The sequence below is a fragment of the Leucobacter sp. cx-42 genome, assembly GCF_014529985.1.
GTDB lineage: Bacteria > Actinomycetota > Actinomycetes > Actinomycetales > Microbacteriaceae > Leucobacter.
This window is the reverse complement of the sequence record NZ_JACVMU010000002.1, coordinates 115,344-173,014: the sequence shown is the minus strand read 5'-3', so window position 1 is coordinate 173,014 and position 57,671 is coordinate 115,344. Positions and strand designations below refer to the sequence as shown.

General features: G+C 62.9%; 53 protein-coding genes (2 of these 53 cut by a window edge). 31 read left to right on the top strand and 22 right to left on the bottom strand.

Features of this window, described 5'->3' with window-relative positions; translation table 11 throughout:
• Nucleotides 1-728 carry the final stretch of a DUF5684 domain-containing protein gene (locus ICM05_RS03390; protein WP_188023165.1) on the top strand. It extends 943 nt beyond the left edge of the window, so 728 of the gene's 1,671 nt are visible here — the last part of the coding sequence; the start codon falls outside the window, past its left edge; it ends in the stop codon at nt 726-728.
• 8 nt (nt 729-736) lie between these two features.
• On the opposite strand, the gene ICM05_RS03385 is transcribed toward ICM05_RS03390, so the two are convergent.
• Nucleotides 737-1,072: a hypothetical protein gene (locus ICM05_RS03385; protein WP_188023164.1), complete on the bottom strand. Its 336-nt coding sequence runs from the start codon at nt 1,070-1,072 to the stop codon at nt 737-739.
• A 63-nt stretch (nt 1,073-1,135) separates the two neighbouring features.
• Nucleotides 1,136-2,644, bottom strand: coding sequence for a sodium/proline symporter PutP (gene putP, locus ICM05_RS03380; RefSeq protein WP_188023163.1), 1,509 nt, complete (start codon nt 2,642-2,644; stop codon nt 1,136-1,138).
• Between the two features lie 271 nt (nt 2,645-2,915).
• On the opposite strand from putP, the gene ICM05_RS03375 reads away from it, so the two are divergent.
• Nucleotides 2,916-3,632 (top strand): endonuclease/exonuclease/phosphatase family protein, encoded by a 717-nt coding sequence (locus tag ICM05_RS03375; RefSeq protein WP_188023162.1) that lies wholly within the window; start codon nt 2,916-2,918, stop codon nt 3,630-3,632.
• A 104-nt stretch (nt 3,633-3,736) separates the two neighbouring features.
• Here the strand turns inward: ICM05_RS03375 and ICM05_RS03370 are convergent, their stop codons facing one another.
• Nucleotides 3,737-4,459 carry a phosphonatase-like hydrolase gene (locus ICM05_RS03370; RefSeq protein WP_188023161.1) on the bottom strand — a complete coding sequence of 241 codons (723 nt, stop codon included), beginning with the start codon at nt 4,457-4,459 and terminating at the stop codon, nt 3,737-3,739.
• Between the two features lie 42 nt (nt 4,460-4,501).
• On the bottom strand, nt 4,502-5,251 hold the full coding sequence (locus ICM05_RS03365) for a GntR family transcriptional regulator (RefSeq protein WP_188023160.1): 750 nt from the start codon (nt 5,249-5,251) through the stop codon (nt 4,502-4,504).
• 165 nt (nt 5,252-5,416) lie between these two features.
• Here ICM05_RS03365 and ICM05_RS03360 point away from each other — a divergent pair, with 165 nt between their 5' ends.
• The 4 genes from ICM05_RS03360 to phnE all read left to right on the top strand — a co-directional run bounded on the left by ICM05_RS03360 (nt 5,417) and on the right by phnE (nt 9,333).
• Complete coding sequence (locus ICM05_RS03360; protein WP_188023159.1) at nt 5,417-6,562, top strand: TIGR03364 family FAD-dependent oxidoreductase; 1,146 nt, start codon at nt 5,417-5,419, stop codon at nt 6,560-6,562.
• Between the two features lie 89 nt (nt 6,563-6,651).
• Entirely contained in the window at nt 6,652-7,563 is a 912-nt protein-coding gene (locus ICM05_RS03355; protein ID WP_188023158.1) for a phosphate/phosphite/phosphonate ABC transporter substrate-binding protein, read from the top strand.
• A gap of 3 nt (nt 7,564-7,566) precedes the next feature.
• On the top strand, nt 7,567-8,412 hold the full coding sequence (locus tag ICM05_RS03350) for an ATP-binding cassette domain-containing protein (protein WP_353055808.1): 846 nt from the start codon (nt 7,567-7,569) through the stop codon (nt 8,410-8,412).
• A gap of 9 nt (nt 8,413-8,421) precedes the next feature.
• The gene (phnE, locus tag ICM05_RS03345; protein ID WP_353055807.1) at nt 8,422-9,333 is read left to right on the top strand and encodes a phosphonate ABC transporter, permease protein PhnE; all 912 of its coding nucleotides are present in this window, start codon (nt 8,422-8,424) and stop codon (nt 9,331-9,333) included.
• On the opposite strand, the gene ICM05_RS03340 is transcribed toward phnE, so the two are convergent.
• On the bottom strand, nt 9,272-10,537 hold the full coding sequence (locus ICM05_RS03340) for a glutamyl-tRNA reductase (RefSeq protein ID WP_188023157.1): 1,266 nt from the start codon (nt 10,535-10,537) through the stop codon (nt 9,272-9,274). The two genes, phnE and ICM05_RS03340, sit on opposite strands and share 62 nt — an antisense overlap.
• Nucleotides 10,538-10,645: 108 nt before the next feature.
• Here ICM05_RS03340 and hemE point away from each other — a divergent pair, with 108 nt between their 5' ends.
• The 7 genes from hemE to ICM05_RS03305 all read left to right on the top strand — a co-directional run bounded on the left by hemE (nt 10,646) and on the right by ICM05_RS03305 (nt 18,544).
• Complete coding sequence (gene hemE, locus ICM05_RS03335; RefSeq protein ID WP_188023156.1) at nt 10,646-11,725, top strand: uroporphyrinogen decarboxylase; 1,080 nt, start codon at nt 10,646-10,648, stop codon at nt 11,723-11,725.
• The gene (gene hemG / locus ICM05_RS03330; RefSeq protein ID WP_188023155.1) at nt 11,709-13,178 is read left to right on the top strand and encodes a protoporphyrinogen oxidase; all 1,470 of its coding nucleotides are present in this window, start codon (nt 11,709-11,711) and stop codon (nt 13,176-13,178) included. Before hemE ends, hemG begins: the two co-directional genes overlap by 17 nt.
• A 5-nt stretch (nt 13,179-13,183) precedes the next feature.
• A complete protein-coding gene (gene hemC / locus ICM05_RS03325; protein ID WP_188023193.1) occupies nt 13,184-14,236 on the top strand; it encodes a hydroxymethylbilane synthase in 1,053 nt (350 codons plus the stop codon).
• Nucleotides 14,233-15,051 (top strand): uroporphyrinogen-III synthase, encoded by an 819-nt coding sequence (locus ICM05_RS03320; RefSeq protein WP_188023154.1) that lies wholly within the window; start codon nt 14,233-14,235, stop codon nt 15,049-15,051. The genes hemC and ICM05_RS03320 overlap by 4 nt, the downstream gene beginning before the upstream one ends.
• The gene (gene hemB / locus ICM05_RS03315) at nt 15,048-16,034 is read left to right on the top strand and encodes a porphobilinogen synthase (RefSeq protein ID WP_188023153.1); all 987 of its coding nucleotides are present in this window, start codon (nt 15,048-15,050) and stop codon (nt 16,032-16,034) included. Before ICM05_RS03320 ends, hemB begins: the two co-directional genes overlap by 4 nt.
• On the top strand, nt 16,031-17,377 hold the full coding sequence (locus ICM05_RS03310) for a glutamate-1-semialdehyde 2,1-aminomutase (protein WP_188023192.1): 1,347 nt from the start codon (nt 16,031-16,033) through the stop codon (nt 17,375-17,377). Before hemB ends, ICM05_RS03310 begins: the two co-directional genes overlap by 4 nt.
• 90 nt (nt 17,378-17,467) lie before the next feature.
• The gene (locus ICM05_RS03305) at nt 17,468-18,544 is read left to right on the top strand and encodes a linear amide C-N hydrolase (protein WP_188023152.1); all 1,077 of its coding nucleotides are present in this window, start codon (nt 17,468-17,470) and stop codon (nt 18,542-18,544) included.
• A gap of 118 nt (nt 18,545-18,662) precedes the next feature.
• Here the strand turns inward: ICM05_RS03305 and ICM05_RS03300 are convergent, their stop codons facing one another.
• The 6 genes from ICM05_RS03300 to ICM05_RS03275 form a co-directional block, all read right to left on the bottom strand.
• Nucleotides 18,663-19,157 carry a MarR family winged helix-turn-helix transcriptional regulator gene (locus ICM05_RS03300; protein WP_188023151.1) on the bottom strand — a complete coding sequence of 165 codons (495 nt, stop codon included), beginning with the start codon at nt 19,155-19,157 and terminating at the stop codon, nt 18,663-18,665.
• Nucleotides 19,154-20,770 carry a DHA2 family efflux MFS transporter permease subunit gene (locus ICM05_RS03295; RefSeq protein ID WP_188023150.1) on the bottom strand — a complete coding sequence of 539 codons (1,617 nt, stop codon included), beginning with the start codon at nt 20,768-20,770 and terminating at the stop codon, nt 19,154-19,156. The genes ICM05_RS03300 and ICM05_RS03295 overlap by 4 nt, the downstream gene beginning before the upstream one ends.
• Nucleotides 20,771-21,289: 519 nt before the next feature.
• Nucleotides 21,290-22,099, bottom strand: coding sequence for an ABC transporter permease (locus ICM05_RS03290; protein WP_188023149.1), 810 nt, complete (start codon nt 22,097-22,099; stop codon nt 21,290-21,292).
• A gap of 25 nt (nt 22,100-22,124) precedes the next feature.
• Nucleotides 22,125-23,009 carry an ABC transporter permease gene (locus ICM05_RS03285; protein WP_188023148.1) on the bottom strand — a complete coding sequence of 295 codons (885 nt, stop codon included), beginning with the start codon at nt 23,007-23,009 and terminating at the stop codon, nt 22,125-22,127.
• A gap of 152 nt (nt 23,010-23,161) precedes the next feature.
• Nucleotides 23,162-24,352, bottom strand: a complete 1,191-nt coding sequence (locus ICM05_RS03280) for an extracellular solute-binding protein (RefSeq protein WP_188023147.1) — start codon at nt 24,350-24,352, stop codon at nt 23,162-23,164.
• Nucleotides 24,353-24,436: 84 nt separating this feature from the next.
• A complete protein-coding gene (locus tag ICM05_RS03275; protein WP_188023146.1) occupies nt 24,437-25,525 on the bottom strand; it encodes an ABC transporter ATP-binding protein in 1,089 nt (362 codons plus the stop codon).
• A 196-nt stretch (nt 25,526-25,721) separates the two neighbouring features.
• Here ICM05_RS03275 and ICM05_RS03270 point away from each other — a divergent pair, with 196 nt between their 5' ends.
• From ICM05_RS03270 to ICM05_RS03255, 4 genes are all read left to right on the top strand, one after another.
• Entirely contained in the window at nt 25,722-26,591 is an 870-nt protein-coding gene (locus ICM05_RS03270) for a GntR family transcriptional regulator (protein WP_353055805.1), read from the top strand.
• Between the two features lie 4 nt (nt 26,592-26,595).
• Nucleotides 26,596-27,288 (top strand): hypothetical protein, encoded by a 693-nt coding sequence (locus tag ICM05_RS03265; protein WP_353055804.1) that lies wholly within the window; start codon nt 26,596-26,598, stop codon nt 27,286-27,288.
• A gap of 109 nt (nt 27,289-27,397) precedes the next feature.
• Nucleotides 27,398-27,994 carry a hypothetical protein gene (locus ICM05_RS03260; protein ID WP_188023145.1) on the top strand — a complete coding sequence of 199 codons (597 nt, stop codon included), beginning with the start codon at nt 27,398-27,400 and terminating at the stop codon, nt 27,992-27,994.
• The gene (locus tag ICM05_RS03255; RefSeq protein ID WP_188023144.1) at nt 27,995-28,237 is read left to right on the top strand and encodes a helix-turn-helix transcriptional regulator; all 243 of its coding nucleotides are present in this window, start codon (nt 27,995-27,997) and stop codon (nt 28,235-28,237) included.
• A gap of 13 nt (nt 28,238-28,250) precedes the next feature.
• On the opposite strand, the gene ICM05_RS03250 is transcribed toward ICM05_RS03255, so the two are convergent.
• On the bottom strand, nt 28,251-29,387 hold the full coding sequence (locus tag ICM05_RS03250) for a mannose-1-phosphate guanylyltransferase (protein ID WP_188023143.1): 1,137 nt from the start codon (nt 29,385-29,387) through the stop codon (nt 28,251-28,253).
• Between the two features lie 232 nt (nt 29,388-29,619).
• Here ICM05_RS03250 and sdhC point away from each other — a divergent pair, with 232 nt between their 5' ends.
• Genes sdhC through ICM05_RS03220 form a run of 6 tightly spaced genes read left to right on the top strand, consistent with a single transcriptional unit; the run spans nt 29,620 to nt 35,844 of the window.
• On the top strand, nt 29,620-30,033 hold the full coding sequence (sdhC, locus tag ICM05_RS03245) for a succinate dehydrogenase, cytochrome b556 subunit (protein ID WP_188023142.1): 414 nt from the start codon (nt 29,620-29,622) through the stop codon (nt 30,031-30,033).
• A gap of 17 nt (nt 30,034-30,050) precedes the next feature.
• Entirely contained in the window at nt 30,051-30,497 is a 447-nt protein-coding gene (locus ICM05_RS03240; RefSeq protein ID WP_188023141.1) for a succinate dehydrogenase hydrophobic membrane anchor subunit, read from the top strand.
• 47 nt (nt 30,498-30,544) lie between these two features.
• Entirely contained in the window at nt 30,545-32,356 is a 1,812-nt protein-coding gene (gene sdhA, locus ICM05_RS03235) for a succinate dehydrogenase flavoprotein subunit (RefSeq protein WP_188023140.1), read from the top strand.
• Nucleotides 32,357-32,359: 3 nt separating this feature from the next.
• Entirely contained in the window at nt 32,360-33,127 is a 768-nt protein-coding gene (locus ICM05_RS03230) for a succinate dehydrogenase iron-sulfur subunit (protein WP_188023139.1), read from the top strand.
• Between the two features lie 42 nt (nt 33,128-33,169).
• Entirely contained in the window at nt 33,170-34,645 is a 1,476-nt protein-coding gene (locus tag ICM05_RS03225) for a YhjD/YihY/BrkB family envelope integrity protein (RefSeq protein ID WP_188023138.1), read from the top strand.
• Nucleotides 34,646-34,701: 56 nt separating this feature from the next.
• A complete protein-coding gene (locus tag ICM05_RS03220; RefSeq protein WP_353055803.1) occupies nt 34,702-35,844 on the top strand; it encodes a 5-(carboxyamino)imidazole ribonucleotide synthase in 1,143 nt (380 codons plus the stop codon).
• Between the two features lie 121 nt (nt 35,845-35,965).
• Here the strand turns inward: ICM05_RS03220 and ICM05_RS03215 are convergent, their stop codons facing one another.
• Together ICM05_RS03215 and ICM05_RS03210 are read right to left on the bottom strand one after the other, a co-directional pair.
• Nucleotides 35,966-37,255 (bottom strand): alpha/beta hydrolase, encoded by a 1,290-nt coding sequence (locus ICM05_RS03215; RefSeq protein ID WP_188023137.1) that lies wholly within the window; start codon nt 37,253-37,255, stop codon nt 35,966-35,968.
• Between the two features lie 105 nt (nt 37,256-37,360).
• Entirely contained in the window at nt 37,361-38,056 is a 696-nt protein-coding gene (locus tag ICM05_RS03210; protein WP_188023136.1) for an FHA domain-containing protein, read from the bottom strand.
• 417 nt (nt 38,057-38,473) lie between these two features.
• Here ICM05_RS03210 and purE point away from each other — a divergent pair, with 417 nt between their 5' ends.
• Entirely contained in the window at nt 38,474-38,965 is a 492-nt protein-coding gene (gene purE, locus ICM05_RS03205; protein WP_188023188.1) for a 5-(carboxyamino)imidazole ribonucleotide mutase, read from the top strand.
• 143 nt (nt 38,966-39,108) lie between these two features.
• On the opposite strand, the gene ICM05_RS03200 is transcribed toward purE, so the two are convergent.
• The gene (locus ICM05_RS03200) at nt 39,109-40,296 is read right to left on the bottom strand and encodes a mannosyltransferase (protein ID WP_188023135.1); all 1,188 of its coding nucleotides are present in this window, start codon (nt 40,294-40,296) and stop codon (nt 39,109-39,111) included.
• A 185-nt stretch (nt 40,297-40,481) separates the two neighbouring features.
• Here ICM05_RS03200 and galE point away from each other — a divergent pair, with 185 nt between their 5' ends.
• The 4 genes from galE (at nt 40,482) to ICM05_RS03180 (ending at nt 44,950) form a co-directional block, all read left to right on the top strand.
• Nucleotides 40,482-41,495 carry a UDP-glucose 4-epimerase GalE gene (galE, locus tag ICM05_RS03195; RefSeq protein WP_188023134.1) on the top strand — a complete coding sequence of 338 codons (1,014 nt, stop codon included), beginning with the start codon at nt 40,482-40,484 and terminating at the stop codon, nt 41,493-41,495.
• Nucleotides 41,492-42,871 (top strand): LCP family protein, encoded by a 1,380-nt coding sequence (locus ICM05_RS03190; RefSeq protein WP_188023133.1) that lies wholly within the window; start codon nt 41,492-41,494, stop codon nt 42,869-42,871. Before galE ends, ICM05_RS03190 begins: the two co-directional genes overlap by 4 nt.
• A 195-nt stretch (nt 42,872-43,066) precedes the next feature.
• On the top strand, nt 43,067-44,086 hold the full coding sequence (locus ICM05_RS03185) for a glycosyltransferase (RefSeq protein WP_188023132.1): 1,020 nt from the start codon (nt 43,067-43,069) through the stop codon (nt 44,084-44,086).
• 9 nt (nt 44,087-44,095) lie between these two features.
• Nucleotides 44,096-44,950, top strand: coding sequence for a glycosyltransferase (locus ICM05_RS03180; protein ID WP_188023131.1), 855 nt, complete (start codon nt 44,096-44,098; stop codon nt 44,948-44,950).
• A 127-nt stretch (nt 44,951-45,077) separates the two neighbouring features.
• Here the strand turns inward: ICM05_RS03180 and ICM05_RS03175 are convergent, their stop codons facing one another.
• The 7 genes from ICM05_RS03175 to ICM05_RS03145 all read right to left on the bottom strand — a co-directional run bounded on the left by ICM05_RS03175 (nt 45,078) and on the right by ICM05_RS03145 (nt 51,974).
• Nucleotides 45,078-46,196, bottom strand: coding sequence for an ATP-binding cassette domain-containing protein (locus ICM05_RS03175; protein WP_188023130.1), 1,119 nt, complete (start codon nt 46,194-46,196; stop codon nt 45,078-45,080).
• Nucleotides 46,180-47,046, bottom strand: a complete 867-nt coding sequence (locus ICM05_RS03170; RefSeq protein ID WP_188023129.1) for an ABC transporter permease — start codon at nt 47,044-47,046, stop codon at nt 46,180-46,182. The genes ICM05_RS03175 and ICM05_RS03170 overlap by 17 nt, the downstream gene beginning before the upstream one ends.
• Before the next feature lie 53 nt (nt 47,047-47,099).
• Nucleotides 47,100-47,825 carry an acyl-ACP--UDP-N- acetylglucosamine O-acyltransferase gene (locus tag ICM05_RS03165; protein WP_188023128.1) on the bottom strand — a complete coding sequence of 242 codons (726 nt, stop codon included), beginning with the start codon at nt 47,823-47,825 and terminating at the stop codon, nt 47,100-47,102.
• A complete protein-coding gene (locus tag ICM05_RS03160; protein ID WP_188023127.1) occupies nt 47,825-48,823 on the bottom strand; it encodes a Gfo/Idh/MocA family protein in 999 nt (332 codons plus the stop codon). The genes ICM05_RS03165 and ICM05_RS03160 overlap by 1 nt, the downstream gene beginning before the upstream one ends.
• Nucleotides 48,824-48,904: 81 nt before the next feature.
• Nucleotides 48,905-50,899, bottom strand: a complete 1,995-nt coding sequence (locus ICM05_RS03155) for a DUF6541 family protein (RefSeq protein ID WP_188023126.1) — start codon at nt 50,897-50,899, stop codon at nt 48,905-48,907.
• Nucleotides 50,900-51,265: a DUF2304 domain-containing protein gene (locus ICM05_RS03150; protein WP_188023125.1), complete on the bottom strand. Its 366-nt coding sequence runs from the start codon at nt 51,263-51,265 to the stop codon at nt 50,900-50,902. It abuts the gene before it with no gap.
• A gap of 10 nt (nt 51,266-51,275) precedes the next feature.
• The gene (locus ICM05_RS03145) at nt 51,276-51,974 is read right to left on the bottom strand and encodes a glycosyltransferase family 2 protein (protein WP_188023124.1); all 699 of its coding nucleotides are present in this window, start codon (nt 51,972-51,974) and stop codon (nt 51,276-51,278) included.
• Nucleotides 51,975-52,103: 129 nt separating this feature from the next.
• On the opposite strand from ICM05_RS03145, the gene ICM05_RS03140 reads away from it, so the two are divergent.
• From ICM05_RS03140 to ICM05_RS03130, 3 genes are all read left to right on the top strand, one after another.
• Nucleotides 52,104-55,763 (top strand): LGFP repeat-containing protein, encoded by a 3,660-nt coding sequence (locus ICM05_RS03140; protein ID WP_188023123.1) that lies wholly within the window; start codon nt 52,104-52,106, stop codon nt 55,761-55,763.
• A gap of 79 nt (nt 55,764-55,842) precedes the next feature.
• A complete protein-coding gene (locus ICM05_RS03135; RefSeq protein WP_188023122.1) occupies nt 55,843-56,961 on the top strand; it encodes a DegT/DnrJ/EryC1/StrS aminotransferase family protein in 1,119 nt (372 codons plus the stop codon).
• 44 nt (nt 56,962-57,005) lie between these two features.
• Nucleotides 57,006-57,671 carry the 5' portion of a glycosyltransferase family 4 protein gene (locus tag ICM05_RS03130; protein ID WP_188023121.1) on the top strand. It continues 519 nt past the right edge of the window, so 666 of the gene's 1,185 nt are visible here — the first part of the coding sequence; its start codon is at nt 57,006-57,008; its stop codon lies off the right edge, out of view.

Below are 57,671 nucleotides of genomic sequence, written 5' to 3'. Positions count from 1 at the left end.
CGGTTGCGCAGCCTGCGTCTCCGGCTCCGGCTCCAGTTCAGGCTCCAGCGCCTGCACCGCAGCCCGTTGCGGCTCCTGCGCCGACTCCGGCTCCTGCGCCGATTCCCGAGGCAGTGCAGCCTGCGGCTCAGCCCGTGCCCGCACCACAGACCGCAGCGCCTGTAGCGCCAGCCCCGGGGGCACCTGAGCCGGTCGCCCCGGCCCAGGTGCCCCCGGCACCCGTCCAGGCAGAGGCACCGACACCGGCCCCTGCCGCACCGGCACCGGCACCGGCACCGGCACAGTCGCCGGCGGTCTGGCCGATCCTGCCGGAGGCGGTTGCCCCGCCTGTCGCGCCGGCAGCAAATCGACTCTTCGCCACGGACGAAGACGAAGACGACGACCACACGATCGCCGTTGTGCGCAGCCCCCGCTGGGGTCTCGTGCTCGGTTCCAACGAGGTGTTGGTCATTCCCGGCGATGACGTGATTGTTGGCCGGAAGCCAGCAGCAACCGCAGAGTCGGTCACGCTCATCGTCGAGGACCCCACGCGCACCCTCTCAAAGTCGCACGTGCGCATGATTCGCACCGGCAGTGAGTGGCAGATCGTTGACCTCAACTCGACCAACGGTGTCGCGACGCAGGCTGCCAGCGGCGAGTGGGCCGAGGTCGCGCCGGGCACTCGCACGGCCGCGAGCGAGCGCATGATGTTTGGCACCCTCGAGGTGCGACTCATCCCGCTCGACTAAAGCTGGGCTCAGCTTCCGCTGAGGTCTTCGGTCAATCTGAAAACGCTGGTCACACCCTCGTCTACGGCGTTCGGGTTTTCCCCGAATAGGCGAACAAGCCCAGCGGTTCGTGGAACGCGGAAGGGTGTATCCGAGCTATCTGAAGCCTCCACGAACACTTCGTAGAGGTTCCCGGCTGCCTGCTGTTTTGCCCAAGCGAGCGCTTCGTAGGCGTCCCGAACACCGGTCAGGTAGTAGGCGTCCAAGGCGTAACAGGAAGTCTGGCGGTGCCAGATGTTCACGCGGTAGTTCGGTGACTCGTTGGAAAACTCCGGCTCCGCATGAACTGTCGAAAGTGCCTGCATGAGAGCAACGCTACGTCGCTTTACCTTCGAGCACTAGCCTGCCTGCAGCGAAGCCGATACGGCTTACGCCTGATCCGCGCTCTTCTGCTCTGAGCGCCAGAACGCCTGAGCTGCGTTGAACTCTGACTCGATCTCTGGGTTGTGCTGGCGCGTAACCAGGCTCACAACAATGGCGGCGAGCATCGCAAGGATGAACGCTGGCAGCAGCTCGTAGAGGCCGGTGTTCAGCGCCTTCCAGATGAAGACGGTCGCGGTGCCAACGACCATAGCTGCGAGTGCACCCCAGGTGGTGAGTTTGCGCCAGTACAGGCTGAGCAGCATGACGGGGCCGAAGGCGGCACCGAAGCCAGCCCACGCGAACCCAACGAGCGCGAGAATCGAGTCGCTCGGCGAAAACGCCAGCACACCAGCGATGATCGCGATGAGGAGTACACCGAAGCGGCCGAAGTTGAGGAGCACCTTCTCGCTCGGGGCCGGCTTACGGATGAGGCGGTAGATGTCTTCGACGATGGCCGACGAGCATACGAGGAGTTGGCTCGACAGCGTGCTCATAATTGCAGCAAGTACGGCTGCGAGGACGAGACCCGCGACGAGGGGATGGAGCAGCGTCTGTGCGAGCAACAGCACGATCGTCTCCGGGTTGGTGGGAGCTCCACCAAAGACATCGAAGTATGCGATCGCGACGAGTCCGGCCGAAAGCGCACCAGCGAGCGAGAGGAACTGCCAGCTCGTGCCGATGAGACGTGCGCTCTTCGCCTCGGCGGGGGAGCGGAGCGCCATAAAGCGAATGACAATGTGCGGCTGACCGAAGTAGCCAAGACCCCATGCGAGACCGGAGAGAATGACCAGAATGACCGCGGTGGTGGTCATGTCCGATCCGCCGAAAATTGAGAGGTTGCCTGGGCTGACGGCGTGCACGAGCGATGCGGTCTCGCCGAGTCCGCCGATGTTGATGATTGCAATGACCGGAACGATGATGAGGGCGGTGACCATCATGAGGCCCTGCACCACGTCAGTGAGTGAGGCGCCGAGGAATCCGCCGAAGAGCGTGTACACCAGGGTCACGGCAGTGATGAGCAGGACTCCGGTGACATAGTTGCCGCCGAACGCGCTCTCAAAGAAGACACCGCCGGCAACAATGCCAGACGACGCGTAGAGCGTGAAGAACACCAGAATGATCGCGCTCGATACGAGGCGCAGCAGGTGCGACTTGTCGCGCAAGCGATTCTCGAAGTAGCTCGGGATCGTGATCGAGTTCTTCGATACCTCGCTGTATGCGCGCAGTCGCGGGGCAACGAGGCGCCAGTTGAGGTACGAACCGATGAGCAAGCCAACCGCGATCCAGCCCTCGATGAGGCCGGTCGCGTAGATCGCTCCGGGGAGGCCCATGATGAGCCAGCCCGACATATCTGAGGCGCCGGCACTCAGTGCGGCGACCCACGACGGGAGCCCGCGGCCGGCGAGCATGTACCCCTCATGACTGTTGGTGCGGCGAAACGCGATGAACCCGATGAAGAGCAACACCGCGAAGTACGCACCAAGCGCAATGTAGAGGAACAGCTGATCCGACAAGCCGGATTCCTTTCGTTGACCACCAAGAAACAGGCGAAACCTACCTATAACTCTATTCCCCCTGTGAATTTGAGCCGTTCTCTTGTGACTCTGCACAGTTCTCAGGTAATCCACTGCTTTACGGCGCACACTGAATTCACCCGTGCAGGGCTCAATAGGGCGCTCGCAGTTGAAGACACGCCCGCTTCTTGAGTCGTGCGTCACTCTTTGGCAGCAGGCGTAATGTGAGAACTGCAACGAAGCCACCCGGAATCTCGAGGAGAGTGACCGTATGAAGACGATCAGCTACAACCTGCGTAAGAACCGTGCCGCGTGCGAGCTGCACGATTTGGTCGACGCACATGATGCTGACGTACTTTGCCTGCAAGAAGCTGATGCGATGACGCTCCCCGAGCGTCTCGGCAAGCTCAAGCTCGTGCATGCGACTGAGAAAAACCGACTTGGCCTCGCGATGTACGTTGATAGCGAGCGTTTCCACGTTCGTGAGTCACGCACCTTCCAGCTGAAGAAGTCGATGCACGATCGCGTGCTCGCGCCAGCTCACGAGCGACTGCTCGGCGTGCACATGCACGACTTCGAGCGCGACTCCGATGTCGTTGCCGCGTCCTTCCATGCTGCTCCGCTCACCGCGTTGAACTCACTGCGCCGCAGCCAGATTCACGCGGCACTCGCGCAGCTGCGCTCCTTTGGCCACGGACTTCCCGTGCTCATGGTGGGTGACTACAACTACCCGGTCTTCAAGAAGCGCCTCGACACCGAGATGCGCGACACCGGGTACAACCTCAACCTCAGCGACAAGCGCACGTACGCGCGATACGGCATGTTCCGCGGGCACTTTGACTTTGCGACCTCGTCTGGCTTTGACGTCTCGAGCGTGCAGACGCTTGGCCGCGGCACCTCAGACCACCTGCCGATCATGGTGACCTCGCTCATTAACGAGCCCGTCGTGTTTGCTGACCGTCCGGAGCGCAAGCTGCAGCTCGTTTAACGAACGAATGACACAAACACCTCGGGTGACTGATCCTCCGCAGAGCGGCGCGGATCAGTCACCCGAGGTGTTTCGCTGTTGTCGCAGAGTAACCCGTCAGCTGCCTACAGGCCGAGGCGTACGGGAATCTTTGCGACAGACTCGATGACCTCGGCCGTACGCGGAGCCGAATCACACAAATCCGCGAAGTCCGTTCGCTGCAGCTCGCCCGTCAGCACGCCGAACGTGAGCGATGCACCAGAGTTGATGCCAGCCTGCACATCGACGAGGGTGTCGCCAGCGGCCAGCACGGTGGAGACGTCCTGCACGCCCGTCGCCTCCATCGCGCGGTGAATCATGTACGGCGCCGGGCGGCCCGCAGCCACCTCGTCGCCGCAGACGAGCGCATCGATCACGACGGCGCTCGCCGCAGCACCCGCAGCATCAGCACCAACGACCCAATTGATTTCGTTGAGAATCCCGGTTGCGATGTCTCGTGAGAACCCGGTCGTCAGCGCAACCTTGAGGCCGGCGCTGCGCAGCTGAGTGATGGCCTCAGGAACTCCGGGCAGGGGAGTGGGCGGCTGCGCCGCATACTTCTCAGCCAGGATTGCACGGAAGCGGTCATACGCCAGGGGGACGCGATCCGCCGGGGTGAAAGGATCGCCGCCACCGAGCTCGATGAGTGCGGTGATCGCGGCGCGCTTTTCGGTGCCCATCCAGGTCTGCAGGTCTGCTGGCGAGACGGTGACGCCGGTCTCCTCGACGGCCTCGCGAAGCGCGTCGTAGACCGCGCCGCCGTCGTTGATGGTGGTTCCTGCCATGTCGAATACGGCGAGGGTAATCATTCGGAAGTGCTCCTTAAACGGTGAACGATTGAGTATGTGAAGTCAGATGGCGCTCTGCCTGGTGAAGGCGGTGCGGTGCTCGGCGCTGTTTTCGATGACGAATGTCGCCATCGCTGGGAGGTAACGGTCGTCGGCGGTCTCGATGATCCGCCCAGTGCTGTCGTACGCAATGCGACGCACGCGCAGCAGGGGCGAGCCGGGCCCAATGGAGAGTTGCTCACATTCGAGTGGCGGCGCCGCAATCGCGTCGATCGTGTGTCTGGCGCGGATCGGCACGACGCCCATGCGCAGCAGGTGTTGGTAGATGGATCCGGCGTTGAGGTCGGCTGTCAGGAGGCTTTGGCCGATCTCGTAGGGGTAAATAGAGCGCTCAAGCATGGCCGGGCGGCCGTTGAGCAACCGCACGCGAATGATCTCAACGATGGTGTCCCCAGGCTCGATCTGCAGCTCGCGTGCGATCTCGTCTGGAGCGGGACGCGGCTCCTGCGTGACGACCTGCTGACCGGGAGTGAGTCCGAGCTCGCGCGCCCACTCAGTAAATGACAAGAACGTGTCGAACGACTGGGTGGGAGCGGTGCGCTGCACCCGGGGCGGGGCTCCGCGGCGGCCGATGATCATTCCCTCCGACCTGAGCGCCGCAAGCGCCTGCCGGACGGGGCCGCGCGAGGTGCCAAATTCGGCAACGAGTGCTTTCTCGCTCGGCACGCGATCGCCAGGCTGCCAGAGGCCGGTGCGGATGCGCCGGGCCATCTCGTCATACAGCTGCGCATGCAGGGGGGAACGGTCAGTCATGGCAGTCAGCCTACGAGTTGTATGTACTGCTTTTCGGGTCGTAACGGTGACGCGAAGGTGAACGAAAAGTGACGGAATTTCAGCGGAATATGGCCACAATGAACGCCTCGCAAACAGTGCTCCAAAAAGTTGTCTTGACTACTTTTCGGGGCGCATGATCGAACCATGATCACCACGAACCAGCCGGAACACGTCGTCATTGTTGGCGCCGGCATCATCGGCCTCGGCCACGCAGTTGCTGCGCTCGATGCGGGGTACCGCGTCACCGTCCTCGAGCAGGATCACGCTGCGGTACTCGCTAGCGTTCGCAACTTCGGCCACGTCTGCGCTTCGGTGCAGGCGGGGGAGCTCGGCGAACTTGCGCAGGAGAGCCTGCCGATCTGGCTCAGTCTTGCTGAGCGTGCCGGCGTCGAAGCACGCCGCTCGGGAACGCTCGCTGTCGCACGCACCGAAGCTGAAGAGGCGGTGCTGCAGGAGCTTGTCACTGAGCGTGCGCCAGCAGGGGCTCGCCTGCTCACCGGGGCAGAGGTGAGCGAACAGCTCCACCTCGATCGTTCGGCGTTCAAGCCAGTGCACGTTGCCGGCGCGCTGTTGCCGAGTGACGTGACCGCCGATCCGCGCACCGCGGTCGCTCGCATCGCTGCGTGGGTTGCTGCCCACGAGCGCGGTGAGGTGCAGTTCGGTACGACCGTATTCGGCGCGGATCAGACCGCAGCGCACGTCACGGTCGCTACAAACCGCGGTGACATTGTCGCGGATCGCGTGGTCATCGCAGCGGGACACCTCGTGGGACGCCTGTTCCCCGAGCTGGCAGAGCAGCACGCAGTGCGCGAGTGCGTCCTCCAGATGACCCGCGTGCGGGCCCCGCACAGCATGGGCCTCGGACCGGCTGTGCTGACCGGCACCTCGATGCTCCGATACGGCGCGTTCGCTGGCCCCGCTGCAGACGCGTTGCGTGCTGAGATGCAGGCGAACCGCCGCGACCTCATTGAGATCGACGCAAACGCCATGTTCACGCAGCAGGCAGATGGCACCCTGCTCGTCGGTGACTCGCACGAGAGCTTTGCTTCTGCACCGCCCTTCCTGCGCGAGGCCTGGACCGAACTGCTGCTCGCTGAGGCAGCGCACGTGCTCGGCGCTGAACGACTCGAAGTGATCGAGCGCTGGCAAGGCATCTACGCGACGAGCGCGAAGCAGGACATTCTGCGCGCGGCTCCCGCGCCAGGCATCGACGTTGTCTCGCTCACGACCGGCGTCGGCATGACCGTCGGCCTCGGTCTCGGTGCACGCACGATCGCGAGCTGGCAGTAACCGCGGCTGTTCCGCGCTCGGTCACGCCCCACCCACAGACTTTCTGACTTTCCGTTTTACTCACACATCCATTACTCCCAAGGAGAATCGTGAAGAAATTTACTCTCGCTGCAACCGCGGCGATCACCCTGCTCGGTCTCGGCCTCACCGGCTGCTCGTCGGCATCCGAAGACACTGCTAGCGCTGAGTCGGTGACCTGCCCCGGCGGCCAGATCCGCTTCGGCGTGCTGCCCTACGAGGATCCCGAAGCACTCGAGCCCGCGTACCGTCTGCTCGCAGACGCACTCTCGGAGAAGCTCGACTGCCCGGTCGAGGTGCAGATCACCGAGGACTACGCGGCAGAGGTCCTCGCGATGGAGAACGATCAGCTCGAGATTGCACAGTTCGGCCCCCTCGGCTTCGTCTTCGCAAACGAGCGTGCCGGCGCAACCGCACTCGCATCGTTCGGTGACGCAGAGGGCCAGCCCACCACCTACACCGGTGGCATCTGGGTGCCCAAGGATTCGCCGGTCAAGACCATCGAAGATCTCAAGGGCAAGACCCTCGCGCTCGGCAGCCCCGGTTCGACCTCGGGCGACGCGCTCCCGATGTCGGCGCTCGTCGATGCGGGTATCGATGCTGATGTGCAGTGGGATTACGCTGGCGGCCACCCCGAGGCGCTCCTTGCGCTCGTGAACGGCACCGTCGACGCAGCGCAGATCAACTCGCAGACCCTTGCGACCGCAACCGAGGCAGGCACCTTCGACCCCGCAGGCTACCGCCAGGTGTGGGAGTCGGAAGAGATCCCGAACGACCCGGTCACCGTCCGCAGCAACCTGCCGCAGGAATTCCAGGACGCGGTGAAGGACGCACTGCTCGGTCTCGACTCGGCAGACGTCGCCAAGGTCAGCAAGTTCCTCGGTGTCGATCCCGCCGGTCCCATGATCGAGGTCACCAACGACACCTACAAGCCGCTCTTCGATCTCGCAGAGACGATGAACCTCACTGAGAAGGACGTATAACCCGTGAGTCTCGCCGCACCCCACGCGACCGGTATCGCCGCATTGCCCGACACCGCATCGCACACGACCGCAGAAGCTGCAGGCGCACTGAGCGCAGGCGCACACGGCGCAGCCGAGGTGCTCCTCGACGTGCAGGCCATCTCGAAGAGCTTCGGCGACCGCGTCGTGCTCAAGGACATGAGCATGCGCGTGCACGCCGGTGAAGTGGTGGCCTTCCTCGGAGCCAACGGCTCAGGCAAGTCCACCACCCTCCGCGCGGTCAACGGCCTCATCGAGGCAGATTCCGGCGATATCGAAATCGCTGGGGTGCGGCTCCACGAGGCGAGCGCGCAGCGTCGTGCTGAGGCACGTCGTACCGCTGCAACGGTCTTCCAGAAGATCCACCTCGTGCAGCGCCGAACGGTGCTGCAAAACGTCTGCGCCGGTGGCCTCGCGCGTATTCCCCAGTGGCGATCCGTGCCGGCCCTGTTCCCTGAAGATCTCAAGCAAGAAGCGATGGTCTGCCTGGAGCGTGTGGGATTGGCGGATCGCGCCCACGACCGCGCAGGCAGCCTCTCCGGCGGCCAGCAGCAGCGCGTGGCCATCGCCCGCGCACTCTGCCAGCGGCCTCGCATGATTCTCGCCGACGAGCCCGTCTCGGCGCTCGACCCCAAGGCGGCAGACGACGTCATGTCGCTCCTGCACGAACTCGCGGTCGAAGAGGGCCTCGGCGTCGCAGCGGTGCTGCACCAGCCGCAGCTGGCTCGCAAGTACGCGCACCGCGTGATCGGTCTGCGCGACGGCGCCCTCGTCTTCGACAAGCCCACCGACACCATCGACGATGCCGAACTCGCATCGCTCTACATCTAAGGATTCCCCGTGCTGACAACCGCACCTGAGCAGCCCGTAACCGCAGCAGCCGTTGCCGGGGCTCCCGTCGCCGGTGCGCTCACCGGCACCACCGGTGGCAAGAACGGCGGTAACCGCGCTCGCCGCATGGACGTGCCTCGCGATCCGCGCGCCACCGGCCGCGCCACCTCGTGGGTGACGCTCGCCGTCGTGCTGCTGGCATTGCACTGGTTTGCGTTCCAAGCAACCGACTTCCGTGTCGATGCGCTGGTGACCGGCGCAAACGGCATGGCCCGGTTCATCAGCGAGGCGTTCCCGCCTGACTTCTCGTCTGAAACGCTCGTCAAGGGCATCGAGGGTGCGCTCACCACGCTCTGGATCGGTCTGCTCGGCACGACACTTTCGGTCCCCTTCGCCCTGTTGCTCGCGGTCTTTGCCGCCCGTACCACGACGCCGAACGCCTTCATGTACCAGGTCGCACGCGGCATCCTCTCGTTCTTCCGAGCGGTTCCCGACATCGTGTTTGCGCTCATCTTCGTGACCGCGGTGGGCCTCGGCCCGTTCGCCGGTGTCCTCGCGCTCATCTGCCATAACACCGGCGTCATGGGCAAGCTCTGGGCCGAAGCGATGGAAGACATTGATCCCGGCCCCGAGCAGGCGCTCCGCACCGCTGGCGCATCGCGTTGGCAGGTCGTGTCGAACGCGACCATCCCGAGCGTGCTTCCGCAGCTCACCGGCCTGCTGCTCTACCGCTTCGATGTGAACGTGCGTTCGTCGCTCGTGCTCGGTCTCGTCGGTGCTGGCGGTATCGGTCTCCTCATCAACAAGGCGATCAAGACCTTCCAGTTCAACGAGATGCTCACCTACCTCATCATCATCCTCATCGTGATTGTGGCGGTTGACCTGCTCTCGGGTTGGATCCGGAAGCGTCTCCAGCAGTAGCCTGCTGGACGTCGATCCCGAACAGGGTCGCGAGGGCCTGCGCCGCATCGTCGCCGCGGCCCTCGCGACCGAGTGTGCGGATCCGCGTCATCGGCTCGTGGAGCAGCTTCCCGGTGAAGCGCCGGAGCGCAGAGGTGACCTGATCTGACTCGCACAGCTCCTCCTCGAGGATTGCCGCGACGTGGGTGCGCAACGCGCGCAGACTCGGGACGGCGTCCCGCTCCGCCTCAAGCGCGTGAAACTCTGCGGCGGCAGCGCGCACGATCTCGTGCGCTTCTGCCTCAGCGCTCAGCTCGGCGACGGGCGCGTGCTTGGCGATTGTTTCGAGGTCGAGGAGCGAGACTCCCGGCAGCCCGGCAACCGCTGGATCAATATTGCGGGGGAGTCCCAAATCAATCAGTAGGAGTCCCTGTTCACGAACCTGGCCCAGATGGTCGGTGGTGAGGAGGGGCTCTTCTGCGCGTGTGCAGGCGACAACGAGGTCGGCTGCCGCGAGTGCCTCGCTGAGCTGGTCGTTGGCGACCGGTGTGAGGTCGTGCTGGGTCGCGTAGTCGGCCGCTCGACCAGACGGTGAGAAAACCCGAATGTTGGTGACGCCGCGCGCTCTGAGCGCTGCGATTGAGGCGCCGGCGTAGGCGCCGGTGCCAATGAGGAGCACCCGAGCCGATGACCAGTCGGGGATGCGGGCTTCTGCGATCCGCAACCCAAGGCGCACGAGGGATTTGCCGCTTGACCTGATGTCTGTGCGATGCCCCACCTCGCGAGAGGTGCGGGTGGCGGTGCGAAACAGATGCTCCAATTGATGTGTCAATGTGCCCTGCTCGCGGGCGGCATCGTGTGCCCGGCGAACTTGCCCGGCAATCTCTGTTTCGCCAATGACGGCGGAGCGGAGGCCCGAAGCTACCTCGCACAGGTGTACGACCGCGGCGTGCCCGGTCGCGGTGGTCGCGACAGTGTCCAGGTCGGTCTCTGGGAGATTTGCCGCCGTGGCGATGCCCGCGAGGAGTGATCCGGGTACCCAGTCGTCTGGCTCGGCATCGAGGTCAGCGTACACCTCGAAGCGGTTGCACGTCGCAAGCACGACCGAGCCGCGGGTGAGTGGGGTCGTGGTGAGCGCGGCAGCAATCGCGTCTTGGCGAAGCGAGAGTCGCTCGAGGAGCCCAAACGGGGCGCGGTCGAGCGGGAATGACAGGGAAATAAGCATGTAAAGCGGGTTTTCAGGCTCGTGGTCAAGGATCAGGGATAAGCAAATCACCCATTCCTGAATACATCTGACCTAATACATCAGATGTGGGTATTAGTATCTGGTGCGATGAATGCTTTACCTGCAACCCACCCGCTCATTTCGGGGCGTACGAGCGGTTCGCCGTTGATCCGCGCGCTCCGTGGAGATCGTCCTGACCGTGTCCCCGTGTGGTTCATGCGCCAGGCCGGTCGCTCGCTGCCGGAATACCGTGCGCTGCGCGCCGAGCACCGCATGCTCGATGCGTGCCTTGATCCGCAGCTTGCCTCCGAGATCACCCTGCAGCCCGTGCGCAGGCACGGCGTCGACGCCGCGGTGTTCTTCAGTGACATCGTCGTCCCGCTGCTGCTTGCCGGTGTCGACGTCGACCTCGTCGCCGGGACCGGACCGGTCTTTACGCAGCCCGTGCGCACCGCCGCAGATGTGGCGCGCTGCCGCGCAGAGCACTCGCCTGAGCGCCTGCGGGCCGCGCTTGGTCCGATTCGTGAGGCGGTCGCCTTGACCGTTGCCGAGCTCGGTGAGGTGCCGCTCATTGGCTTTGCTGGCGCGCCCTTCACACTCGCTGCCTATCTCGTTGAGGGTCGGCCGTCGCGTGAGCACCTCAAGGCACGTGCGCTTATGCACTCCGACCCCGGTGTGTGGGCTGCCCTGCTGGACTGGGCTGCGGATCTCAGCGCCGTATTCCTCGAAGCGCAGGTCGAGGCTGGCGCGAGTGCGGTGCAGCTGTTTGACTCGTGGGCTGGCTCGCTGAGCGTCGCTGACTATCGCGCGGCCGTAGCGCCAGCGTCCCGGCGTGCGCTGTCGCTCGTGCGCGACACTGGCGTGCCGATCATTCACTTCGCGGTCGGGTCAGGTCACCTGCTTGAGGCGCTTGCCGAGGTTGAGCCGCACGCGCTCGGTGTGGATTGGCGGATCCCCCTCGACGAAGCAAGCGCCCGCCTCGGCGACGCGTTTCCGCTACAGGGCAACCTCGACCCCGCACTGCTGTTTGCAGGGCAGTCGGCGCTCGAAGAACACCTCGCCGATGTGCTCACCCGCGGCGAGCGCGCCCCAGGCCACGTGCTGAACCTGGGGCACGGAGTGCCGCCTGAGACTGATCCTGAGGTGCTCACTCGGATCGTGGAGTTTGCGCATGCCTGGCGTAGCTAGCGCCGGCGCTGCCGATGCTGGCCAGCTGGCTGTTGCCGTCGTTGGCGGCGGTGTTGCTGGGATGGTGGCTGCGTGGGAGCTCGCACGCGCTGGCATGCGGGTGACGCTGTTCGAGCGTGAGGCCACACTGGGTGGCCGAATTGCGAGCGCCCTGCTTGCGGGGCATCGCGTCGACCTCGGAGCGGAGGCCTTTGCGACGCGAAACGGTGGCGTGCACGCGTTGCTCGCAGATCTGGGGATCGCTGACGAGATTGTCTCGCCTGCAGCGCTCGGCTCGTGGGTGTACGCAGATGGTCGGGCGCTGCCGTTGCCTGCCGGTGGTGCGGTGGGGATTCCGGCCCAGCCGCTGTCCCGTGCGTCGCGAAGTGTGCTCGGCTGGGGCGGGGCGTTGCGAGCTGCGGCTGGGCGGGTGCTACCGATCCGCGCCAGGGTCACGCGAGATTCCTCGCTTGCTGAGCTCGTGCGCACCCAACTGGGTCAGCGGGTACTTGATCGGCTGGTGCGGCCGGTGTGCTTGGGAGTGTATTCGCGGGAGCCTGAGCTCATGTCGGTGGGTGCTATTCCTGGGCTGTACGACGCCTACGTGCGCACTGGGGGCTTGGTTCGTGCGGCGCGTGAACTGCGTGCGTCTGCGCTGTCGGCTGGTGGCGCGGTGGCCGCGCTTCCCGGCGGAATGTTTCACCTCGTCGACGTGCTCGAACGTGAACTGGAGCGCCTCGGTGTGCAGATCCGCACCGGCGTCACGATTGCCACGATTGGGGGCGCGGATCGCGACCGCATCATCCTCCGCAGCGAATCTGGCGAGTGTGTGGCCGAAGCCGATGGCCTTGTCGTGGCCACTCCGGAATCTGCGGCGAGCGCGTTGTTTGGGTGGGACGAGTGTGGCTCGCCGGCAGGCGAGGCCCCCGAGGGGGTCGGGGCAGCTGGAGCAGCCGGGGCCACCGGGGCCACCGCGCTGGTGGAAGTGGTGGCGCTCGCGCTGACGGACGCGCGCCTGGATGCCGCCCCGCGAGGCACTGGCATGCTGGTCGCCCCGGGTGGTGAGCGATCGGTGCGGGCGAAGGCCCTCACGCACGTCACGGCGAAGTGGCCTGATCGTGCGGCGCAGCGTGGGCCAGGCGAGCACGTGCTGCGACTCTCGTATGGTCGCGCCGGATCGGCTCCCGAGACCGTCGGATTGTCCGATGATGACGTGCGTGCGCTCGCACTGCAGGACGCATCGGAACTGTTGGGCGTGGATCTGGCTGACGCGTCAATCCAGGCGTGTGTGCGGCAGCAGTGGCATGCCGGGGGGAAGCGTTGCGAGTTGGTGGCAACCCCGCAACGTATCACCGTCGCTGGGGACTGGGTGCACGGCACCGGCCTGGCTTCGGTCATTCCTGGTGCGCGCACGGCAGCCCGCGACCTCATCACCAAACTTCGTCAAGCATCAACAGAAAGCGTCACGTCGTGAATTTCATTCCCGTCACCCGTGCTGATGGCCCAGTCGCCGCAGCTCCGAACCGCATCAGGATCGGCACCCGCGGCAGTGCACTCGCGGTCACACAGACCACGACCGTGGCCGAGGCGATCGCGCGAGCGACCGGCTGCGAAGTCGTGCTCGTGATCATTCGCACCCACGGTGACGTCTCTCGGGCACCGCTCGCGCAGCTCGGTGGCACCGGGGTATTCGTGAGCGCCCTGCGCGATGCGCTGCTCGCGGGAGAGTGCGACGTCGCGGTGCACTCACTCAAGGACCTGCCGACCGGACCCTGCGAGGGGGTCACCCTCGGGGCGGTACCTGAGCGCGCTGATCCGCGTGATGCGCTCTGCGCGCGGGACGGTCTCACCTTCGCAACGTTGCCCACAGGCGCGCTGATCGGCACCGGTTCTCCGCGCCGCACGGCACAGCTGCTCGCGCGCCGTCCGGATCTGCGGGTTACTGACCTGCGCGGCAACGTCGATACTCGACTTGCACGCATCACCGCGGATCTTGACGCCGTCATCCTCGCCTGCGCCGGACTCGATCGACTTGGCCGCGCCGATGCGATCTCGGAGCGGTTCCCGCTGACGGTTGCCCCCGCGGCTCCCGGCCAGGGTGCGCTCGCGATTGAGGTGCGCACGAGTGATGCGTCCGACCCAGTGTTGCTCACAGCCCTTACCGCGCTCAATGACCCGGCCACCCGGGCTGAATCACTCGCCGAGCGCGCGCTGCTCGGCACCCTCGAGGCCGGATGCGCTGCGCCCGTCGGTGCATCCGCGCGCATCGTGGACGGCCGCATCGAGCTGACGGCAGCCGTGTATGCGGAGGACGGCAGCGGCCATGTCACGGTCACCGCGAGTGACGAGTGGCAGGGATGGGGCGCGGATCGATCCGCCGTCTACCATCGCAGCCTGGCAGATGCGGTGCCCGCCGAGCTCGGTGCCCGAGTCGCGAGGGACCTCATTGCGCGCGGTGCGCTCGACGTTGCACCCGCAGGGACGCTCGGCGTGACCGGACCGTACGATCCTGCGCTGCAGGTGGTCGCGTGAGTGTGCCGGTGTCGTCCGAGGTTGGGGCGCTGCCGCTCGCTGGTGTTCGCGTGCTCGTGCCGCGCGGACCGCAGGACGGGGCCGCGATCGCCGCACACGTGCGGTCACTCGGGGGCGATCCCGTGCTTATACCGTTGCTCACAACCGGGCCACTCGAAAAAGATTTGGCCGATTCGTTCGCTGCCGCGGTTGCTCGGTGGAACGCCGGCGCCTACGCCTGGTGCGCCGTCACGAGCGCGCGGGGAGCCGAGGCGTTTGTTGCTGCCGGGGCGATGCCTGCGCGCGGTGGGCGGATCGCGGCCGTCGGCCCAGCCACCGCCGAGGTGCTGACTGCCGCGGGGTTCACGGTCGCGGTCATGCCCGCCGAATACACGGGGGAAGCGCTCGGTGAAGCGCTCGTGCGTGCGCTCGATCCTCAGATGGGTGCCCGCGTGCTGCTGCCGCTCTCACACATCGCGGCACCCACGCTCGAACAAACGTTGCTCACAGCAGGCCACCGGCCAGACCGCGTGACCGCCTATACGACAGTGGCGATCCCCGCAGACCCAGTACGAGACGCAGAGATCGACACCGCGGTTGACGCTGCGTTGGTGCTCAGTGGATCCTGCGCGCGCGCACTCCACTCCCGATTCCCTGAACTCTTCGCGCATGTGCCCCTCGTAGCCATCGGGCCGCCGACCGCGTCTGAGATCTCACGGCTGGGGCGATCCGAGCCCATCATCGCCACTATCCACAGCGCGCGAGGCGCCGTTGACGCGCTCGCCGCCACCTACTTGACTCACTCTTCACACCCATCGCAAGGAGCACCCGAATGACACACTTCACCGTCCCCACTCAGCGCCCACGGCGCCTGCGGGCGAACCCTGCCATGCGGCAGCTTGCTGCTGAGACGCGGGTGGATCCGCGAGACCTGGTGCTGCCGGTATTCGTGCGCGAGGGGATTACCGAGCCGCGACCGATCTCATCAATGCCCGGGGTCGTGCAACACACGATGGACTCGCTGCGTGCAGCGGTCTCGGAAGCCGCCGCTGCCGGTGTCGGGGGAGTGATGATCTTCGGCATCCCCGAGCATCGCGATGCCATCGGAAGTGCTGCGACCGATCCTGCCGGTGTGCTCAACGAGGCGACACGGGCGGTCGCTGCCGAGGTGGGTGATGCGCTCGTAGTGCAGACCGACCTCTGCCTCGACGAGTTCACTGACCACGGGCACTGCGGAGTACTTTCCCCAGGGGGTCAGAACGTCGACAACGATGCGACGCTTGCGCGGTATTGCGACATGGCACTTCGGCAAGCTGAAGCTGGATCGCAGCTGCTTGGCCTCTCCGGCATGATGGACGGCCAGGTTGCCGCGGTGCGAGCCGAGCTCGATCGCGAGGGGTTCATTAACACTGCGATCCTGGCCTACTCGGCGAAGTACGCATCTGCGTTCTACGGCCCGTTCCGTGAGGCCGTTGATTCGCAGCTCACCGGTGACCGTCGTACCTACCAGATGGATCCCGCGAACCGGCGTGAAGGGCTACGCGAAGCTACCCTTGACGCGGCAGAGGGCGCTGACATCGTGATGGTGAAGCCGGCGATGAGCTATCTCGACGTGCTCGCCGACGTTTCTGCCGTGAGCCAGGTGCCCGTGTGGGCGTACCAGGTGTCAGGCGAAGCCGCGATGATCGAGGCTGCTGCAGCCAACGGCTGGATCGACCGCCGAGCCGCGATCACCGAGTCTCTGGTTGGCATCCGTCGTGCGGGAGCTGATGCCATCCTCACCTACTTCGCTACCGAGGCTGCGGGGTGGCTGCGATGAACGGCGCGGATCAGACCCACCACGAGAGCAACCCTGTGAGCAACGCTGACCTCGCCGCGCGCGCTGCTCGCGCGATTCCAGGTGGGGTGAACTCGCCCGTGCGTGGCTTCGGCTCCGTCGGTGGCACGCCACGATTCATGGTGAGCGGCCAAGGCTGGCGAGTGACTGACGCGGAGGGGACGGAATACGTCGACCTCATCGGTGCGTGGGGTCCAGCGCTGCTCGGCCACGCACTCCCTGAGGTCATCGATGCGGTGCAGCGGAGTGCAGCGCAGGGACTCGGCTTCGGTACCTCGGTGCCGGCCGAGGCAGAGCTCGCCGAAGAGATCATGCAGCGGATGCCAGACGTGGAGCGGGTTCGCCTTGTCTCCACGGGCACCGAGGCGACAATGACGGCCATCCGTATCGCACGCGCGGCGACCGGTCGACCGCTCATCATCAAGTTTGCTGGCCACTACCACGGTCACTCCGACGGTCTACTCGCCGCGGCAGGCTCGGGCCTCGCCACCTTCGGACTGCCAGGCTCAGCGGGCGTGACCGCTGAGATTGCCGCCCAGACGCTGGTGCTCCCGTACAACGACCTCGCCGCACTCGAGACCGCGTTCGCCGCGCATCCGGGGGAGATCGCTGCGATCATCACCGAATCGGCTGCCGCCAACATGGGCATCGTGCCACCAGCACCCGGGTTCACCGCTGGCCTTTTGCGCATCGCCCATACGAACGGCGCGCTCGTCATTACCGATGAGGTGCTCACCGGGTTCCGTGCGAGCGCATCCGGCTACTGGGGCATTGAGCGGCCAGACATTGCGCCAGGGCAGCGCCCAGACCTCTTCACCTTCGGCAAGGTCATCGGCGGCGGCCTCCCGCTCGCCGCACTCGGCGGTCGTGCCGAACTCATGGACCTTCTCGCGCCTCTCGGTCACGTCTACCAGGGTGGGACCCTGTCAGGAAACCCGGTCGCCGTAGCTGCGGGCCTCGCCACGATGCGTGCAGCAGACTCGAGCGCGTACTCCCAGATCGAGTGGTTCGCAGACGCCCTCGCAGACGAAACCTCGACCGCGCTCGCCGCAGCTGGCGTCCCGCATCGCGTGCAGCGAGCCGGCACGCTGCTGAGCGTGCTGTTTGGTGATTTCCCCGCGGCACCGCACACCTACGACGAGGTGTTGCAGCAAGATACCGCTCAGTACCGCGCCTTCTTCCACGCGATGCTCGATGGCGGTGTGCACCTGCCGCCGAGTCCGTTCGAAACCTGGTTCGTAAGTGCCGCTCATGACGCCGTCGCGCTCGAACGAATTGCCGCTGTGCTGCCTGCAGCGGCACGTGCCGCTGCAGCCGCAGCGTAATTTCTTGAATCTCTGCGACGTTCTAAGCCCAGCCAATGAGAATCCCGCTACGATGCAGTTAACAGCCAGGAGAAAGGCACCACAAAGCTAATGTGCACACGAGTAGTTTGGCCCGACGCGAACGGCGCAGTTGTAGTCGGCCGAAATATGGATTTCAACATTGATCTCCTGACGAACCTGTGGAAGCTGCCTCGGGGCATCGAGCGCAACGACGGCGTGAACGGCAAGATTACGTGGACCGCCAAGTACGGCAGCATCATCGCCACCGCGTTCGACATGGTCGCGTGCGATGGCATGAACGAAGAAGGTCTCGCGGGCCACATCCTGTGGCTTGCAGAGTCGGACTACGGCACCCCCGCTGAGGGCGACCTGCAGCTCAGCCAGGCAGTGTGGCTGCAGTACTACCTCGACAATTTCAAGACCGTGGCTGAAGCAGTTGCGTGGACCGAAGAGTCGCAGGTACAGATCGCTGAGCTCATGGACCCGGTACGCCGTACTCCGCCGAGCCTGCACCTCGCGCTCAACGACGCAACCGGTGACTCGGCAATCATTGAGTACACCGATGGCAAGCCCAAGGTGTATCACAGCCGCGAGTACAAGGTCATGACGAACTCGCCGACCTACGATCAGCAGCTCGAGCTTGTGAAGCAGTACGAGGGTCTCGGCGGTGACAAGCCGATCGGCGGCACCACGCTCGCAACTGACCGTTTCGCACGTGCGTCGTACTACGTCGAGCGTCAGAAGCAGCCGAAGACTCAGCTGGAGTCGATGGCAGCGATGTTCAGCATCATGCGTAACGTGGCGCAGCCCTTCCGCATCCCGGATCCCGGCAAGCCCGACGCGTCGCAGACCATCTGGCAGACTGTGCTCGACCTGACGAACAAGCGTTACGCGTTCGAATCGACCACCCGTCCGAACATTGTTTGGGTCGACTTCAAGTCGCTCGACTTCTCGGAGGGTCTCCCCGAAATGAAGCTCGACCTCGTCGGCAAGATGGCGCTTGAGGGTGGCATCGCAGGCGACGTGAGCGGTCTCTTCAAGGAGGTCAGCCCGCTGACCGACAAGGGCCTCAAGCTGGGTCTGCGCTTCCTCCAGGTCGCATCGCAGAAGCAGGACGAGTTTGCAGCAGTTATCAAGGAGCTTCAGGGGCTCATGAAGGCTTCCTAAGGACGAGCGCGCTGATCCGCCCCTGCACACTCAGGCGCGGATCAGCTCGGCCTTCCAGACAGCGCAAAAGCGCCAGTACTCATCATTGTGAATACTGGCGCTTTTGCGTGGTGCGGAGCTATTGCTTATCTGAAGCATCCGATGCTGGCCCGCGGCTGCACTCGTACTCGTTCGCCTCATTGAACTTGTGCAGGAGCGTCCGAAGCGTTGTCAGCTCCTCTGGTGTCCAATCGGTGAGACGGTCGATGTAGTTCGCCGCCTGAATAGCGCGAAATTCCTCAATGAGTGCCTCAGCCTGCTCGGTGCGCGTGAGGAGCATGACGCGACGATCGTGCGGCGACTCAGACTCCGTAATGAGTTCTTGCTTACGCAAAAACGCTACCTGGCGGCTGACGGCGGCCTTGTCGATCCCCATTCGGGTCGAAATTTCTTTCGCACTGATGGGGCCAGAACGCAGAATGATCTGTAGCGTGATGAGACCAAGGCCACTCAAGCCAGGGCACATGTCCTCAGAGACGTGTGCCCACCGACGCCGCGTCAGGGCGACCGTCTGGCCCAGCTCCGAGAGGAGACCGGTGACGAGTGCTGTTCTCTCGTCACCGTCGGGAGTCATGCCTGGTCCTTCTGCTCTTCAGTTGCCGAAGCAGCCTCAGCTGCTCGAAGCTCTGCGATCCGCTCTGCATTGCTCTTCGTCTTGAGCGGCAGGTTCGGGAGGAACAAGATCGCGACGATTGCAACGATTGCAACCGGGCTTGCGTACAGGAAGATATTACCAATTGCGTGACCGTACGCCGATTCAACAACCTCGCGGATCGGGGCGGTAAGCTCAGCGATCTTCGGCAGCTGGCCGCCAGCGAGCGCCTCTGCGCCCTTCATATCTGCGGGGGACAGGTGAGCGATGCCCTCGCCGATGAAGGTCGTGACCTTCTGCGCCAGGATTGCACCCATAACCGAGATACCAGCGGTGCCACCGATGGTTCGGAAGAACGTGACTGCCGAGCTCGATGCACCGAGCTGATGCGGATCAACAGTGTTCTGCACGACCAGGACGAGGTTCTGCATGGTCATGCCGACACCAGCGCCGAGGATCGCCATCGAGATGCCGACGTACCAGTAGTTCGTGTCGTAACGCAGCTGGCCCATGAGGAGGAGGCCCGCGAGCAGCAAGAACCCACCGGTGACGACGTAGCCCTTCCACTTACCGGTCTTGGTGATGAGCTGACCGACGATGGTCGACGAGATGAGCACGCCAGCCATCATCGGAAGAGTGAGCAGGCTCGACTCGATGACCGTGCGGCCGCGGGCAAGCTGCATGTACTGGCCGAGGAACACTGCGGTGCCCATCATCGCCAGGCCAACAGCGATCGAAGCGATCGACGCCATCGTGAAGGTGCGGTTCTTGAACAGCTCAAGCGGAATGAGCGGCTCTTCGACCTTGAGCTCGACGAACACCGCGATGATCAGGAGAACGATGCCACCGATGACCATGACAGCCGACTGCCACGAGATCCAGTCGAAGTTCGAGCCCGCGAGGGTGATCCAGATGAGCAGGCTCGAGAAGCCGGTCGAAATGAGGGCCGCGCCCCAGTAGTCGATCTTGATCTTCTGCTTAATGACCGGAAGATGCAGCGTCTTCTGCAGCATGATGATCGCAACGATTGCGATGGGGGCTGCAACGTAGAAGTTCCAGCGCCAGCCGACGGTGTCCGTCAGCAGACCACCGAGGAGCGGACCGCCAACGGTCGCAACCGCCATGATCGCGCCGAGGATACCCATGTACTTGCCGCGCTCGAGCGGGCTGACGATCTCTGCGAGAACGATCTGGCCGAGAGCGCCGAGGCCACCAACGCCGATGCCCTGGAGCACGCGGAACGTGATGAGCCACGTGGAATCATGCGCGAAGCCGGCCAGCGCCGAAGCGATGATGAAGACGATCAGCGCGACCTGCAGCAGCACCTTCTTGCTGGTGAGGTCGGCGAGCTTGCCCCAGATCGGGGTCGAAATTGCGCTCGCGAGCATGGTCGCGGTGACGACCCAGGTGAACGCTGCCTGGGTGCCGCCGATGTCAGCAATGATAATCGGCATCGAGGTGCCGACGACGTTCATTGCGAGCATGGAAACGAAGTTTGCGAGGAAGAGGCCTGCGAGGGCCATGTTCTTTGCGCGTCCGGTGAGGACGCCTTCGAGGTGTGTCTTCACCGACCCGGTGGTTGGGGTGCTACTCATTCGCGGATGAGATCCTCTCGATTAGTTGATAGTCGTCAACTATATACGAATTGGTTGCTGTTTGACAACTAACTGTCTGAGAGTGGGCTGGGGTGTGGTGCGTGCGTGCTGAGGAATGTTGACCCGCGTCCCGCTGGCAGGCACATTTGCCGGAAATATGTAATCGGCCTGCAATATGCAGAATCCGGCCCCAAGCAACATATTGACGGCCGATTGCCGATCTGCGGAGAGTGGTCTGGGTGGGCGCCGGCCGCACTGACCGCCCGGGCCTCGACGGCCTCGCTGGCCTCGCTGGCCTCGCCGGCTTTTACCATCGGTATGAAAAAGTCGCTACATCTGAACGAATTTGGCCAAATCCGTCTTACCGACGCTCGATTTGCAGACGGGGTAAAGTGAGGACGACCAGGGGCGCGGATCACCCAACCACAACGCCCAAAACACAGAAAGTGGTGCGGCACAGAAGAAATCTGCACCGCACCACTCAAGTCACCCATGGGCAACCCAAAGCCAACCTGAAACCTACACGGCGTCGGCCTCGCGCTGCGCCCGCTGCGAGAAGTACACAGGGATGAGCGACAGCAGGATCATGAGCGTCGCAATGACGTTCACCTGGTTGACCTCGTTCGGGCGGCCCATCTGGTTGAGGATCCAGAGCGGCAGCGTCTCCACACCAGGCGGCGCCGTGAAGATAGTGACGACGATCTCATCGAACGACAGCGCGAAGGCGAGCAGGCCACCAGCGATGAACGAGCTGCGGAACTGCGGGAACGTCACGAGCTTGAACGTCTGCATGATGCCGGCGCCGAGGTCCATCGAGGCCTCCTCGAGGTTCGGGTTCATGCGGCGCAGGCGGGCGATCACGTTGTTGAACACCATGACCACACAGAAGGTCGCGTGGGCGATGATCATGCCCCAGTATCCGACGTGCAGACCCATGGGCTTGAGCACCTGGTGGAAGGTGTTCGACAGCGCGACACCGGTGACGATGCCGGGCAGCGTGATCGGCAAGATGATGAGCAGGTTCACGGTGTTCTGACCGAAGAACTTGAAGCGCTGCAGGGCGAACGCGGCAAGCGTGCCAAGGATCAGCGCGATCGCGGTTGCGATAACGGCAACGATGACCGAGTTGAGGAATGCGGCGTGCGCAGCCGGGTTGACGAGCGCCTTGTGCCACCACTCGAGCGAGAAGCCCGGAATGGGCCAGCCCGAAACACGGCCTGCGTTGAACGAGTTCATGATGATCACGAACATTGGGATGTACATGAAGCCCAGCACGATCGCGGTGATCGCGCCGAGGATGATTTTGGTTGAGCGGCTCAAGCGAAGCATGATGTTTCCTTCGACTTCCTGGGGCTTACAGGTTGTTCAGCGCGCCGGTGCGGCGGACTGCCCAAAGGTAGACAACGACGAGCACGATCGGGACGACCGCGAATGCTGCCGCGAGCGGCGGGTTGAGGTTGATGTTCTGCGCAATGACGGTGCCGATCATCTGGGTGCTGCCGCCGACGTACTGTGCAGCGATGTAGTCACCGAGGCTGAGCGAGAACGTGAAGATCGAGCCGGCAATGAGCGACGGCATGAGGAGGGGAGTGACGACGGTGCGGATCGTGCGCCCACCGCGGGCACCAAGGTCAGAAGACGCGTCAAACAGGTTGGGCTGGATCTGTGAGACCGCGGTGAAGACCGGGATCGCCATGTACGGGAACCAGAGGTAGACGAGCGTGAGCGTCACGGTGATGATGCCGAAACCGGGACCCGAAATACCGAGCGGTTCGAGTGCCCAGTTGAAGAAGCCCTGCTCGGTCCAGACGAGGCGCATGCCGATGACCTTGACGAGGTAGCCGGCCCAGAGCGGGAGCGTGACGAGCACTGCGAGCACCGCGCGCAGCTTTGGACCTGCAACCTGTGCCATGAAGACGGCGAGGGGAACCGCGAAGAGCGCACAGATGAGGGTCACCGCGAGAGCAATGCCGAGCGTGCGGCCTGCGGTCGCGAGGTACGCGGGGATCGTGAAGAGATCCTGGAAGTTTTCAAGCGTGAAGCCCGGCTTGACGCGGGAAGTGAATGGATCCGTCGTCCAGAACGCTGTGATGAGCAGCATCGCGAGCGACAGGATGTAGACGCCCACAAGCCAGACCATAGGAAGTGTGAGCAGCGCTGCGAGGCGCGACTTGGGGCGCCGGTAGAGCGCGGTCGAGAGCGGCTTCGGGCGGCGTTCGAGAAGAGATGGAGTACTCACGGGGTGTCCTCGTTGACTGGCTGCGTGCGGGGGGAGCGCGCGGTATTGCGTGCGGGGTGTCGCGCTGGCTCAGGAGAAGTCGCGCGCGATGAGAGGGGTGCCGTGGGGCGGATCACCAAAGCGGTCCGATCCGCCCCACGAATGAAGGGTGGTTAGCCCTTCACGGTCTGCCAGGCCTTGGTCCAGTCCTGGTAGTTGGTGCACTGGACGTCGGTGCGGCCGTCGATGCACTGGTCGATCGGGGTGGTCCAGAACCACACCTGGTCGTAGTAGTTCTCGTCGGTTGCGTTGAACGCCTCGCAGTGTGCCTTTGCTTCGTCGCTGGTGTCGCAGAACGCGGCGTTTGCGGGTGCCATGCCGAAGTTCATTGCGATTGCGCCGTTCACCTCGGGTGCCGAGGTGTAGTTCATCCACTCGTATGCGCAGTTGGGGCTCTTTGCGTCAGCTGCGAGCATCCATGCGTCTGACCAGCCGGTCGCTCCCTCTCCAGGGAGAACACTTGCGAACTTTGCGTCATCGCCGGTTGCCTTGCGGAGCACTTCCCACGAGGTGCCAACGACCGAGTTGCCGCCGGTGAACGAAGTGACGTTCGTTGCAGGGCTCCAGTACTCCGACACCATCGGGTTCTGCTGCTTGAGGAGCTCGGTTGCTGCTGCGAGCTGGTCTGCATCGAGCGCGTAGGGGTTCGTGATGCCCAGGTCAGGCTGGTGCTTCATGAGGTAGATAGCTGCGTCAGCGATGTAGATGGGGCTGTCGTATGCAGCGATCTTGCCTGCGTACGGGCTGTCCTTCTCCCAGACGACGTCCCAGCTCGTGGGAGCTTCCTTGACGACGTCGGTGTTGTACTGGAGGATGTTTGCGCCGCGACCGATCGGCACGCCGTAGGCATTGCCGTTGAGGGTGTCATAGAGCTGGCCCTGCATGCCGGGAACGATGTCGTCACCGAAGTTCGGGATGAGATCGGTGTTGATCGGCTGGACGTTGCCGTCAACAATGAGGCGGAGGCTTGCGTCACCCGATGCCGACACGAGGTCGTACTCTCCGGTGCGCATGAGGGTCACCATTTCATCACTGGTTGCGGCAACCTTGCGGTTGACGACGCAGCCGGTGTCTGCGGTGAACTGATCCGACCATGCGGGCTCAACGAAGCCCGACCATGCGACGATGTTGACTTCCTTTTCGAGGTCGCCGAGCTCCGTCATCATGGGGATCTCGGGGACGTCGATCTGGAGGCCGCCTGCTTCGCCGGATCCGCCAGCATCGCTGCTGGAGCAACCGGTCAGGACGAGACCCAGTGCGGCCGCGATTGCGAGCGGCGCAATGAGTGCCTTTTTCTTGTTCATCAGAACTCCTTTGTTGATGTGTCTTACGGGTATGAAAGCTGGGGAGCGAGGTGCGCGGGGCCGCGATGCGGGGCGCGGATCGCCCTAGGCCGCAGCGGCCTGCGCGCCGGCGGTGCCGGGGATCGCGGTCGCGAACTCGCGGGGGAACTGCAGGCGGACGTTGTCGCCGCGGCGGATCGCGATGCTCGTGCTGGGGAGATGCGCGTTCTGCGCCTCCGAGATGTATCGCTCGCCATCTGCGCCGTCGACGAGGTAGCGAGTGTGTGCTCCCGCGTAGACGGTTTCGGCGATGGTGCCTGCGATCTCGACGATGCCCTCGCTCGCTGCGGGAGCGCTCGCGTCGACGAGCGAGACGCGCTCGGGGCGGAGGCTATGCAGATCTGCGTTGCCGAAGTAACGCTGCGAAAGTTCCGAGGAGATGATGTTGGTCACGCCGAGGAAGCGAGCGACGAACTCGGTCTCCGGGAATTCGTAGACCTCGCGCGGTGACGCGACCTGTTCGATCTTGCCGTTGTTGAAGACGGCGACGCGGTCGGAGAGGGTAAGTGCCTCTTCCTGGTCGTGCGTGACGAAGATGAAGGTGATGCCGACCTCGCGCTGAATCTGCTTGAGCTCAACCTGCATCTGCTCGCGCAGCTGCTTATCGAGCGCGCCGAGCGGCTCATCGAGCAGGAGCACCTTCGGGCGCAGGATGAGTGCGCGAGCGAGCGCGATGCGCTGACGCTGGCCGCCCGAGAGCTGCGAGGGCTTGCGGCCGGCGACCTGGCTCAGGCGAACCTGCTCGAGTGCCTCGCCGACGAGCTTCGCGCGCTCGGCCTTGGCAACGCCGCGAACCTTCAGGCCGTAGCCAACGTTCTCTGCGATCGAGAGGTGGGGGAACAGCGCGTAGTCCTGAAAGACCGTGTTGACCTCGCGGTCAAAGGGGGCGGATCGCGTGACATCGGTGCCGTGCAGCAGGATCTGGCCCGCGGTCGGCTCTTCGAAGCCAGCAATCATGCGGAGGACCGTGGTCTTGCCCGAGCCCGAGGGACCGAGCATCGAGAAGAATTCGCCGTTGCGGATCTCCATGTCGAGGTCCTTCACCGCGGTGAAATCACCGAACTGCTTGAGAATCCCGCGAAGGGAAACCGCGCTCTCATTGGAATTGAGTGTGGGGGCGGAGTTATTGGCCATGTCGCGGGCTCCTCAACAACGGTGTCGAAAACTTGAATGCTATGAAAGCTAACATATGGGATTAAATGTTTTAGACGGAAAAGCAAGAATTTCGATCACAGTTCGGTTACGTTGTTACACAGGATCAGCCGGGTGATGTGTGCCAGACTCGTCCTCGGAAGCAAAGATTGGCACCCACAGGAGCTCGGAGGACGACGTGACTGAGACCCCCGCGCAGCTGGCGTATTTGGGTGACACGGAAGATGGAATTGCCCACGGCACCTCCCGTCTGCGCACCGCAGCCTTCGCGCCAATTGGTGAAGAGGGGCGCGCGGAACTGGTGATTTCGCGGATCATTCAGGCGATTACGGTCGGCGCTTTTGTTGAGGGTGAGCGGTTGCCAAGCGAGACGGAGCTCTCGCATCTGTTTGGTGTCGCTGTGGTGACCGTGCGAGAGGCCCTTGGGGTATTGCGTACGCGTGAACTCATTGTCACCAAACGCGGTCGCAATGGCGGCAGTTTTGTGCGTACGAGCCACGGTGCGGTGGAAGAAGTGAATGCGCGCTCACTCGTGGAGTTGCCCCGACTCGCCCTCGCGGATCTTGGTGTGCACTACGAAACGATCGTGACCGCGTGTGCGGAATACGCGTGCATGCGAGCGACGGACGATGAGCTCGCTGTCGTGCGTGAGATGCTCGACGCTGCGCGCGGGCTGCCCGCTGATCTCTGGCGTCGACGCATTACCGAGGTGCAGCTTGAATTGTCGGCGCTGAGCCAGTCGGTGCGCCTGACGACAGAGCATGTCAGGTTGCAAACGGAGTTCACGCCGTTGCTTGCGTTGCAGGACGGTGACAGTGTGGCGCGAGAGCAGACACACGCGTTCTTGGCAGCACAGATTTCCGCAACAGAAAGTGGCGATGTTGAGCTTGTGCGCACCACAGTGCGCGAGAGTGTGCGAGGATCGGTTCGCTGGCTTGTAGGATTCCGAGCAGAGTTGCTCGCCGGTAAATCAATCAGCGAAGTACGCGCGGCTGCTGAGCAGAAGCGCACAGATCAACATTCAATGGAGCAGGTGGATCTTGAGTGAAAGCGTGTCGGTAGACCACGCTGCGCGTGATGCAGTCGCACGCGAGGCGATGGCACGCGTCGATCATTTCTTTGACGGGGTCTTTGCGCCGCTTGATGCGTGGATCCCCGGCCTCATCGAAGATCTTCGACCGCACGCTGAGGCGGGTCTGACTGGACTGCAGCTGGCCACAATCGTCGAATCCGATGCGCATCGCATTCTGGACTTTGGCGATCGCCCAATTTACGGTGCGGGCTTCTGCGCGAGCGATGCGCTGGTTACCGAAGGAAACCCGCTCGCTTGGTGGCAGGGGCCAGAGAAGCTGCTCCTGGCATCCTCGACCTTTGGTCCTGGCAAAGCAGCCATCGACCTTGAGCGTCTCGAGTGGTATCGCGTTCCGCGCGAGACGGGGGAGCGGCATAGTGCCGGCCCGTTTGTTGATTACCTGTGCTCGAATGAAGTGACCATTACCTCAACCGTGCCGGTCACTGTTGATGGCAGCTTCTGGGGTGTGGTGTGCGCTGACGTGCTCGTCGGTGACATCGAAGAGCAGCTGCTTGAGCGCGGGCTCGGGCTGACTGATGCAACCCTCGTGAATTTGAGTGGTCGAGTCGTCGTCTCGTCGTCGGATGAGTACGAGACCGGTGATCGGTACCGCGGAGCGCAGGCGCACGCGGTGCGTTCTGAGCGCTACCCGTTCGTGCTCTACAGCGACTAGGGCGTGAGTGCGGGTGCACCTGAACGCTCGGGCGACTCTCAGGCTTTATGTTTATCGTTATGTCATGCGTAATGATAAACGTAATGAATCACCGCTAGTTCGGCGCTCGATGTCCACGGTCACCATGGGTTGGGTTGGCCTGTTGTTTGCCGTCGGAGCTGCGGTATTTGCATGCAACAATCTTGCTCAAACCCTGCGGCAACTCGCGCTTGGTCAAGTGCACGCAAGCATCCCGCTTCCATTTGATGAGATAGAACAAATGGGGCAGAAGTGGGGAGATCAGGTTGACTATTTGGCGAACGGCTATGCCGATGTGGGAGTAACTCACGTGTCGGCCGACCTGATTGGGTTGTTCCGAACCGCCGCTTTGATCGAGTATCCAGTGACAATTTTGCTTGCGCTCCTCGCAATTGTTGCGATTCTCCTACTGTTTGTTGGCAAGCTGCGATGGAATGTACTCGCGGGTCTCACGGTCTCGGGAGGATTGCTCCTTGCTGCAGGATCACTGCTCGCAGGGAAGGCGCAAAAGTTCGCGGCCGAGTCGCTGTCGATTGACCTGTACGCCCGATCCGGTGACTGGCTTGAGCCGGGATTCTTGTCAGGACTGAATGCTGTGCCCGTGTTCGTGGGAATCGGTATTGCTGTGATTGGATGGTCGATGCGAACGAGCGGTCGATTCGCAAGTGAAGCTGATGGGGTGGTCTAGTTGCCAGAGACACGCATTGTCGTTTCCCTGGATGCGCGTCTCGCCGAGCGCGGAATGACGCTGACGGAGCTCTCGAAGCGTGTTGGGGTTTCTGTGGTGAATCTCTCGTTGTTGAAGAATAACCACGCCAAAGCGATACGGTTCTCAACCCTTGAAGCAATCTGCGAAGCTCTCGATTGTCAACCTGGTGACCTCTTGTCGTTTCACCGAGAGATAAGCGCTCCGAGCGTGGACGAGCGATAACGTAGGCGTACGCCTACAGCAGGTGGCCGCCGCCAGTGACGCGCATGCGTTCGACGAGCTTCTTGACGTCTTGTGCGCGTGCCTTCGTGGTGACGAGTAGTACATCTTGCGTGTCGACGACTACGGCATCTTCGACGCCAACGAGAGCGACCAGGCGGTCACTCTCAGAGACAACGATGCCACTCGACGCGTCAGACAGTACCTGGGCGCCATCACCGAGCACGGCGAGGTCGCTCCCACTGCCGCGGCCGCGGGTAAGCAGGTTTGCGACGGAGGCGAAGTCACCGACATCATCCCAGTCGAAGTGTGCGGCGACGCAAACCATCTTGCCCGCCGCTGCTGCAGGCTCGGCAACCGTATAGTCGATTGCGATCTTCTCAAGTGTCGGCCAGAGGCACTCGCGTACCGCGGCACCCTTCTTCGTGTCCCACGAAGCCGCCATCTCGCGGAGCGCTGCAACGAGCTCCGGGCGTGATTCTGCCATCTGGTCGAGCAGCACGGTCGCGCGAGCGATAAACATGCCTGCGTTCCACAGGTAGTTGCCGCTCTCGAGGTACTGTTCTGCGCGGGCCTGGTCGGGCTTCTCGACGAACTCGGTCACGCTGTACACGTCGAACGGTGCGATGTCACTCCGTGCAGGGCCACAAGCGATGTAGCCGAACCCCGTCGAGGGATGGCTTGGATGGATGCCGATCGTGACGATGGAACCCTGATCTGCCGCGTGCGCCGCGGTCGTTACCGCGCGCCGGAAGAGCACATCGCCGCGAATCACATGGTCTGCAGCGAACGAGCCGATGATCGCATCGGGATCGCGCAGTTCAAGGATTGCTGCCGCAAGACCGACAGCTGCAGAAGAATCTTTCGGCTCAGACTCCGTAATGAGATTGGAAGAAAGGAGATCGGGAAGCTGTACCTGAACTGACTCGCGGTGAGCGTTTCCGGTGACGACCATGATGCGCTCTGCCGGCGCAATTGGCGCGAGTCGATCCCACGTTGCGCGGAGGAGAGAATCGCCAGAACCAGTGAGATCAAGCAGAAACTTCGGTGCGTTTGCACGGGAAAGTGGCCACAGTCGAGAACCGACACCTCCAGCGGGGATCACGCACGTCAGGCGATCAAGAGCGGAGCTGGTGACAGTCGAATCAGTCATGGCTCCTAAGCTTACGTGGATCACTTTCGGAGCGCTGTAGGGAAAACCAGAAGTCTGTGGGACATCATCGGGGCAAACATGGTGTCATAATGGAAGGCAGCGGAACTCTACTTCGATGCCCGCGACCCGTTCGTGTGCCCTGTTGGCGGCGAGCGGATTTCTTGCGTCGAAGCACCGTTCTCATCTTCAAACGCCGGCGACGTCGGCGCATGCGGAGCTAAGGAGGAAGCTCGTGACAGCCCAAACTGCACAGGCCGCGGCGGCGAAGCCGAAGACGAAAGTCGGCGGCACGCTCTATCGCGGTAACGAAGGAATGTGGTCGTGGGTGTTGCACCGTATCACCGGTGTTGCGATCTTCTTCTTCCTTCTCGTACACGTGCTTGACACTGCACTCATTCGTGTGAGCCCCGAGGGCTACAACGCGGTGATGAGCGTCTACAAGACCCCGATCATGGGTCTTGGCGAGGCAGCTCTCGTTGCAGCGATCGTGTTCCACGCATACAACGGCATCCGAGTGATCCTCGTTGATTCCTGGAGCAAGGGTCCCAAGTACCAGAAGACCATGTTCTGGGTCGTTATCGCGCTGTGGGCAGTAACGATGGCCGGCTTCCTGCCGCGTCACCTCATGAACGTGTTCGGTCACTAAGGCGAGGAGAAAACAACATGGCTATGACTATTGAAGCTCCCCGCTCGCAGAAGGCTGCGAAGAAGAACACGAACTGGGAGAAGTGGGGCTGGATCTACATGCGCGTTTCGGGCGTTCTGCTCGTCGTGCTCGTATTCGGTCACCTCGCATCGAACCTCCTCCTCACTGAGGGCGGCGTTCACGCAATCAACTTCGGTTTCGTCGCTGGCAAGCTTGCAAGCCCGTTCTGGCAGGTCTGGGACACCCTCCTGCTGTGGCTCGCACTCATCCACGGCGGCAACGGCATGCGCACCATCGTGAACGACTACGTCACGCGCCCCGGTGTCGCAAAGACCCTCAAGGTTCTGCTCTTCATCTCGGTTGCTGTGCTGGTCCTTCTCGGCACGCTCGTGATCTACACGCTGAACCCCTGCCCGGCCGGCACCCCTGCCGACCTGCTTCCGTCGTTCTGCCCGGCTGTTTAAGCCTGACTCACGACACACAGACGTACTGAAACGAAGTTAGGACTAACGTGACCACCGATACCCACGCGGGCGAGGAAGTTACCGTCAAGGACGGCATCACTTATCACCAGTTCGACGTTGTCATCGTCGGCGCTGGTGGCGCAGGTATGCGCGCAGCAATCGAGGCTGGCCCCAAGGCTAAGACCGCGGTTATCACCAAGCTGTACCCGACCCGTTCGCACACCGGTGCGGCACAGGGCGGCATGGCAGCAGCTCTCGCAAACGTTGAGGACGACAACTGGGAGTGGCACACCTTTGACACTGTCAAGGGTGGCGACTACCTCGTCGACCAGGACGCGGCAGAGATCCTCGCCAAGGAAGCCATCGACGCGGTCATCGACCTCGAGAACATGGGCCTTCCCTTCAACCGTACGGCTGACGGCAAGATCGATCAGCGTCGTTTCGGTGGCCACACCCGTGACCACGGTAAGGCAGCTGTCCGTCGTGCATGCTACGCAGCAGACCGCACCGGCCACATGATCCTGCAGACGCTGTTCCAGAACTGCGTCAAGCTCGGCGTGAACTTCTTCAACGAGTTCTACGTACTCGACCTGGTCATGACTGGTGAGGGCAAGGACCGCAAGCCCGCAGGCGTCGTTGCATACGAGCTCTCGACTGGCGCGATTCACGTGTTCCAGGCGAAGTCGATCGTCTTCGCGACTGGCGGCTTCGGCAAGATCTTCAAGACCACCTCGAACGCTCACACCCTCACTGGTGATGGCGTTGGCATCGTGTGGCGCAAGGGCCTGCCCCTTGAGGACATGGAGTTCTACCAGTTCCACCCGACCGGCCTTGCCGGCCTTGGCATCCTCCTCACTGAGGGTGCACGCGGTGAGGGCGCGATCCTCCGTAACGCGAGTGGCGAGCGCTTCATGGAGCGCTACGCACCGACCATTAAGGACCTCGCGCCCCGTGACATCGTCGCTCGTTCGATGGTGCAGGAAGTCCTCGACGGCCGCGGCGCTGGTCCCCACGCTGACTACGTGTACCTCGACTGCACCCACCTCGGTGCTGAGGTGCTCGAGACCAAGCTCCCTGACATCACCGAGTTCGCTCGCACCTACCTGGGCGTTGACCCGGTAGTCGAGCCGGTTCCCGTGTTCCCGACCGCACACTACGCAATGGGTGGCATCCCCACTAACGTTGACGCAGAGGTGCTTATGGACAACGACACCGTTGTTCCCGGTCTCTTCGCAGCCGGTGAGTGCGCGTGCGTTTCGGTGCACGGCGCCAACCGTCTCGGCACCAACTCGCTCCTCGATATCAACGTCTTCGGCAAGCGCTCGGGTAACCGCGCAGCTGATTACGCGAACGAGGCAGAGTTTGTCGCGCTTCCTGAGGATCCCGCAAAGGAGGTGCGCGAGCTCGTCGAGAGCTTCCGCACCGGCACCGGCACCGAGCGCGTAGCGGATCTCCGCCGCGAGCTGCAGGAAGCAATGGACCGCGGCGCTCAGGTGTTCCGCACCGAGGATTCGCTGACCGAGGTACTCGGAGTGATCCACGACCTGCGCCTGCGCTACAAGAACGTTGGCGTTCAGGACCGTGGCTACCGCTACAACACCGATCTCCTCGAAGCAATCGAGCTGGGCTTCCTGCTCGACCTCGCAGAGGTGCTCGCGTACACCGCTCGTAACCGTAAGGAAAGCCGTGGCGGTCACATGCGCGACGACTACCCGAAGCGTGACGACGAGAACTACATGCAGCACACCATGGCGTACCTCTCGGGCGATCCGCACTCGGCTGATCCCGATGACCACATCCGCCTCGACTGGAAGCCAGTCACCTTCACTCGTTATGAGCCCATGGAGAGGAAGTACTAGGTCATGAGCACCGCTACCGCAGAGGCCGCAACGACGGCCGCTCCCGACGCACCTAAGCCTTTCACCGTCACGCTCCTCATCCGCCGCTACCTTCCGGAGCAGCAGGAAGAGGCGTACTGGGAAGACTTCGATGTCGAGATGTACCCGACTGACCGTATCCTCGATGCGCTCCACAAAATCAAGTGGGACGTTGACGGCACGCTCAGCTACCGTCGCTCGTGTGCACACGGCATTTGTGGCTCGGACGCTATGCGTATCAACGGCCGCAACCGCCTCGCATGCAAGACCCTGATCAAGGATCTTGACATCACGAAGCCCATCTACGTTGAGGCAATCAAGGGTCTGCCCCTTGAGAAGGACCTCATCGTTGACATGGAGCCCTTCTTCGCTTCGTACCGTGAGGTGCAGCCGTTCCTCGTTGCGAACACGACCCCTCCCGAGGGCTCGGAGCGCATCCAGGACATCGCTTCGCGCGAGCGTTTCGACGACACCACCAAGTGCATCCTCTGCGCTGCGTGCACCTCGTCGTGCCCCGTCTTCTGGACCGATGGTCAGTACTTCGGCCCCGCAGCGATCGTGAACGCACACCGCTTCATCTTCGACTCGCGTGACGATAACGCTCAGGTTCGTCTTGACATCCTCAACGACAAGGAAGGCGTGTGGCGCTGCCGCACCACCTTCAACTGCTCAGAGGCATGCCCCCGTGGTATCCAGGTCACCAAGGCAATTGCTGAAGTGAAGTCTGCGATCCTGAGCGGCAAGACCAACTAATTCAGGGAGGTTCGTGCCGCAACCACGAACCCTGAGCTGACTATGACGACAGACCCCACCAACCTCCGCCCGGTATTGGCTGAGATTGGTGGGGTCTCGTCGTCCCGCCAGGAGCGAGTCCAGGGCGTGCAGGCGCTGTGGGCTTGGGTGCAGCACACCCGACCATTCCGCGCCTGGTCACATTTCGTTGACATCGGCGGCGTCGTCATGTCTTCTGGCATGAGTTACCAGGCGCTCTTCGCGGTGTTTTCCGCGCTGTGGGTCGGTTTCGGTATTTTCGGCATCTTCCTGCGCGGCCAGACCGAACTAATTGAGACCATCGTCGAGCAGATCAATACCTTCATCCCCGGCCTCGTCGGTGATGGAAACGCGGCTGTGTCGCTGAAGAGCTTGACCACCACCCGCATCATTGACTGGACCAGCCTCGCGGCAGGCGCGTCTCTCCTCTGGATCTCGATCAACTGGTTTACCGGCACCAGGCGGTCAGTCCGCATCATCTTCGGCCTCGAAGTGAAGCGCTATCGCAACGCAGCGATTCTCAAGCTTCGCGACTTTGGCCTCGCCTTCTTGCTCCTCATCGCGGTGGTGCTGTCTGCGGCTCTGACAATTCTGAGTAGCAACGTCATGCACTGGCTCCTTGGGCTGTTTAGCGAGCCGCACTTTGCCTGGCTACTGACGTGGCTCGGCACCGTGATCCGCTACGCGCTGCTTTTTGTGGTCGACGTGCTCGTACTCGTCGCAATCCACCGGTTGCTCGCCGAGATTCGCGTGCCATGGCGACCGCTCCTGTTCGGTTGTGGCCTGGGTGGTGCGGCGTTGCTCGCACTGAAGATCCTCGGCGGACTGCTGCTCGGTGGCGCTACGAGTAACCCCCTGCTTGCGTCATTCGCGGTGTTCATCGGTCTGCTGCTCTGGTTTAACCTCATCTGCCGGGTGATCTTGCTGACCTCATCGTGGATCGCAACCGGCATCCACCGCAGCTACGGTCTCCCGATGCAGTGGGTACACTCGCCTACCGAAGAAGCTTCACGCATCACTCACGTGCTCCCAGCGCGTGAAGTGCTTGCTGTTGACAATCGTCCCGCGTCGGGTGGCTATCGGTTTGGCCAGGCGGCTGCGCTCGCATTTGCGGCGGTCTCCGGCGACTCGGTTATTGACGATGTGCTCGAACCCACAGATCACACGCTTGAGGTGCGCGCGAGCATCTCCGGTCGCGTGAACGAATGGGCGGTCCCTGACCGGGCGTTCATTGGCGCGGGTGACCTGCTCGTGACGGTGTCCGGCAAAGCCGAGTCGCGGATCCGCCCCACCACCAGCGAGGCCACTCCCGACCCGTATGCGGGCTTTGCAGCGGAGGAAGCGATCCGAGCCTCTGGCACGGGGTACGCAAGCTTCGTCGTGCGCGCAGGTGCGAAGGTCGAGGCTGGTGATTTGCTCGCGCGGATCGAACCAAAGCGTCCCCAGCGAACGCTCAAACAACGTCTGCGGCAAACAGATCGCAAGAGTACGGCAGAATAGTAGCTGTTGGCGCATTGCGCGCCGCGTGCGACGTACCTAACCACTGAGAGGCAAATGTGGCGAACGACAGCATCAAGATCGGCGTGATTGGTGGGGGCCAGCTGGCTCGCATGATGGTTCCGCCCGCAATTCACCTCGGCCTGCGCATCAGCGTGCTCGCTGAAGCAGAGGGCATGAGCGCGGCTCGCGCAGCAGACGCTGTGGGTGACTACCGTGATCCCGAGACCGTGTACGCGTTTGCGGAGACCGTCGACGTGATTACGTTTGACCACGAGCATGTCCCCGGCGAGATTCTTCGCGAACTCGAGGCGCGCGGCAAGCAGGTACACCCGCGCCCAGATGCGCTGCAGTTCGCACAGGACAAGATCCTCATGCGCGAGAAGCTCGAAGAGCTTGGCGTTCCCGTCCCCGCGTGGGCGAAGGTTGCTGACGAGGCTGCGCTGCAGACCTTCATCGACGCACACGGTGGTCGCGCGGTCGTGAAGACCGCTCGTGGCGGCTATGACGGCAAGGGCGTCCGCGTCGTGAGCGAGGCCGTCGAGGTCAGTGACTGGTTCACCGCGCTCGCGGAAGACGCTCGTGGCGGCTTCCTGCTCGTTGAAGAGCTCGTTGACTTCGTACGTGAGCTGTCGCAGCTCGTGGCACGCCGTCCGAGCGGCGAGATCCGCACCTGGCCTGTCGTTGAGACGATCCAGCGTGACGGCGTCTGCGCAGAGGTGCTCGCACCCGCGCCCGTGCAGCACGCGTCGACGCTCGAGGAGGCCGCTGAGATCGGCCTCAAGGTCGCTGAGGGCACCGGCGTGACCGGTGTGCTTGCGGTCGAGATGTTCGAGACCCGCGACGGCCGCGTGCTCGTGAACGAGCTCGCGATGCGCCCGCACAACTCGGGCCACTTCTCGATCGAGGGTTCGGTCACGAGCCAGTTCGAGAACCACATTCGTGCGGTTGCTGACCTGCCCCTCGGTGACACCTCGATGTCGCTGCCCGCTGCCGTGATGGTCAACGTGCTCGGTGGCCCCGCTGAGGGCACCATGCTCGCGCGTTACCCGCAGGCGCTCGCGGAGCACCCTGCGGCAAAGATCCACAGCTACGATAAGCAGTCGCGTCCGGGCCGTAAGGTCGGCCACGTGACGGTGACGGGCGCGGATCTCGAGACGGTCCGCGCAGCGGCTCTCGCCGCGGCCGACGTCTTCGCGTAACCCGCTCCGCTCGGTATCGGGGTGCCGAGTGGTGGCACCCCGATACCGACACAACCCCGCGAGAGGTGACCAGTCTGCGTGACTGCCGCTTCTCGCGGGGTTGAGTGCTGTCTGGGGCCGCCTACTTGATCGGGGTTCCCGTTACCAAGAACTTCGCAGCGGCCTCTGCCTTGTCGCTGTATGCGAGCGAGCCATGCTGGTCGTTCTCGACGACCGCGATGCTCCCACCGAGGAGTTCGTGAGCGTGTTCGCCCCATGCCGGCGGAGTGACGGTTTCGCCGGAGTGCACGACGATCTGCAGGTTGTCGAACTTCTCGCCGCTGAGCTTCAGCGGCTGTGCCGCGAACGGCCAGCCGGCACACGCGGAAGTGCCTGGCAGGTCGCCGCTTACTGGGTGGGCCGCACGATCTTGCAGATCGGTGCCGAGGCGTTCCGAGCGCGCGACGTGGTCTTCCCACACAGCTTTGCCGTCGGTCGCGCCATACGCATTACACGTGATTGCAGTGCGCGTGCCGAAGTTCCCGGGGGAGTAAGTCTCTGCGGCAGCGAGCGTATCGTCCTTTGCTGCCGCGTCAGGATCGGCAGCTTCGTCCTCGTTGTACGGCTGCGGGTCTGGAGCGGCTGCAGTGGCTTCAGCTACGTCATCAAGCGTCTTGGTGATGTCCTGGCGCACATCCATCACGCTGTCGAGCAGCATCCGATCGACGCGGTCTGGGAACGTGTTGAGGTATTCAATGCCGAGTTCGGTGCCCCACGAGACACCGAAGTAGCTCACCCTCTCGGCTCCGAGACCCTCGCGTACGCGGTCAAGGTCACGCGCAATGTTTTGTGTGGTGAGTTGCTCGACATACTCCGAGTCGAGGTCGGCACAGCTCGTGTTGTGTTGTGCCGTGCGCTCTGCGTTGGCGAGAGCGATCGCCTCGGTGACATCGGCCTCGGCGTTTTCGTCGCTTTCTTCGTCCTGGCACATCACTGTGGTTGAGCCGCCGGTACCACGAGGATCAATACCGATGAGCGTCATATTCTCGGTGATGGCCTGCATCGGGGTGTTGGCGAGCACTGCTGGGAACGTCCTGCCTTCGATACCAGGTCCGCCGGGATTCGTGAAGACGTAGCCGGTGCTCTCGTTTTTGGGAGCGAGTTTGGTCACAGCGATGGTGAGCTGGCGACCCTTGGGATCGTCATAGTTCAGCGGGACAGACACCTCGCCGCACTGCAGGCGGTCTTCGAACCCGTCAGTCGGCGATGGCATCTCCATCATTTTGTAGAAGTCCGTGACCTGAGTGGTGAACGAGTCACACGAACCCCACGTGATCGCTGCTTCTGGTCGGGTCGTGGTGGGGGTAGCACAACTCGTGAGGGTGAGGGCGAGGGCTGAAGCACCCGCCAGAGATCCAATGATGTAACGCATGTTTCGATGAAACAGGACTGCGAATGTTCTGTCATCAGACAAGAGTGCCGAATCAGGCGCCCGACGTGGCACCCTCGGTGGAGTGCGTGCAACGGCAGTGTACGACTAGCGGTCTGCCCGTCGGAGCGTGCACCGTGCGCCGCCGAAGTCGATCGCGAGGACCTCATCGAGCAGGTATCGGACGTTGGGTTCGCAGTACGCGGTGCCCTGTGCAGTGATGAGTGCGGTGCCGTTCGTGGAGCCGAGGTCGGTCAGACAGATGCCGTCTTCGTTGTAATCGATGACGGCGTGCACGCGCGAAAGCAGCTTGTCGGGATCCGCCAAACGCAGCAACGCAGCCCGCGGGTACGCAGATCGAGGGTTCGGCTTGCGGCCCACGAGCGTGAGCGGGGCGAGCACGTACGTTTCGTCGGTATCGGTGGTGAGCAACCACGGAATCAACGGCGCCGGTCGATTCATCACGACCGTGGTGTCGTCAGCTTCGTCGCAGTCGGAGGCCGAGAGGAACGGGGAAGCTGGCGGCGGGCCGACGACCTGGCTGGTGACAGCCGGCGGAGTCTGGACCGGAGCGGGGACGGGCGCGGATCCTGTGCCTGTGCGATCAACCGCGTGTGACGGATGTACCTGGGGTGCATCTGGGAGCCGTGAGAGCTTCGCAAATCCGGGCACGATCTTCTCGGGGTGCAAGCCTGGCCCAACGGGCGTGGTCGGTGACTCGACTACGGCCGCACCAAAGGATGCCTTCGGCGCGACAGGCACGAGGGTCGCGTCCTGCTGGGGGGCACTCTCATGCTCTGTCATCTGCTTCGTCTCCGGGTTACGTTCCGCCGCTGCGCGGGGATGAGTGCCAAGCTCATTCAGCGCTTCCTGGCCGTCGATGTAGGCACTAAGCTTACTCGCTTTCTGTGAACGCGCGCACGCACGCAGTGCACGGGGGGCATCACTGGGTTCGCACGCGGATCTGGGACACGAACCGTGCGCGGATCAGTCGCGCCGATCAGCCCCAATATTGTTCAGCATCTCGCGGTGAGGTTTGGCATTTTTGACTAATTCATCAGACGCCACGGGTACGCTGTATACATGGCAGACAGCGCGGCAAAAAACGGCAATAAGAACAGCGAAAAATCCGGTCCACAGAACGAGCAGCACCGTCGACGTGCGCGTCGCGAGCAGAAGAGCTCAGCGGCGAAGCAGGTCGCACCGCTCGTCGGCATCATCATGGGCTCAGACTCTGACTACAACGTCATGTCTGAGGCAGTCCAGGTGCTGCGTGACTTCGAGGTTCCCTTCGAAGTTGAGGTCGTTTCGGCCCACCGTACCCCCGAAAAGATGGGTACCTATGCACGTGAGGCCGTTGGTCGCGGCCTGAAGGTGATTATTGCTGGCGCCGGCGGTGCGGCTCACCTTCCCGGCATGGTCGCCTCCATGACCACGCTCCCGGTCATCGGTGTGCCCGTCCCGCTCGCACGCCTTGACGGCATGGATTCGCTCCTGTCGATCGTGCAGATGCCGGGCGGCATCCCCGTAGCAACCGTCTCAATCGGTGGCGCGAAGAACGCCGGCCTGCTCGCAGTTCGCATCCTCGGTGCGAGCGATCCTGAGCTTTCCGCAACGCTTGACGAGTATGCTCGCGGCCTGAGCGAAATGGTTGAAGAGAAGAACCTTGCGCTCCAGGAGCGCGTGGCTTCCGAGGTCACCGAAAAGAAGTAACTGTCGCTGCGCCGCGTTGACAGACGGCAACGGGCCGGGTTCCTCACTGAGGAGCCCGGCCCGTTGCGTTGTCTCGGGGGTGCGTTGGATCCGCGCCCTGCCATCAGGAGATCAGGCTGGAACGTAGCTCGCGCGCCGGCGACCTAGATATCGGCGTGCGTCTGCCAGAGATGCCAGGCCGTGTTCTGCCACGAGAACGTGCGGCCGCGATCGCCTGCGAGCACGGTGAGGTGCTCGAGCGCATCGTTCGAGTTGGTGCAGAGGCGAGCGAATTCGGCCGCAAATTCCTCTGCGGTGGGGGCAGCGGATCCGGCCTCAAGCACGAGCTCCTCGGTCGCGTCGTGGCCCGAGTGCAGCACGGGGACGCCAGCGGTGAGCGCAGCGAGTACGGTGTAGCCAGAGCCGAGGAACGACTGCGGCTGCAGGAAGAGCGATGCGCCGCCGATGATCGCGCCAACGTAGGCGAGCTCGTCTTCAGTGTCGATCGAAACGACCGTCACGCGGTGAGCGAGATCAGCGGGAACCGCAACGCTGCCTGCTCGCGGAGCCTCGGGTGCTGCCGCTTCGTCAGTATCTGCTGACTTGGCCGGACGTGACTTCTCGGCGCCGGAGGACTTGGTGTACACCGCGGGATCAAGGCCCTCGAGCACGACAAGGTGCTCAGCCTCGGGGTGCGCACGCAGCGCATCGAACGCCCATGACAGGCGGCCGCGCTCATCAGCGCGTGCGGTCGTGACCGCGTAGCGCTCAGGAAGATCAAGCTGTGCGCGGAGCGTTGCCGCGTCAGGCCCTGCAACGAACTCGCGCGGGGCCGCAAACGGAACGACCTGGACGTTGAGGTCCGATCCGCACACCTCTGCGAGGGTGTTCGCGGTCGCGTAGGTCGTGGTGAGGATCACATCGGCGAACTTCGCCGCACGGCGAACGAAGGCGCGCAGGAGGCGTGCCTGGTTCGGGCTCATGAGCTCGGGCGCTTCCCACTGCAGCATGTGGGGGATCGTGATCGTCGACTGCGTACCGAAATCTTCCGCGCGAGCGCGCAGCGGAACCATCGGGGTCAGAGCGTGGAACAGCTCACCGTCGAGCGGGCGAGCGGTCGCACGCGACTGCCACAGCATAGGGAGCAGATTCTTACGCAGCGGCAGCTGCTCGGTGGCGATGCGTGCGGACGGGAACTCAGGGAGTGGGCTATCGCTCGCAGACAGGTAGCGGACGCTGCACGAGCGAGGCGCGTGAGCCGAGAGCGCAACGGTGAGATCGCGGGCAGCAAGACGCTGCACGGGAGCTTCCCAATCGGGGAACGGTTCTGCCACAACCGTAAGCCTCGCCATTTCGCCCCCTAATTGCTGAGTGTTCCTCTGGAATGCGCATGTTCGGCCTGAAGAACACGCGTATGCACATCCTATCTTTGAGCGAGGCGTAACTTGTGGTTTTCCCACAGCGAGTGGGGGAGTTCACTGGAATTTTTGAGTGATCCGCACGTGGAAACCAAGGTTCCCGAAGTACGCTGGTCACCATGCGTGTGTTATTGACCGGAGGGGCGGGCTACATCGGCTCGCACACTGCCCTGGTATTGCTCGAGCGTGGCCACGAGGTCATCGTCCTTGACGACTTCTCAAATAGCAGCCGCGAGGCTGTCCGTCGCGTGGAGGAATTGACCGGGAAGACCATCCCCGTCATCGAGGCTGATTTGGCGGATCGCGAGACCGCCACCGCGGCCCTCGCAGACGTGCAGTTCGACTCCGTCGTGCATTTCGCAGGGTTGAAGGCGGTCGGCGAGTCGGTCGCACAGCCGACCCGGTACTACCGCGTCAACCTTGACTCGACCCTCGTACTGCTCGACCTCATGCGCGAGCGCGGCGTCGACAAGCTCGTCTTCAGCTCTTCCGCAACCGTGTACGGCGACCCGGAATACGTTCCGCAGGACGAGGCGCACCCCGTCGGTGTTGGACTCACCAACCCGTATGGCTGGTCAAAGTTCATGAACGAACAGATCATTCGCGACACCCAGGTGGCGTGGCCAGAACTTGGCGCGGTGCTGCTGCGCTACTTCAACCCGGTCGGCGCGCATCCGTCCGGTCGAATTGGCGAGGATCCCGCAGGCATCCCAAACAACCTCATGCCGTTCATCGCGCAGGTTGCTGTCGGCAAGCGCGAACACCTCAGCGTCTTTGGTGACACCTACAACACTCCTGACGGCACCGGCGTCCGTGACTACATCCATGTGATGGACCTTGCAGAAGGCCACGTCGCAGCGCTTGAGCGAATCACCGCTGGCGTCGCCACCTACAACCTTGGCTCCGGCACCGGCTCGAGCGTGCTCGAGGTCGTGCGCGCGTTCGGTGAGGCAGCCGGCCGCGAGATTCCCTATGTCATCGCGCCAGCCCGTGACGGCGACGTCGCAGAGACCGTCGCGAACCCGTCGGCGGCAAACACCGAGCTCGAGTGGCAGACCACTCGCTCGCTCGCTGAGGCGTGCCGTGACTCGTGGGCGTGGCAGTCAGCCAACCCGCAGGGATACGGCGCATGAGCGCAACCCAGGTAGACCTCGAGCGCCCGCTGCGCTATCCCGACACGTCATCAGCTCCGCTCATGACGAAGCGGGCATTCTGGCTCATCGTGCTCGGATTCTTGCTCCCGGGTAGCGCACAGATGCTCGCGGGCAACAAGAAGCTCGGTCGCTTCGGCATTACCGTGACGATCATCATGTGGCTCGCGGCAATTGGCGCACTCGTTGGTGCGTTGAACGCGCGCGTCGCGACCCTGTCGTTGTTCACCAACAGCTTCTTCCTGCTCGGTCTGCAGGTCATTGTCGTGTTCGTAGCGATCATGTGGCTCATCATTGGGTTCGACACGCTCCGCATGGTGAAGCTCGTGCGGGTGAAGCCCAGCTGGCGGATCCCCATCGTCCTGCTCTCCGTCATCCTCACCGTCGTGCCGTCGGTCGGCGCAGCATGGGCGGCGAGCACCATCAACGCGGGACGTGAGGCTATTTCGTCGCTGTTCCGATCCGCGCCCCCGATTGATCCGATCGATGGTCGCTACAACATCATGTTGCTCGGTACCGATGCGGGCGCGGATCGCGAAGGACTGCGACCCGACAGTATTTCGCTCGTGAGTGTCGATGCAGAGACGGGTCAGTCCGTGATCATCGGTATTCCGCGCGATATGTACAACGTGCCGTTCCCCGAAAGCTCACCGCTGTACCAGGACTTCCCCAACGGCTTCGGTGTCGACTGGGGCTGCGATGTTGGCGACTGCAAGATCAACGCCGTATACGCGGAGGCCGAATACTTCTACGACGAGTCGCCGTACCCTGACGCTGAGGCCAATGGCTCGACCCCCGGCATCGAAGCGACGCGCGATGCTGTCGAGGGTGTGACCGGTCTGAAGCCGCAGTTCTACGTACTCCTCAACATGGACGCGTTCGAGCACATGATCGATGCGCTCGGCGGCGTCACCATCAACGTTGAGGAAGATCTCCCCATCGGCGGCGACGCAGATGGCAACGGCATCACCGACTGGGTGAAGGCTGGCGAGCGTAAGCTCAGCGGTTACGAAGCGCAGTGGTACGCCCGTTCGCGCTACGGCTCTGAGCGTGGTGACTGGGATCGTATGGACCGTCAGCGCAAGCTGCAGGCAGCGATCCTCGCGCAGATGAAGCCGCAGAACGTGTTGACCCGTTTCCAGGAAATTGCGGCGGCCGGTACTGAGCTCGTTGAGACTGACATCCCAGACTCGATGCTTGGCCCGTTCGTTGATCTCGCGGCGAAGGCGAGCAGTTTCCCGCCGGTCAACGTTGAGCTGACACCCCCGGCAGTTGATCCAGACAACCCAGACTTCGTCGAGATTCATGACCTCGTGCGCCAGGGCGTCGCTGCGGCGACACCTGTCGAAGAAGAGTAAAACGCGGCGCGTCTGAGCAGCAGACCGGGCAGGAAATGACATCGTGCAATTCCTGCCCGGTTTTGTGTTTCCTCGTAATCTTCAGCATGAAGTAGCGAGATTGGCGTATGCTGGGTTGGTTTGCCCACGCCGCTGAGAGCTGTGGGACCGTGTGCGGAACGTTCGCGCACGAGAACAGACAGGAAGGACGCGCACGTGAAAGTAGCAGCCGTGCTGGTCGCCTACAATCGCCGCGATCTGCTGCGTGAGGCCCTCGAAGGCCTAGCCGCACAGGAACGCCCAGTTGATCGACTCATTGTTGTCGATAATGCCTCCGACGACGGGTCGCCCGACGTCGCTGAAGCCATGCTCGAAAGCTGGGGCGAACGCGCCCGGCTGATCCGCCTCGACGCGAACACCGGCGGTGCCGGTGGCTTCGCGGTCGGCATCGCAGCAGCAGTGCTCGACGCCGAGGTGGATTGGGTATGGGTCATGGACGATGACACCGTCCCCGGCCCGCAGGCGCTCTCCGGCGCCCTCCGCGCCCACGAGCGATACCGCGCAACTGGCTCAGACAACCTCGCCGTCATGGGATCGCGCGTTGTCTGGACCGATGGTAACGACCATCCCATGAACACTCCGAAGGCAAAGATCGGTGCCGACCGCGAGGAGCGCCAGCGCGCCGCCGCGGCTGGTGCCATGGAGATCCGCTCGATCTCCTTCGTGTCTGCCTTCCTGCGCGCGGAACGCGTGCGTGAACTCGGCTTGCCGATCGCCGATTACTTCCTGTGGAACGACGACTTCGAGTTCTCTGCACGTCTGCTGCGCGATGCGCGCGGCCTGTACGTACCTGACTCCGTCGTCACGCACAAGACCGTCAAGCGCGGATCGAGCGACCAAGATCCTGGCCCCCGCTTCTTCTTCGAGGTGCGCAACAAGCTGTGGGTATTCCGCTGCAGCCGTGCGCTCACCCCGTGGGAAAACCTTATGTACACGGCCGCATCTGCGCGCCGCTGGTACCGCACGTTCAAGGCCTCCGACGATCGCGCCCAGCTGCGCGACTGCCTGAAGCGCGGCTGGAAGGAAGGCTGGGGAACCAACCCCCGCGCCACCCGTCTCGTCCTGCGTGATGTCGGCGTTCCCGTCGACGTACAGATTGAGGTTGATCGCCTCTCGAAGGTGGAACGGCGCCGCGGTCTTTCCAGGCTCGGTCTCTTCAAGCGCGCGGATCGGTAGGCTAAGCGGGTGACTGAAACCACCCCCACCGCCCCGTTCTCGCTGCTGCTTCCGGTGTACGCCGGTGACAACGCTGAGTTCCTGCGGCTCGCATACGTGAGCTCCGTCGACGATCAGACCCTGCGTCCGGCCGAGGCGGTCATCGTGCAGGACGGCCCTGTCGGCGCTGAGCTGGCCGGTGAATTGGTGCGGATCGAGCGCGATAGCGTCATTCCCGTACGCATCGTGCGCCTCGAGACAAACCAGGGCCTCACGGCTGGCTTGAACGCCGGCCTCGCGGCGTGCGCGCACCCCATCGTCGCGCGGATGGACGCTGACGATGTCTCTGACCCCGACCGCTTCGCGAAGCAGTGGCAGCTCATGGCACAGGGCTACGATCTCGTCGGCACCGGCATGGTCGAATTCGAAAGTGACCCCGACGTCGTCGCAGCGGTCCGAGTTCCGCCGGTTGGGGCCGACCGTATCCGCGCCCACGCAAAGACCCACAACCCGTTTAACCACCCCACGATGATGTACCGTCGTGAAGCTCTGGCTGCCGTTGGCGACTACCAGCCGTTCGGGAAGATGGAAGACTACTGGCTCGGCGTACGGCTGCTGCAGAACGGTGCGCGCTGCGAAAACATCGCTGAGCCGCTCCTGCGCTACCGCGTTGGCGCCGGTGCCTTTGGCCGTCGCGGCGGGTGGACCGAAGCGCGCACCGAATGGGCGCTCCAGCGTGAGCTCCTCCGCGTGGACTTCATCAGCCGCGGCGAATACGCGCGCAACGTGGTGGTGAAGGGCGTGTACCGCCTCATGCCGGCCTGGCTCAAGCGCGTGCTCTTCCGCCGCTTCGTCGGCAGCGGGCTGCCCGGCGATAAGGCGTAGCCCGCTGGGTCTGCCCCCGCCTGACTGTTAGGCGGAGCGTGAACCCGCCGGCCGGCTCAGCCTCGTAAAACGCAGCGACCGTCCCATGCGTGAAGCACGGGACGGTCGCTGCGTTAGTGACGGGAGCTTACGGGTTCGGGACGAACTCGATGCCGTTTGCGACGGTGAACTCTGCAGTGCCGTTCTGGAAAGGAAGCTCGCGGACACCAGCATCTCGGTACGAACCATGCGGTGCGCCTGCGAGGAAGCCCCAGGCGCCCTGAGGGCCGCCAGCCTGGCGGTACGCCTCGCTGAAGAAGCCGTTCACCAAACCATTCGCACCGGTGGTCTCGGAGTAGGTGATCACACCGCGGGCGAAATGCTGAACGTAGCCACCACCGTTTGCGGTGACGCGCTCCGCTGGCCCGGTGGGCATGCCCCAGCGCGCGGGATTGTCCGCGTAAAGGTCGTAGACAGATTCGTGAATCTCGAACGGCGACTTCAGATCGTCGAGTGATTCTGCGCGAACGTACTCAACAGCCTCATCGATCGGTCCGTCGAAGACCATCTTGCCGTGATCGAGCACGATGCCGCGCTCGCAGAGCTCTTTCACCTGGTTGGCGTTATGGCTGACGATGAACATCGTTTTACCGCTCGCCTGGAACTCTTTCATCTTCGCCGTGCACTTCTTCCGGAACTGTGCGTCACCAACGGAGAGGATCTCATCGACGAGGAGCACATCGAGTTCAGTGTGAACCGCAACCGAGAAACCAAGGCGCGAGTACATGCCCGACGAGTATCGCTTCACCTCTGCGTCGATGAACTCGCCAATCTCGGAGAACTCGAGGATCGAGTCGAAGCGCGCGTCAGTCTCTTCCTTTGACATACCGAGGATGGCAGCGTTCAGGTAGACGTTTTCGCGACCGGTGAGGTCAGGGTGGAAGCCAGCACCAACCTCGAGCAGGCCGGCAACGCGGCCGCGGGTGCGGATCCACCCAGAGTCGGGGCGCATCACGCCCGAGAGGAGTTTCAGCGTCGTCGACTTACCCGAGCCATTGCGGCCGAGGAGCGCGATCGACTGGCCCTCTGGCACCTCGAAGGAGAGGTGGTCGACGGCGTTGAACGACGACTTCAGGTTCTTGCGCTTGACCGCAGCAATCACCGTCTCCTTGAGAGAACTCGTGTGATTGATCTGGAACGTCTTCGTCACGTCGGTGAAGACGATTGCAGGCTTCGCCTGCTCCTGGTCGTTAGAGAGTCTGGGCAAACTTACCCTCCATTCGGCGGAAGACCAGCTGCCCAATGAGCAGGGTAACGAGCGAGAGTGCAATTGCGATGAGGATGTTCATCAGCATGTTTTCTGGGCGCGGAGAGTCGCCTGCCATGGGTCCCCAGAAAGCTTCATGGAACAGGGAGACCGCGGTGGTCATCGGGTTCGCCATGTAGAGGTGGTAAAGCCACTCTGGTGCGCGATCACGAATCATGGTCCATGAGTAAAGGACCGGGGAGACCCAGGTCGCAAACATCAAAATGAGATCGACGAAGTTACGCGAGTCACGATAGGCGACGTTGAGCGCGCCAAAGAACAGGCCAAGCCCGAGCGTAAAGATGATGATGATCAACACACCGAGCAGGAATGCACCTAGCCCGACAAAGCTGAAAGACCACCCGAAGAACAGCGTAACTGCGAGCAGCACAACGGCCTGCGGCAGGAAGTGGACGAGCGCGACGCCCATCGCGGCGACAGGGAACAACTCTCGCGGCATGAAGATCTTCTTCACGAGCGCCTTATTGTCCACAATCGAACTCGTGGTGTTTCGAAGGGCCTCGCTGAAGAGGTTGATCGCGACGATACCCGACACGAGGTACACCGGGAACAGCGGGATCCCCTTGTTCGTATCGAGAATAATCCCAAAGACCACGTAGTACATGACGAACTGTGCGAGTGGGCGAATATACGACCACACCCAGCCGAGGGCTGATCCGTAGTATCGCGTCGAAATGCCCTTTTTCAGCAACAGCTTCAGTAGATAGCGGTGCTTGAAGACATCGATGAGACCTTTGCTTGCTCCTGGTGTGGAGAAAGCCGGGTCGTTGATCACCGTGCTCTCAGTCATACGCTCGATCCTATCGTCTGCGTCTGTGATCACCTGTTGTGGTTCTGCAAAGCTCAAGAACGAACGGTAACCGGATGAGTGTTCTCGTGTGAACGCCAAGTGGTCACGGGCGCCTGCAGAGAGGCCAGTGATGCGGGAATGTCGCCGGTTAAGAAGAAATCTCCAACCGCGTACGCAGCCGCCAGCACCTCGATGGCAGCCGTGTCGTGTCCTGCGCGCTCCGCGCCAACGGAATTCACGCCAGCCAGGCGTGGGGGAGTGCCGTACACCTTCGCAAATGGGGGAACATCGCGCGTCACGGGCGTGCCCATTCCAATCATCGCACCGTCGGCGATGATGCGGCGCTGGTGCACGACCGCGTTCATGCCGATGTTCACGCGCGCGCCGATGATGCAGTGGCCACCGATCGAGACGCCAGCGGAGACCGTTGTCGCTTCACCAACGAGTACGTCATGGGCGACATACGCACGATTGAGAATCCAGCTGCCAGCGCCGATGGTGGTCTCGCGGTAGCTGCCCTGATGAATCACCGCAGCCTCACGAATGACCGCACCTGCGCCGATCCGCACACCCGCGTGCTGCAAATCGCCGTTCCACGCAGCGTTCTGTGGCAGGTTCGACATCTCGGGCGGTGCGCCGATCTGAGCGCCAGGGCCGATCCACACGTTGTCTTCCACCACGCACGGACCAAGGATGACGGCGCCTGGGCCAACGGTGACGTTGTCACCGAGCTCTACACCTTCGCCGATGAACGCCGCGGGGCTGATCTGGTTCGCCATTATGCTGCGGCGTCCGAGAGGCGGACGGTCTCGCCGGTCTTACCCGACTCGATCGAAGCCTCGACCACGCGCAGGGTTTCGAGGCCCTCGCGCAGGGTCACGGCGTCCTGTCGGACACCAAGAATTGCGTCACGGAACGCCTCATGCTCGCTCTTCAGCGGCTCGCGCTTTTCAAGGGCGAAGCGCGTGACGGTGCCTTCGCTGACGCCCCGGAACGCAGAGACTGCGTCCCATGAAGTTCCGACGGTGCCGTTCTCATAGTAGGTGAGGTCGGCGGTCAGCGTGTCAGCGACCATCGCGCCGCGCTCGCCAGTGACGATCGTGAGACGCTCCTTGAACGGGGTGAGCCAGTTCACCGCGTGGTTCACGATGATGCCGTTCTCGAGCTTGCCCGAGACGAGAATCATGTCTTCGTGCTCACGACCGCTCTGGTACGCGGTCTCAGCCGCGACGCGCTCGTACTTCGACTGTGCGAGCCAAGCAGTGAGATCGATGTCGTGGCTGCCGAGGTCCTTGGCAACGCCAACATCAGCGATACGCGCGGGGAAAGGGCCCTGGCGGCGCGTCTGAATCTGGTACACCTTGCCGAGATCACCGTTTGCGATGCGCTCGCGCAGGCTCAAGAGTGCAGGGTTGAAACGCTCGACGTGACCCACAGCGGCAACGAGGTTCTGCGCCTCGAACGCCTCCACGAGGCGGTGTGCTGCCTCGAGGTCGTGCGCCACAGGCTTTTCTACGAGGGTGTGCACGCCAGCCGCTGCGAGCTTCAGGCCGACTTCTTCGTGGAACTTCGTCGGAACGGCGACAATCGCCGCGTCAATACCTGCGCTGATGAGGCCCTCAACGGAGTCAAACATCGGGGTATCGCCAGCGACGCCGTGCGGGTCGCCCATCGCGTCTGCGACAGCAACGAGATCGATGCCGTCAGTCTCGCGGATTACGCGGGCGTGGTGACGTCCCATCATGCCGAGACCAATGAGGCCGTATCGAATGCTCAAGGTGTTGCTCCTTACCAAGGGTGTTGGTGTCCAGCGGCCCGGAGGTCGAGGTTACTTAGATTTTACCGTTGTAATGCTGAATTACGGGGTCGTATCGCAGCCGGTGACTTCGTACAGCACTGCGTCGCCCTCGCGGTCGAGCTCGGTAAACATGTCAGAGTCGTCGACATCGGTCACACCGATGAACGGCTCGGCGTCCGTGGTCTCCTTGAAGACATACCTGGTGCCGAAGTCGAGAATATAGCGGGCATCGAGTTCGTTGACGAGCTCACATGCACGGGGAGTGCCGTCCTTGAGCTCGGCCGTTAGCTCTGAGATGCGTGGGTCGTATGATCCGCCGGTGTGAGGCGTCAAGACGGGGAACCCACTCACCGCATAGGCGAGCGCGCCACCGTTCCAGGGGTTGTCAATGATGATCGCGTCGTCGGGCAGATGCTGATCGAGACGCTCCAAGATCGCGCGTTCATCCTCGTCCAGCAGGGGTGCGCTATCGACCTTTGCCTGGTACGAGTCCTTGACGAACGCGATGCCTGCGTGGGTACCAGCGCCCTGCGTCGCTGCGAGCAGGAAGAGCGCGGCAAGGGTCGCGATGAACGCGCGGATCCGCTGGGGGTTCGACGTGAGTCGCGCCCACCGGATGCCGCCGCCGCGGAGCATGCTCCAGGCATAGCTCGCGCCGAGGACGAAGAGCGGGAACAGCCCCATCCATGCCAGCGCGGCGATACGCCAAGGAGTGTTGTACCAGGGGTTCAGGAAGAGCGATCGCCAGGCCGAAGGCGGGAACGCATCCGAAATGTAGTAGAGGACGAAGAAGACCAGGCCTGAGAGGAGAAGCCAGCGGCTCTTCTTCCAACGGAACACCGCAATACAGCCGATGATCACAAGAATGAGGAGCGGCCAGGAGTGACCAGGCGTGTGCGGTGTCATGCCGAGCGCCTCGAGGAGACCGCGGCGAGGTCCATAGTTGCCGCCCCACGGCGCATCGGAGGTGCGGCCGACAATCCAAGCGCCCGCCATTACTACGGCAAGACCGGGGAGGGCGAGCCAAGCGACGATCTTTCGCAGGGGTGCGGGCACAGTGCTCGGAACCAGTTCCCCAGTCGTGTTGAGCACTGGCTGCGCACGAAGCGCACGAACAACCAGGTAGACCGTGGGAGCGATGAGCCAGACGAGTACCGAGTGCATACCGTTCGGGTGCGCGAGGACCACTGCACCGAAGCTGCCAAGTGCGAGAAGTACTGCCGAGCAGACGGAGTTTGCATCGCTGCGTCGTGCCTGCGCGATGCCGAACAGCTGCATGAAGCCGACGAGGCAGTAAGGGATGAGCGCGATCGACAGCAGATTCGGGTACAGGATGCCGTAGCCAGTCAGCCCCAAGGGGTAGACCGGAATCGCGACGGAGAGGATTCCCGAGATGATCGTGACTCGGGCGCTCGGGCCAGCGACGGCACGGCCGAAGCCGACCATGCCGACCGTCCAGATGACGGCAACCGTGGTGAAGAGCGCTGCATTCGTTGCGAGCGGGATCGAGACACCGGTCAGCTGCACGATAAGTGCAACCGTCGCGTGCCAGAGCGTCGGATAGAAGACCGATGCGCCCGGCGCTGAGAGGTCCATCGCGAGCGGAGATGAATTTCCGGTGTCGAGAATCTGTCTCACCGCGTTGAGGTGGAAATTCACGTCGTACGTCTGCGAAATCGCGTCGGGGGTTTTCATCGCAACGGCGACCGACAGCGCGATCACGAGACCGCCAATCGCAGCTGATGCGACCGGGAGTAGGAAGCCGTGACGTCGATTCGGCGATGCCGGGACGCGGATCGCAACGAAGCGGCGCAGTGCCACAATAATCAGCGTCAGGACAACGGAGAGTCCGAACGGCAGGAGCAATGACCACCCGAGGCCAACGAAGGGGCCAGCGAGCGAGGTCAGTGCGATGACAGCAAACGCGGCTGGCACAGCAATGAGTGCGTACGAGAAGCCGCGCGCGCGCAGTGCCCACGCAATCGGACCGCCGAGCACCACAATCATCGCGATGAGTGCGGCCACGGGAAGGGCCATGCCAAGCCAAGCAATCATTTAGTCGGCCGCCTCAGTTCGGTCGTCAAGCTTTTCGTTGATCCGCGCGTCCATGAGCGCAACTGAGCGCGCGAGATCGGTCACGCGCGCATCGGTACGGGCCTTGGCGCGGATCGTTGCAACGGCAAACACCAACACCATGATGATGAAGCCGTACAGCAACAGGTCAGTACCGCGACCGATTCCGAAGAAGTGCGCGATCGCGGTGAGGGTGTTCGGGAAGATAATCGCGAGGATCGCCGCGACAACAAACAGCAGCGCGAGAATGCGCTTGAGTGCGAGCGCGTGTGCGCCAGGAAGCACCTTCAGTGCATACGCCGCGGCTGCGAGGACCGCTGCAATCAGCAGAAACTGGAAAATAAACATGATCAGCTCGCTATCGAATGAAGAGGTCGATGAGGATGTTGACCGAATTCAGCAGCGACTGGCCCTTGGCGCGCGAGTAATCGGTGTAAATAACTTCGACCGGGTGCTCCACATAGGGCAGGCCGGCTTTGCCAAGCTGCACGACAATTTCGGTGCCGTGCGCCATGCGGTCCTGACGGAGCTTGACCTTGCGCAGCGCATCGGCGCGGATCACGCGCAGGCCATTGTGTGCGTCAGTGAGGCGCGTGCGCGTACTCCAGTTGGTGACGGTGACCGCGGTCTTCAGTACCACCTTCTTGAGGAAGCCTGGCTTCGTGCGGTCGTCCAGGAAGCGTGAGCCGAAGACGATAGCGATGTTCTCATCGCGGGCACGCTGCAGCATGGCCTGTGCATCGATGACCCGATGCTGGCCGTCTGCGTCAAACGTGACGACATATTCCGCGCCACGCTCGAGCGCGTACTCAAAGCCGGTTTGCAGGGCGGCACCCTGGCCAAGGTTGATCGGGTGACGCACGATCCGCGCCCCTGCCTCGCGGGCAATTTCGCCGCAACCGTCGCGTGAACCGTCATCAATGCAGACGACATTCGAGAACGCCGGAAGGAGCTCGCGAATGACATCTCCGATGACCTGAGCTTCGTTATAAAGGGGGATGACTACCCAGGTATCCGCTTCTGCGGTTGCGTGGGCACGAGAATCTCCTGAGGTCATACCCACCATTCTGACAGATAAGGGGTGAAAGACCCGTGACTTGACGCGGGAAGGGCGCTTGAACGCTGGTGTCTGAACAGCTATCGTGTGTCAGTACGAGTCTCAACTTCAGGTAGAAGGTTGGTCTATATGCCGAACCGCACCGTTAGCCGCAAGCCAGAAAGGCAGCGGAAGCGCTGGCTTGGCCTGCTCACGGCGATAATCGCGGTTGCGGTTGGCGCGAGTCCGCTCGTTGGTTCGCTCCCCGCGCAGGCCGCGAGTGTGAGTGACGGCTTCGACGCCGGCAACATCATCTCGGACGACATCTTCTATAACGGTTCTGCAATGTCTGCGGCAGACGTGCAGTCGTTCCTGAACCGCCAGGTATCGCGCTGCATCATCGGTGATAGTGGCTACAAGCCTGGCGCACTGTCCCCGAGCGGCACGGGTAACCGCATCGCGAGTGCGTGCCTGAAAGACTTCAAGATGACGACTCAGAGTCGTCCAGCTGACGCGTACTGCAAAGCGTACGCTGGCGCGAAAGACGAGACCGCGGCGCAGATCATTGCCAAGGTCGGCAAGGCGTGCGGCATCAGTCAGCGCGTCATCCTCATCATGCTCGAGAAGGAACAGAGCCTCGTCACTGACACCTGGCCGGTGACTCGCCAGTACAACTACGCCATGGGCATGGACTGCCCAGACAGTGGCCCAGGCAACTCGGCAAACTGTGACGCCTCTGGTGCTGGCTTCTTCATGCAGGTCATGCGCGGCACCCGTCAGCTCCAGGTCTACCGCCTGAACCCGAACTCGTTTAACTACAAGCCGTACCAGACTCACAAGATTCAGTGGCATCCGAACGCTGGCTGCGGCACCTCAAACGTGTACATCGAGAACCAGGCGACCTCGGCGCTGTACATCTACACCCCGTACCGCCCGAACCAGGCCGCGTTGAACGCCGGTTGGGGCACCGGTAACAGCTGCTCTACCTACGGCAACCGAAATTTCTATAACTTCTACAAGTCGTGGTTCGGGTCGGTGAACGGCATTGCTGTGAACGGCAAGATCAAGACGTTCTGGAACAACAATGGTGGCACGACCGGCATTTATGGCGCACCTCGTGCGGTAGCCAAGAAGGTCACTGCCAATGGCGGCGGTGAGTACCAGGAGTTTACAAACGGAGTCATCTTCGTCGACGGTAAGAGCGGCGCGGTCACGTCGATGACCAACGGTGCGTTCCTGACGAACTACCGGAACGCTGGCTTTGTCGAAGGCAAGTGGGGTCTCCCGCTCGCGAAGGCTGCGTGTGGTCTTGCCGATGGTGGGTGCACCATGAAGATGACCAACGGCACGGTCGCGTACTCGGCAAAGACCGGTTCGCAGCTCATCCCGACCGCGCTTGTTGCCAAGTGGGATCAGTTCGGTGGCGCTTCGAGCAAGTACGGTTACCCGACAGCTGCGGCGCAGTACACCGACTCGAAGGACGGCTTCATTCAGCAGTTCCAGCACTTCTTGCTGACCTGGAACTCGAAGACCGGAGCGCTGGTGTTCCAGCCATCGCTCGTTGCCCCGTGGCAGAAGCTCGGTGGCCTCAAGCTCGGCATCGGAGTTCCCACAGCGGGAATGACGAAGATCACCGCAAACGGCGGTGGCTCAGTGCTTGAATTCACGAACGGCACCATGTACACCTCGCCGAAGGGTTCCTTCGCGATGCAGAACGGCGCATTCCGTGACGCATACGTGAAGGCAAACGGTCCCGCTGGAAGCTGGGGCTGGCCCACTGGCAAGGCTACCTGTGGCCTCGCAGATAGCGGTTGCCAGATGCCGTTCCAGAACGGTGTGACCCTGTGGTCGAGTAAGACTGGCGCGGCGCTCGTTTCCCAAGCGACGTACGACGCGTGGAAGGCAAACAACGGCGCAATCGGTTACCCGACCAAGGCAGAGGTGAAGATCACCGCAAATGGTGGTGGCACCTCGCAGGAATTCTCAAAGGGCACGCTGTGGACGTCAAAGCATGGCACCTTCGCGATTGAAAACAGCGCCCTGAACGCTGCATACGTGAAGGCAGGTGGCCCGGGCGGAGCACTCGGCTGGCCGACCGCGAATGCGAGCTGCGGCCTCGTCGGTGGCGGCTGCCAGGCCACGTTCCAAAACGGCACTGCACTGTGGTCCTCGGCGACCGGAATTGTGCTCGTTTCGCCTGACACCCTTGCAACTTGGAACGCTGTCAAGGGCAAGATTGGCTACCCGAAGCAGGCAGCAACCAAGGTAACGGCGAACGGTGGCGGCACCGTACAGGAATTCTCGAAGGGCACCGTGTGGTCGTCGAAGGCTGGCACGTTTGCCATCGAGACCGGCGGCCTGCGTACCGCATACGTTGACGCTGGCGGACCAGCAAGTAGCTTCGGCTGGCCAGCAGGGAACGCAGAGTGCGGTCTCACCGGTGGTGGTTGCCAGGTGAAGTTCATCGCGGGTACGGCGATGTGGTCGTCGGCGACCGGTATTGTGATCGTCTCGGACGACACGCTCGCAGCATGGAAGACCGCAAAGGGAGCCGTCGGTTACCCGAAGAAGGCCGCAACCAGCATCGCTGAAAACGGCGGCGGTACGGTGCAAGAGTTCTCGAAGGGCACCGTGTGGTCTTCGCCCGCTGGTACCTTCGCGTTCGAGAATGGCTCCGTGCGCACCGCGTATGTCAAGGCCGGCGGCCCGAAGAGCTCCTTCGGCTGGCCGACCGGTGTTCCAGGCTGTGGCCTGACCGGCGGCGGTTGCCAGGCGCCGTTCCAGAATGGCACTGGCATGTGGTCGTCGAAGACTGGCCTGGTGCTCGTCCCGGATGCAGCGTTCACGACGTGGAAGAGCCTGAAGGGTTCACTCGGTTACCCGTCGAAGCCAGCAACAGTGGTTGCCGACTCGACGAAGAACGGTGGCGGCACGATCCAGGAGTTTGCCAAGGGCACGATCTGGTCGTCCGAGCACGGTTCGTTTGGCATGGAGTTCGGTGCGTTCCGCACGGGCTACATGAAGGCCGGCGGTCCGACTGGTTCGTGGGGTTGGCCTGCGGGTAAGGCGGGCTGTGGCCTGACCGGTGGTGGCTGCCAGATGCCGTTCCAGAATGGCATCGGCATGTGGTCCTCGAAGACCGGTATGGTGCTCGTCTCAGACGATTCGTACCAGATGTGGAAGACCGTCAAGGGTTCGATCGGCTACCCAACGAAGGTTCCCAAGCAGGTCGGCGCGAATTCGAAGAACGGTGCTGGCGAGGTCCAGGAGTTCACCAAGGGAACAGTCTGGACGTCGGAGCGCGGTTCGTTCGCGATGGAGTTCGGCGCGTTCCGTACTGGCTACCTGAACGCTGGCGGTCCGACTGGTTCGTGGGGGTGGCCCGCGGGCAAGGCCACCTGTGGCCTGATCGGCGGCGGCTGCCAGATGCCGTTCCAGAACGGCAAGGGCATGTGGTCATCGGGAACCGGTATGGTGCTTGTCTCCGATGCATCCTTCGACATGTGGAACACCGTCAAGGGTTCGATTGGCTACCCGACGAAGGTGCCGACGAAGATCGGTGCGAATTCGAAGAACGGCGCTGGTGAGGTGCAGGAGTTCACGAAGGGCACGGTCTGGACCTCGGAAGCCGGTTCGTTTGCGATGGAGTTCGGTGCGTTCCGCACTGGTTACCTGAATGCTGGTGGCCCAACGGGTGCTTGGGGCTGGCCGAAGGCGAAGGCGACGTGTGGTCTCGCTGGCGGCGCCTGCACCATGCAATTCCAAAATGGTGAGGTGTATTACAAGGCAGGTAAATTCACACTTCGGTAGGATTGGACTGAACATTCGTCCCAGTTCCTGAGGCGTGCAATCAACCTGTGGGGGAAACCCCGCGATGAAGGGTGTCAAAATGTCATCGCTCGAAGCGTTCATTCCTCCGGCGAAGCCGATCATTGGTGATCTTGAGCGTGAGTATGTCGATCGCGTGCTGCGATCTGGCATGATCGCGCAGGGTCCCGAGGTGAAAGCTTTCGAGGATGAGTTTGCTGCCCACTTCGTGCAGAACCGCGAGACCGTTGCAGTGAACTCGGGCACGAGCGGCCAGCACCTTGGCCTCCTCGCTGCTGGTGTTGGCCCCGGTGACGAGGTCATCGTGCCCTCGTTCACCTTCGCTGCCACCGGCAACTCGGTTGCGCTGACCGGTGCGACCCCGGTCTTCGCTGACATCGAGCTCGACACCTTCACGCTCGATCCTGAGTCGGTGCGCGCTGCGATCACGCCGAACACCAAAGCGATCATGCCGGTGCACCTGTACGGTCACCCCTTCATGGTCGACGAGATCGAGGCAATCGCAGGGGAGCACGGCCTCGACATCTATGAGGACGCAGCGCAGGCACATGGCGCATCGTGGAACGGCCGCCCGGTTGGCACGATCGGCAAGTTCGCGATGTTCAGCCTCTACCCGACGAAGAACATGACCGCCGGCGAGGGCGGCATGGTCACCTGCGCTGATGCCGACACCGCACGCAATGTGCGCCTGTACCGCAACCAGGGCATGGAGACCCAGTACGCGAACGAGGTCGTCGGTTTCAACGCACGCATGACCGATGTGCACGCAGCAATCGGACGTGCGCAGCTCACCAAGGTTGATGGCTGGACCGCGCAGCGCCAGCAGAACGCTGCCTTCCTGAACGCAGGGTTCGCGGATCTCGACGGCGTCACCACCCCGGTCGTCCGCGACGGTGCTGTGCACGTGTACCACCAGTACACGATCCGCGTTGACGCGGCCGAGCGCGACCGTCTGCGCGATGCGCTAAAGGAAGAGCACAACATCGGCACGGGTGTGTACTACCCGATCCCGAATCATCGCCTCCCCTCGCTTGCCAAGTTCGCGCCGGGCCTCGAGCTGCCCACGACCGAGCAGGCTGCGCGCGAGGTTATCTCGCTGCCCGTTCACCCCTCGCTGTCGCAGAACGATCTTGAGCGGATCGTCGCAGGCGTGACCGCTGTTATCAACGCAGGCGCCTAACCGCCTGCGAGCCGCCCGGCCCAATTCGAGGAGAATGAAGACGAGTGCGCATCGCAATCGCAAGTCGAATTTTTGAGCCTGAGCCCAGTGCGGCGTCCTTCCGGTTGGATGCGCTCGCAAACGGATTCAGCGCAGCTGGCGACGACGTGCGCGTGCTCACGGTTCGTCCCACGGCCGCGAACGAGCGGCCTGGTCCCGACAAGTTTGGCGACGCAGATCGTTCGTACGCGGTGACCCGTTTTCCTGTCTTGCGTGATCGCAGTGGCTATGTGCGCGGCTACCTGCAGTACCTGAGCTTCGATGTGCCCCTGTTCTTCCGAATTCTCTTCGGTCCGAAGCAGGACGCACTGATTGTGGAGCCGCCGCCCACGACGGTCTTTTTTGCCACGCTTGCGGCAAAGATCCGCCGTATTCCGGTGTTTGCATACGCAGCGGATGTGTGGTCGGACGCGAGTGAAAGCACCGGCGCGCCAGATGCGGTCGTGAAGGTCGTGCGATGGTTCGAGCGCTTCGCTTGGAACAGTGCGCGCGGGGTGTTCTCTGTCAATGACGGTGTCACCGACCGGGTACGTGAGATTGCGCCCAAGGCGACGGTGCAGACCGTCGGTAACGGCATTAACACGGAGACCTTCACCCGCGCGGGGCACGTGCCAGCGGCCGCCCAGCAGCTCGCGGCAGAGGCGCCCTACGCGATCTACACCGGCACCGCA

Coding starts and splice junctions, on each gene's coding strand:
- ICM05_RS03135 (WP_188023122.1), top strand. CDS start 55,843: ATGTCATCGCTCGAAGCGTTCATTCCTCCGGCGAAGCCGATCATTGGT.
- ICM05_RS03250 (WP_188023143.1), bottom strand. CDS start 29,387: ATGACTGATTCGACTGTCACCAGCTCCGCTCTTGATCGCCTGACGTGC.
- ICM05_RS03210 (WP_188023136.1), bottom strand. CDS start 38,056: ATGACAGAGCATGAGAGTGCCCCCCAGCAGGACGCGACCCTCGTGCCT.
- ICM05_RS03190 (WP_188023133.1), top strand. CDS start 41,492: ATGAGCGCAACCCAGGTAGACCTCGAGCGCCCGCTGCGCTATCCCGAC.
- galE (WP_188023134.1), top strand. CDS start 40,482: ATGCGTGTGTTATTGACCGGAGGGGCGGGCTACATCGGCTCGCACACT.
- ICM05_RS03260 (WP_188023145.1), top strand. CDS start 27,398: ATGTCCACGGTCACCATGGGTTGGGTTGGCCTGTTGTTTGCCGTCGGA.
- ICM05_RS03385 (WP_188023164.1), bottom strand. CDS start 1,072: ATGCAGGCACTTTCGACAGTTCATGCGGAGCCGGAGTTTTCCAACGAG.
- ICM05_RS03170 (WP_188023129.1), bottom strand. CDS start 47,046: ATGACTGAGAGCACGGTGATCAACGACCCGGCTTTCTCCACACCAGGA.
- hemB (WP_188023153.1), top strand. CDS start 15,048: ATGACACACTTCACCGTCCCCACTCAGCGCCCACGGCGCCTGCGGGCG.
- ICM05_RS03240 (WP_188023141.1), top strand. CDS start 30,051: ATGGCTATGACTATTGAAGCTCCCCGCTCGCAGAAGGCTGCGAAGAAG.
- ICM05_RS03365 (WP_188023160.1), bottom strand. CDS start 5,251: ATGACTGACCGTTCCCCCCTGCATGCGCAGCTGTATGACGAGATGGCC.
- ICM05_RS03340 (WP_188023157.1), bottom strand. CDS start 10,537: ATGCTTATTTCCCTGTCATTCCCGCTCGACCGCGCCCCGTTTGGGCTC.
- ICM05_RS03370 (WP_188023161.1), bottom strand. CDS start 4,459: ATGATTACCCTCGCCGTATTCGACATGGCAGGAACCACCATCAACGAC.
- ICM05_RS03200 (WP_188023135.1), bottom strand. CDS start 40,296: ATGGCGAGGCTTACGGTTGTGGCAGAACCGTTCCCCGATTGGGAAGCT.
- ICM05_RS03305 (WP_188023152.1), top strand. CDS start 17,468: ATGTGCACACGAGTAGTTTGGCCCGACGCGAACGGCGCAGTTGTAGTC.
- ICM05_RS03290 (WP_188023149.1), bottom strand. CDS start 22,099: ATGCTTCGCTTGAGCCGCTCAACCAAAATCATCCTCGGCGCGATCACC.
- ICM05_RS03145 (WP_188023124.1), bottom strand. CDS start 51,974: ATGACCTCAGGAGATTCTCGTGCCCACGCAACCGCAGAAGCGGATACC.
- ICM05_RS03225 (WP_188023138.1), top strand. CDS start 33,170: ATGACGACAGACCCCACCAACCTCCGCCCGGTATTGGCTGAGATTGGT.
- ICM05_RS03140 (WP_188023123.1), top strand. CDS start 52,104: ATGCCGAACCGCACCGTTAGCCGCAAGCCAGAAAGGCAGCGGAAGCGC.
- ICM05_RS03300 (WP_188023151.1), bottom strand. CDS start 19,157: ATGACTCCCGACGGTGACGAGAGAACAGCACTCGTCACCGGTCTCCTC.
- ICM05_RS03295 (WP_188023150.1), bottom strand. CDS start 20,770: ATGAGTAGCACCCCAACCACCGGGTCGGTGAAGACACACCTCGAAGGC.
- ICM05_RS03280 (WP_188023147.1), bottom strand. CDS start 24,352: ATGAACAAGAAAAAGGCACTCATTGCGCCGCTCGCAATCGCGGCCGCA.
- hemG (WP_188023155.1), top strand. CDS start 11,709: ATGCCTGGCGTAGCTAGCGCCGGCGCTGCCGATGCTGGCCAGCTGGCT.
- ICM05_RS03360 (WP_188023159.1), top strand. CDS start 5,417: ATGATCACCACGAACCAGCCGGAACACGTCGTCATTGTTGGCGCCGGC.
- ICM05_RS03215 (WP_188023137.1), bottom strand. CDS start 37,255: ATGCGTTACATCATTGGATCTCTGGCGGGTGCTTCAGCCCTCGCCCTC.
- ICM05_RS03155 (WP_188023126.1), bottom strand. CDS start 50,899: ATGATTGCTTGGCTTGGCATGGCCCTTCCCGTGGCCGCACTCATCGCG.
- ICM05_RS03310 (WP_188023192.1), top strand. CDS start 16,031: ATGAACGGCGCGGATCAGACCCACCACGAGAGCAACCCTGTGAGCAAC.
- ICM05_RS03230 (WP_188023139.1), top strand. CDS start 32,360: ATGAGCACCGCTACCGCAGAGGCCGCAACGACGGCCGCTCCCGACGCA.
- ICM05_RS03150 (WP_188023125.1), bottom strand. CDS start 51,265: ATGTTTATTTTCCAGTTTCTGCTGATTGCAGCGGTCCTCGCAGCCGCG.
- ICM05_RS03275 (WP_188023146.1), bottom strand. CDS start 25,525: ATGGCCAATAACTCCGCCCCCACACTCAATTCCAATGAGAGCGCGGTT.
- hemE (WP_188023156.1), top strand. CDS start 10,646: ATGAATGCTTTACCTGCAACCCACCCGCTCATTTCGGGGCGTACGAGC.
- ICM05_RS03165 (WP_188023128.1), bottom strand. CDS start 47,825: ATGGCGAACCAGATCAGCCCCGCGGCGTTCATCGGCGAAGGTGTAGAG.
- ICM05_RS03375 (WP_188023162.1), top strand. CDS start 2,916: ATGAAGACGATCAGCTACAACCTGCGTAAGAACCGTGCCGCGTGCGAG.
- purE (WP_188023188.1), top strand. CDS start 38,474: ATGGGCTCAGACTCTGACTACAACGTCATGTCTGAGGCAGTCCAGGTG.